Raw genomic sequence first — 57,671 nt, 5'->3', positions numbered from 1 at the left:
CGCAGCGCCCGCTCCAGGACGTGGTACCGCCGTACGGCCTTCCAGCCCCGCTGCCGTATCAGTGCGAGGTCGGTCGTGGGCGCCGAGTTGAGATGCAGATGGATCACGGCCCGCGAGGCACCGTTGGCCCGCGCCTTCTCCAGCGCCCTGGTCTCCAGCGCCTCCAGGAGCAGCTCGCCGGCCTTCTGGTGGTCGGGCAGGACGTAGTGGTCGGCGTCGATGCGCTCGCCCTTGGAGTCGTCCCACACCAGGGCGTACGCCACCAGCCGTGAGCCGTCGAAGGCCAGCCAGGAGTCGTGGTCGAGGTCGATCTCGGGGTTCCCGAGGTCACCCTCCACCGTGGGCAGGTCGGTCTCGGGCCGCCCGATCTCGATGCGGTCGATCTCGTTCAGCAGCTCGGTGACGGCCGGAGCGTCGGTGAGCGCGGCAGCGCGCAGGAGATAGGACATGGGCCCAAGAGTCCGGACCGGCGCCCGCCGCCGCAAACGAGTTTTGCCGCGGGGCCTCCGGAAGCGCGTCAAGTGTGACGCCTGCTACCCCTGTTGAAACTGAGGCTGACTGGTAAGATCATCGCACTTTTCAGTGGGCTGATGACGCGTCATACGCGCGGTGTGCGCTCAGTCTCCCGACGCGAGGCGACTTGAAAAGAGTCTCATGACGTCATTGTTCGAAGATCCACTCCTGTGGATCCCGCTCGCGGCACACCGCGGACCTGGACGAAGGGGCGAGGACGCTCCGGTGACCAGCGACTTCGCCCGCTCCTTCCTCATGGCGGGCGGCTGCCTGTCGGTCGCCGAGGTCGCCGGGCACCTGGGACTGCCCGACGGCGTGGGCCGACCGCCGCTGACCGGCTTACCCGAGCAGGGGCACCCCCTGTGCCGCGCTGTACCGGCCCCCGCCCAGCACGTCCCCCGAGCGATACGCGAGAAGGTTCTGCATGGACTCGAAACCCTCACCGTCGGCTGACTCCGGGACGAACGGCTCCATCTACGTGTCCGCCGACGTGACCACCGCTGCGAAGATCCTGGTGGTCGGGCATTTCGCCGTGGGCAAGACGACCTTCATCGGGTCCCTTTCGGAGATCACTCCGCTGCGCACCGAGGAGAAGATGACCCAGGCGTCCCTGCACATCGACGACCTGCGCGGGGCCCCGGACAAAGCGACCACCACCGTGGCGCTGGACTTCGGCCGGCTGACCCTGAGCGACGAGCTGGTGCTGTACCTGTTCGGCACCCCCGGACAGCAGCGCTTCATCGAGCTGTGGGAGGAGATGGCCCGTGGGGCGCTCGGTGCCCTGCTCCTGGTCGACCCCTCGCGCCTTGAGGAGACGTTCCCGGTCATCGACCTGATCGACGAGTACGGCCTCGAGTACGCGGTCGCCGTCAACACCTTCTCGCAGACCGGCCACTTCGAGGAGGAGGAGATCCGCGAGGCTCTCGACCTCCTCCCGGACACCCCCGTCACCTACTGCGACGCCCGCGACCAGCGCTCCTCCGCCCGGGCCCTGATCGCCCTCGTACGCCATCTGCTCGACCGCGCCGCCTGAACGACCGCCCCCGGATCACACCGTCCGGACCGCCCACACGGACACGGACGCTCACCTGCCGGTCGCTGCGGGTGCGGCCGGATGCCCCGTGTACGACGCCTCCCTCGCCGCCGACCCGCACGCTCTTCGCGCGTGACGGCCGGCCGAGAGGAGGTACTTCAGCAGTTTCCTCGGGACCGTCTGCTTGTGACGGCTCGGCCCGCGCCGCCCCGCCCCCGCACCTGCGTTCCTTCGGGGGACAGATCCGCTCCCACGGGCCCGAAAGCCCCTTCCTCGGGCAGAATCGACTCCCGTACGGCCCGGGCAGCGGTGCGAGGAGCGGCAGATGGCGATGGAGTACTACGACCTCGGCTCCCACGGCCGACCCGTCACCACCGAGTCCGCCGAGGCCCAACTCTGGTTCGACCGGGGCCTGGTGTGGACGTACGCCTTCCATCACGAGGAGGCCGTGGCCTGCTTCGAGAAGGCGGCCGCCGCCAATCCGGACTGCGCCATGGCCCACTGGGGCATCGCCTACGCGCTGGGCCCGAACTACAACAAACCCTGGGAGTTCTTCGACGACCGCGACCTGGCCCGGACCGTCGAACGCACCCACCTGGCCGTCGAACGGGCGCACGGGAAGGCGGCCGTCCGGGCCACCCCGGTGGAGCGGGCCCTGATCGACGCCCTGCGCGCCCGCTACCCGCAGGCCCGGCCCGCCGAGGACTGCGCGGTGTGGAACCCGCCGTACGCCGACGCCATGCGCGCCGTCCACGAACTCGCCCCGGACGACGCGGACGTGGCCGCCCTGTACGCGGACGCGCTGATGAACCTCACCCCCTGGCAGCTGTGGGACCTGCGCACCGGCGAACCGGCCCTCGGCGCGCGCACCCGCGAGGCCCGGGCCGTTCTGGAGCGGGCGCTCGCGAGCGCCACGGGACGTGACCACCCCGGCGTCCTGCACCTGTACGTCCACCTGATGGAGATGTCGCCCACGCCCGAACTGGCGCTGACCGCGGCGGACCGGCTGCGCGGCCTGGTGCCCGACGCGGGACACCTCCTGCACATGCCCTCCCACCTGGAGGTGCTCTGCGGCGACTACCGGCGGGTGGTGTCCGACAACAGCGCGGCGATCGCCGCCGACGAGAAGGTGCGGGCCCGGTCGGGCGCCCTGAACTTCTACACGCTCTACCGCTCGCACAACTACCACTTCAAGATCTACGGCGCGATGTTCCTCGGGCAGTCACAGGTGGCCCTGGAGACGGCCGTGCAGCTGGAGGCCTCGATCCCGGAGGAACTGCTGCGGGTCGAGAGCCCGCCGATGGCGGACTGGCTGGAGGGCTTCCTCGCGATGCGCGTCCATGTCCTGGTCCGCTTCGGCCGCTGGACCGACATCCTGGACCTGCCGCTGCCCGCCGACCTGCGGCTGTACTGCGTGACCACGGCGATGCTCCACTACGCCCGCGGAGTCGCCCTGTCCGCCCTCGGCCGCGTCACCGAGGCGGAGGCCGAACGGACCCTCTTCCGGGCGGCGGTCGCCCGGGTTCCCGGGACCCGGATGCTCTTCAACAACACCTGCGCCGACATCCTGGCCATTGCCTCGGCCATGCTGGACGGCGAACTCGCCTACCGCAAGGGCGAGTTCGACACCGCCTTCGCGGCCCTCGCCCGGTCGGTCGACCTGGACGACAACCTCCCCTACGACGAACCCTGGGGCTGGATGCAGCCCACCCGCCACGCCTACGGCGCCCTCCTGCTGGAACAGGGCCGGACGGCCGAGGCGGAAGCCGTCTACCGCGCCGACCTCGGCCTCGACGACACCCTCCCGCGCCCACTCCAACACCCGGGCAACGTCTGGGCGTTGCACGGCCTCCACGAGTGCCTGGTCCGCACCGGAAAGGACGCGGAGGCGCAGATCATCGCCCACCAGCTACGCACCGCCACCGCCCTCACCGACGTCCCCGTCGAGGCGTCCTGCTACTGCCGGACGCAAAAGGACTGCTGCGGCTAGGCTCCTCCAACAGGGCTGCCGAAGCGGGGAGTTGTATGCGGGACACCGGTGCGTACATCGCGGACACCTATGCGCTCGGCGCGGGCCCCTGGACGATGACGCCCGTGGCCCGCGGCGCCCTCGGCCAGATCTGGAAGCTGTCCGGAAACGGCACTGCCTGGGCGGTGAAGGAGCTGCTCTTCGGGGAGGGCGAGCCGGACGTCCGTGCCGAGGCCGCCCTGCTCGGTGCGGCCGAACCGCTGGGCATCTCCGCGCCACGCCTCATGCCGGACCGCACCGGCGCCCTTGCCCTACGGCTGCCCGAAGGCTCCTGGGTGAAGCTGTACGACTGGGTCGACGGCTCCGAGGCCGACCCGTCGGACCCGGAGATCCTGAACTGGTGCGGGCGTACGCTCGCGCTCCTGCACCAGGCGGGCGAGGGCACGGACGAGGCACCGAACGACTGGTACGAGGGGTCTCCCGGAGAATCCGACTGGGCCGAGCTGCTGGACAGGGTCGACCGCGCGGGCCTGCCCTGGACCCGGGAGCTGGAGCGGTTCATCGCCACGACAGCGGTGGAACTGGGACAGTACGTGTCGCCGTCGGTCCCCGGCGACGTGGTGCTCTCCCATCTGGACCTGCGTCCCCAGAACGTCCTGGTCGGGACCGGCGGACCGGTCCTGCTCGACTGGGACAACGCCGGGCCCGTCTCGGCGGAGCGTGAAGTGGCCCGGGCGCTGTACGTGTGGTCCGGCGGCAGCGACTTCGAGGCCGAGGCCGCCCGGCGGCTGGTGCGCGCTTACCGGGATGCCGGGGGCCGTGCGGTGGTGAAGGGCGTGGAGGCCTTCTCCATGCTGTTCGCGACGGACCTCAACTACGTCCACGTACAGGCCGCGTGCGCGGTCGATCCGACGGTGACCGCCGAACAGCGCGACTTCGGTGGCCGGGAGGCGGTGGCCAAGCTGCGGAGCGTGCCCGATCCGGGAGCCACCGCCAGGCTGGTGGAGGCCGTGGCCGCCGAGTGGTGACCGATCCCGGTCCGACGAGCCACCCGCCCCTGCGGCCCCGTGAGGCACCCGCCCCCTCCAGGCCCGTGAGGCACCCCGCACCTCCGGACCCGTGAGGCACCCCGCACCTCCGAGACCGCGGAGCACTGGGCGCTAATGTCCTCGGTATGAGCGAAAACTCCCAGCGGTCCGTCACCGTCGAGCGCGCCGGTGCCGGGCAGTACGTCGCCACCAACGTCCGCGGTGGCACGATCACCTTCGGCACCGGCTCCGACGAGTTCACTCCCGTCGAACTGCTGCTCGCCGCGCTCGGCGGATGCACGGCCGTGGACGTCGACCTCGCCACCAGCCGGCACGCCGAACCCGCCACCTTCACCGTTGAGGTGACGGGCAACAAGGTCGACGACGAGCTAGGCAACCGGATGACCGACCTCGCGGTCACCTTCACCGTCGCCTTCCCGGACGGCGAGGGCGCCGAGCGGGCCCGCACGATCCTGCCCCGCGCCGTGAAGACCTCCCACGACCGGCTCTGCACGGTCAGCCGCACGGTCGAGATCGGCACGCCCGTCACCGCCACGGTCCAGGACGCCTGACCGCTGCGTACCCTGTCCCCGTGCCCGCCTCCCGCCTCCGTCGTGTCGCCGTGCTCGTCCTCGAAGGCGCGAAGCCCCTGGACGTCGGGATTCCCGCACAGGTGTTCACCACGCGGGCGAGCATGCCGTACGAGGTACGGCTGTGCGGTGCGGCCCCCGGCCTGGTGAGCGGCGGGGACGGGCTGTCGTACCACGTCGCCCACGGGCTGGACACACTCGGCTGGGCGGACATCGTGTTCATCCCCGGCTACCGGTTCCCGGACCGCGAGGACCCGCCGCCGGCCGTCGTCGAAGCCCTGGTCGCCGCCCACGGCCGGGGCGCCCGGCTGGCCGCGATCTCCACGGGCGCCTTCGCACTGGCCGCGACCGGTCTCCTCGACGGCAGGCGGGCCACCACCCACTGGCACTACACGAGAGCGCTCGCCGCGAAACACCCCCACGTGCGGGTCGACGAGAACGTCCTCTTCGTCGACGAGGGCAGTGTCCTGACCTCGGCCGGCGCCGCCTCCGGCATCGACCTGTGCCTGCACATCCTGCGCGGCGACCTCGGCGTGGCCGCCTCCAACCACGCGGCCCGGCGGCTGGTCGCGGCCCCCTACCGCAGCGGTGGCCAGGCCCAGTACGTGCCGCGCAGCGTGCCCGAGCCGCTCGGCGAGCGCTTCGCCGCCACCCGGGAATGGGCCCTGCACCGGCTCGACGAACCCCTCACCCTCGACCTCCTGGCCCGGCAGGCCGCCGTATCGCCGCGCACCTTCTCCCGTCGCTTCGTCGAGGAGACCGGATACACGCCGATGCAGTGGGTCATGCGGGCCCGTATCGACCGGGCCCGTGAGCTGCTGGAGCGTTCGGAGCGCGGGGTCGAGCAGATCGCGACCGACGTCGGACTCGGGACCGGCGCGAACCTGAGGGCGCACTTCCAGCGGATCCTCGGCACCACGCCGAGCGAGTACCGGCGCACCTTCACCCGGGGCGAATAGCTCCCCGCGCGGGCATGGCGCGATCCTTTTGAACCATGGCGATCGCGCCACTGTCAGCTGCGCCCGCCGCGCGCGAGCCTGGTGGTCATAGGGAAGGGACACCATTCATGACTCGCATCGCCATCAACGGATTCGGCCGCATCGGGCGCAATGTGCTGCGCGCGCTCCTCGAACGCGACACGGCGTTGGAGATCGTCGCCGTCAACGACCTCACCGAGCCCGCCACCCTGGCGAGGCTGCTGGCCTTCGACAGCACGGCCGGCCGGCTCGGCCGTCCGGTCACCGTCGACGGGAACACCCTGGTCGTCGACGGCCGCCGGATCACCGTCCTCGCCGAGCGTGAGCCGGCGCAGCTGCCGTGGGCCGAGCTCGGCGTCGACATCGTGCTGGAGGCCACCGGGCGCTTCACCTCGGCCAAGGCCGCCCGCGCCCACCTCGACGCGGGCGCGCGGAAGGTCCTCGTCAGCGCGCCTTCGGACGGCGCCGACGTCACCCTCGCCTACGGCGTCAACACCGACGCCTACGACCCGGACCTGCACACGATCGTCTCCAACGCCTCCTGCACGACCAATGCGCTCGCCCCGCTGGCCTCGGTGCTCGACGAACTGGCCGGCATCGAGCACGGCTTCATGACGACGGTGCACGCCTACACCCAGGAGCAGAACCTCCAGGACGGCCCGCACCGCGACGCCCGCCGTGCCCGTGCGGCCGGCGTCAACATCGTGCCGACCACCACGGGTGCCGCCAAGGCGATCGGCCTGGTGCTGCCCAACCTGGACGGCAAGCTGTCCGGCGACTCGATCCGGGTCCCGGTGCCGGTCGGCTCGATCGTCGAGCTGAACACGACCGTCGCCCGCGACGTGACCCGTGAGGACGTGCTCGCGGCCTACCGAGCCGCCGCCGAGGGGCCCCTCGCGGGCGTCCTCGAGTACTCGGAGGACCCGCTGGTGTCCTCCGACATCACGGGCAACCCCGCCTCGTCGATCTTCGACTCGGCGCTCACCCGCGTCGACGGCCGCCATGTGAAGGTGGTCGCCTGGTACGACAACGAGTGGGGCTTCTCGAACCGAGTGATCGACACACTCCAGCTGCTCGCGCAGGGCTGAGCCGCAGGCGGACCGCGGGCCATGTGAACGTCACCGTTCTCGCCGTCGTCGAGATACATCGGAGGAGTCTGAGGGATTGGTCTGGTCCTGCTGATGTCCTAGTCATTGACAGGTGCACAGGTGCCTCCTAGGTTCCTCGATACACCCGATGTATCGACGATCCGTCAGGTATGGAGGACGACGATGACCTCACCCTCGGAGAGACACCCGCACCCGGCCCGCAGGGCCGTGCTCGGCACCGCGCTGGGCGGAGCGGCGGCGACCGCGTTACCCGGCACGTCGGCCGCCGCTTCACCCGACACGGCCCACGCCGGAGATCCGGCGTCCGCCAAGTCAGGCGCCGGACGCCCCTGGAAACTCCGCGACACCATGAGCACCGACGACGCGTGGGCCCGCTTCCTGCGCGACCAGGACCTGTTGTGGAGACGGCTGCCCACCCTCTGGTACGAGGGCCCCTTCCTCGGCGACGGTCAACTGGGCAGCATGGTCTACCAGGAACCCGGTGCCAACCGGATCCGCTTCACCGTCCAGCACGGCCGGGTCCAGGACCACCGCCCCGAGTTCGGCAGCGGCTGGGGCACCTGCCGACTCCCCGTCGGCCGTCTCACCCTCGAACCGGCCGGCACCATCACCGCCGTCGACTGGCGCCTCAGCCTCTGGAACGCCGAACTCACCGGCACCGTCACCACCACCGCCGGCACCCTCACCCTCGCCGCCCTCGTCCATGACGAGGTCCTCGCCGTCCGTGTCACGGCCCGCGGCGACGAACGGGTCACCTGGACCTTCCACCCCGAGGAGGCCGTCAGCCCCCGGAAGATCAGCGAGGCCCCGCCCACCGACTACACCGCCAACCCGCCGTGGACCACCCGCACCGCCCCCGACGGCACCGAGCAGGTCCTCCAGCCCCTCACCGGCGGCGGGCAGACCGCCACCGCCCACCGCCGCACCGGCAACGACCTGCTGCTCAGTGTCGGCCACAGCCACCCCTCCGACACGGCCGCCGAGGCCGACTCCCTGCGCAACCTCCGCCGCGCGAAGTCGTACAGCGCGCTCCGGCAGCGGCACACCAGCTGGTGGCACGCCTTCTACCGCAAGAGCTTCGTGTCGTTCCCCGACCAGCGCCTCCAGAGCTTCCACTGGATCCAGCTGTACAAGGTCGCCTCCGCCAGCCGCGCCGGCGGACCCGTCATGGCGACCTCAGGGCCCTGGCTGGAGCCCACGCCCTGGCCCGCGGTCTGGTGGAACCTCAACGTCCAGCTGGAGTACTGGCTCATCCACGGCTCCAACCACCCGGAGCTGGACTCCCTCGCCACCACACTGCGCCAGAGTCAGGAACAGCTGACCGCCAACGTGCCCGCCGCCTACCGGGCCGACAGCTCGGGCGTGGGCCGCAGCTCCGACATGTTCGCCAACCGCAGCGTGGGCCGGCCCGGCACCGGCGCCGAAGTCGGCGACCTCACCTGGGCGTTGCACAACGTGTGGCTGTCCTACCGCCACTCCATGGACACCGCCCTGCTGCGCGACACGATCTACCCGGTGCTGCGCCGGGCGATCAACTACTACCTGCACTTCCTCACCCCGGGCAGCGACGGCAAATTGCACCTGCCCAGCACCCTGTCGCCCGAATACCCGGTCGTACCGCCCCAGGACACCAACTACGACCTCGCCCTGATCCGCTGGGGCTGCCGGACCCTCCTCGATTCCGCCGAACTGCTCGGCATCGAGGACGAGTTGGCTCCGCGATGGCAGGAGGTCCTCGCCAGGCTCACGCCCTACCCGGTCGACGACAGCGGCTTCATGATCGGTGCGGAGACCCCGTACGCACAGTCCCACCGGCACTACTCACACCTGCTGATGGTCTACCCGCTGTACCTCGTCAACTGGGACCAGCCCGAAAGCCGCGACCTCATCACCACATCGATCGTCCACTGGCACGCGCTCACCGGCGCGCACCGCGGCTACAGCTACACCGGCGCCGCCTCCATGTACGCCATGACCGGCGACGGCGACACCGCCATCACCTATCTGCGGAAGTTCTTCGACCCCACGACCCGCTTCCCCTGCCGCCCCAACACCCACTACACCGAAGCCGGTCCGGTCATCGAGACCCCGCTGTCGGCCTCGCAGTCCCTGCACGACATGTTCTGCCAGAGCTGGGGCGGGGTGATCCGGGTCTTCCCCGCGGTCCCGACCGCCTGGGCGGACCTCACCCTGCACAACTTCCGCACCGAGGGCGCCTTCCTGGTCAGTGCCGTCCGCAAGGCGGGAACCACCCGCTTCATCCGCGTCCGCAGCCTGGCCGGCGAGCCCCTCGAACTCAAGCACGGCCTCACCGGACGTCTCACCGCCGTCCTCGACGACGGCACCCCGGCCCGCACCCACGACCTCGGCGGCGGCATCCTCGCCATCGACCTTCCCCGCGGCCGCGAGGTGCTCGTGCACACCGGTACCCGCCCCGACCTCACCCTCGCGCCCGTCGCCGTCAGCGAGCCCGGACCGGCCTGGGGACTGCCGTAGAGGCCACACGACTCGGAGGACATCGATGTCAGTTCCGATCAGAACGGCGGTCGCCGCACTCTGTGCCTCGCTGGCGGCCGCGCTCCTCAGTACCGCACCCGCCCAGGCCCAACAGCACGACCGGACATGGTCGTTGTCCGCGGGAGCACACGCGCCGCGCGCCGAGGTCGGCCTCGACGACACCACCGGCCGGCTGACGCTCGCCGTGTCCCGCGACGGCCGTACGGTCATCGAGCCGTCACCCCTCGGCCTCGTCACCGAACAGGCCGACCTGTCCAAGGACTTGCGCTTCCTGCACCGCAAGAGCCGTACCGTCGAAGAGCGTTACCGCACCAAGTCCGGCAAGCGCCTGGACCGGCGGGTCCGGATGAACGAGACCCGACTGTCCTTCGCCGGCGCCGCGGGCGCCCGGCTCGACCTCGTGGTCCGCGCCGCCGCGGACGGCATCGCCTACCGGTACGTCCTGCCCGCCGGGTCCGGTGACGTGCTCGGGGAGGCGTCCGCCTTCACCCTCCCGGCGGACGCGAAAGCATGGCTCGGCGCCTACCGGGTGGACAACGAGGGCCAGTTCGCCCAGTACACCGCCGCGAGCGCACCCACCGGCGAGTACTCCGACCAGGCCCTCTTCTCGACCGACGGCGGGTACACGCTGCTCGCCGAGTCCGATCTCACCGGCGGCTACTCGGGTGCCCGGCTCGCCCATGACCAGGGCACCGGCACCTACCGCGTCAAGCTCGCCGACGAACGGGTCGCTTCCACCGGCCCGTTGGCCACCCCGTGGCGCGCGATGGTCACCGGCGACCTGGCCACCGTCACCCGCTCCACCTTCACCGACGACCTCGCCCCCGCCTCCAAGGTGCGCGACACCTCCTGGATCAGGCCCGGCACCGTCCTGTGGACGTGGCTCGCGGGCGGCAGGGAGGCGGGGCAGAGCCTCGCCGCGCAGAAGGCCTACGTCGACCACGCCGCCGAACGCGGCTGGCCCTACGAGGCGGTCGACGCCGGCTGGTACTACCGGCAGGAATGGGACGTCACCGACCCCGACTGGCAGACCGACAGCTGGATGCCGGAACTCGTCCGGTACGCCCGCGCCAAGGGCGTCGGCATCATCGTCTGGATCCACCAGCGCGACCTCGACACCCCCGAGGAACGCGCCCAGTGGCTGCCCACCCTGGAGCAGTGGGGCGTGAAGGGCGTCAAGATCGACTTCATGAACTCCGAGGCGCAGCCCATGCTCCGGTGGTATGACACCATCCTCGCGGAGACGGCCGCCCACCACCTCATGGTCGACTTCCACGGCTCGACGATCCCCAAGGGCATCCAGCGCACCTGGCCGCAGGTCATGACCCTGGAAGGGGTCGCGGGCGAGGAGAAGCGCACCAACACCGCCGCCCACCTCACCACCCTGCCCTTCACCCGCAACGTCATCGGCTCCATGGACTTCACCCCCGGCGCCTTCCAGCGGGTCGGACTGCGCCCCAACTCCGACGCGGCCGAGGTCGGCCTCACCGTCGCCTACGAGTCGGGCCTCCAGATGTTCGCGGGCACCCCCGAGTCGTACGAGGCAAGGCCGCTCGCCCGGGCCTACCTCGACCAGGTCCCGGCGGCCTGGGACGACACCCGGCTGCTCGCCGGCACACCCGGCCAGGAGGCCGTGCTGGCCCGCCGCAGCGGTGACCGATGGTTCCTCGGCGGCCTCTACGCGGGAGCCGCCCGCACGGCCCAGGTGCCGCTGTCGCTCGGTCCGGGCCGGTGGCTGGTGGAGACGATCCGGGACGGCGCCGACGGCCTCGTCCAGAACAGGCAGGTCCTGCGCGGCGACGACACCCTCACCGTCGACGTCGTCGCGAACGGCGGCTTCGCCGGGCTCGCCTGCCCGTGGCGGCCGGGCCTCACCACCTGCCACCGCTGAGCGCGCGGTCGTTCCGGGAGCCGTATCCGATCGGCGAGAGGTTGATCGGATACGGCTCGGACGGCCGGCGTCCTCGCTAGGCTGGCTTCCGGAGGTGCCCAAGTGGCCGGAGAAGCAAGCCAGTTGCAGGATGCTCCCGAACCGGTGACCGTATCGACGACGGTCGTGGTGATCGGCGCGGGTCCCGCCGGGATGACCCTCGCGACCCTGCTCCAGCACAGCGGTGTCCCGTGCGTCGTCCTGGAGCGCCGCTCCCGCGACCACGTGGCACAGCGCCAACGGGCCGGCATCGTCGAGACCCGCGCGGTCCGCATGTTCGACTCGTGGGGGCTGGCCGACCGCGTCCTCGGCGGCATCCCGTACGACGGCATCCTGGAGATCCGCGTCGACGGCCGCAGCCATCTGGTCTCCGACCGCGACGGTTCGGACGGCCCGGTGGCCCGGCTGTGCCCCCAGCAGGTCCTCGTGCAGAAGCTCACCGAGACCTTCCTGGAGGGCGGCGGCGATCTGCGCTTCGAGGCCGCCGATGTCTCCCTGCACGACCTGACCGGCGACCGCGCGACCGTCCGCTACCGCACACCCGACGGCACCTCACACACCCTGACCTGCGACTTCGTCGCCGGGTGCGACGGCGACCGGGGAGTCAGCCGTACGGCCGTCCCCAACGGTGCCCTCACCGCGCACGCCTTCGACCACGGCATCGGCTGGCTCACCGTCCTGGCCGACGCACCGCCTCCCGCGCACCCCCTCCTGGCCACCGGCCCCCACGGCTTCGCCGCCCACTTCCCCCGGGGCCCGCACGCGAGCCGCTACTACCTCCAGTGCCCGCCCGACGACACCCCGGACGACTGGCCCGAGCAGCGCGTCTGGGAGGCCCTGCGCACCAGGCTCGGCGACCCCGCCCTCGGTTCCGGCCCGATCACCGACCGCGAGGTCTTCCGGCTCCGCAGCCTCGTCCACGACCCCATGCGCCACGGCCGTCTCTTCCTGGTCGGCGACGCGGCGCACATCGTGTCGCCGATGGGCGGCAAGGGCATGAACCTCGCCCTGTACGACGCCGACCTGCTCGCGCGGGCCGTGCGGGACTTCGTCCGGGACGGCGACGACACCGCGCTGGACACCTACTCGGCACGCTGTCTGCGCCGCGTCTGGAACGACCAGGAGTTCTCCCACTGGCTCACCCGGACCCTGCACGACGCCGGTGACGCCGATCCGTTCCTGCGCCACCTCGCCCGGGCCCGTCTCGACCGGCTCTTCCACTCCCCGGCTGCGGCCCGCGCCTTCGCGGAACTCATGACCGGGCTGGACCCGAACGGGGGAGCGGTCACCGTCCAGGAACCGTCCGGCGGCCTTTCCGCGCGCGGCGCCGACTGACGGATCGGCACCCCTCACACAAGGACGTGGCAGTGGCACCTCGCTCACACCGTTTCTCTTCACCAGGCGCGCGGCGCACGGTCCTCGTGTCCGCGGTCGCCGCCGCGGCCGTCGTACTCGTGGCGGCGCTGATCGTCGCGTTCGGCCCGGACCGGCACGACACGGCAGGCCCTGCCGGGGCCACGTCGGTCGCCGAGGCCCGCGCGACGCCGAACGGGACGACACCGGAGGCGACACCCACGACGGCCTCCCCGCCGGCATCCGCCTCGCCCTCGCCGTCCTCCTCGCCCTCGTCCCGCACGAGCAGCCCGGCCGCCGCGAAACGCCCGTCGTCCCGTACGCCGGCCGCCGCGACCGCCGGGCAGGCCCGGAAGGCGTCCGGTGCGGCCCCGCTCGCCGAACGCATCAAGCCCGGGGTCACCTACGACGGCGTGGCGACCTTCTACGACGTGGGCAACGGCGACGGTGCCTGTCTGTACGGGCCGACCGCCGACACCATGACCGCCGCGATGAACACCACGGACTACGAGACCTCACAGGCCTGCGGGGCGTACATCCTCGTCCGTGCCGCGGGCGGCGCCTCCGTCACCGTCAGGATCACCAACGAGTGCCCGCTGCCCTGCGCGCCCGGTCAACTGGACCTCAGCCCGCAGGCGTTCGCGAAGCTCGCCGCCCCGGTCACCGGACGCATCCCGATCACATGGAGCCTGCTGAGCCCCAGCACCTCCGACACGGTCTCGATCCGCTACAAGACCGGATCGACCCGCTACTGGTGCGGCATCCAGGCGATCGGTCACCGCAACCCGGTGGCCCGACTGGAGGTCCGGACGGGCGCCGGCTGGCAGGAGCTGCCCCGCACGGGCTACAACTACTTCCTCTCCGAGCAGGGCAGCGGGTGCGGGGGCCCGATCCGGCTCACCGACATCTACGGCGAGAGCCTGGAGATCACGGGGATCGGAGTGGAGCCGGACGTGGTGCAGCGAACCGGCGTGCAGTTCGCGCAGCACTGACGGCCGGTCCCGCCGCCTCCTCCACGCCGACGCTGTGGTCCTCTGCAGGGTGCGAACGCGAGTACTGCCTGCCGGTGTTCGCGCCCTAGCGGGGCGGCGCTTCGGCGGGGGTGGCGGGCAGGCGGAGGGTGAAGACCGTTTCCGTGCCGGGGGTGCTGGTGACCGTGACCGTGCCGCCGTGGGCCTCGGTGAGCTGGCGGACGATCGCCAGGCCCAGTCCGCTGCCGCCGGTCTGCCGGCCACGGGCCCGGTCGGCGCGCCAGAAACGGTCGAAGACGCGGGGCAGGTCGGCAGCCGCGATACCGGTGCCGGTGTCGGCGACCTCGATCACGGTCTCCGCTCCCTCGCCGCGGCAGCCGAGCGTGACGGCGCCCCCGGCAGGCGTGTGCCGGATCGCGTTGGACAGCAGGTTGCCGACCGTCTGACGCAAGCGTGCGGGATCGGCGTACAGGCTCGGGGTGTCCTCGACACGGGTGGTGAGTGTGACCCCGGCCGTCTCGGCCCGGCCCCGGTGGGCCGCGGCCACCTGGTCGAGGAGCTCCCGTGGGTTGAGGGGCTCGGCGTGCAGCCGTAGACGGCCCGCGTCGGCCTGCGCGAGGTGCTGGAGGTCGTCGACGATGTGCTGGAGCAGCAGGGCCTCCTCGAGGAGCGAGGCCACGAACACCTCGTCGGATGCGGCCAGTCCGTCCTGGGCCGCCTCCAGCCAGCCGCGGATCGTGGTGAGCGGTGTGCGCAGTTCGTGGGCGACGTCGCTGACCATCGCCTTGCGCTGTTCCTCCAGCCGTTCGCGGCGCTCGGACAGGTCGTTGAAGGCGGCGGCCAGGTGACCGATCTCGTCGTGGGTCGTCACCGGTACCCGCAGGTGCTCCTGGGTCGGGTGGCGGGCCGCGTCGGTCAGCGCGCGCAGGGGCCTGACCAGCCGGGTGCCGACGGTGACGGTGACCGCCAGGGTGAGGACGAGGACGAGCGCGGCGACACCGGCGACCTTCGCCGTGTTGGCGGACGACAGGTCGAAGCCGGGAGCCGCGGGCGATCCCGCCGCACTCGCGACGAACAGCAGCACGGGCGGCGCGACATAGGGCGCGAGCTGCTCACGACGGGCGGTGTCGACGCACCGTCGCACGGGCTCGCTGACGCTCTCGGCGGGAGCGAAGCCGAGACCGACCATGACGGGATCCCGCCCCTGGCGCTTCAGACAGCCGCCGACCAGGGCGTTGAGCCGGTCGAGCGCCCGCTTCTCGGTCCTGGTGGGAGCGTCGAGTGCGAACACGCCGCACACCTCGCCCACCTTCCGTTGGATGCCGGTGTCGCCTGTCATGACGAGGGACGGCCGGCCGCTCGCTCCTTCGGTGACCCCGGCGGAGAATCCGGTCCCGCGCAGACAGGTCCGCAACGTCCTTGCGAGGTGGCTCAGTTGCTTGCGTTCGGCGTCGGGCAGCCGGTACGGACCGACCGCGCGCGGGTCGATGCCGTCCGCCTGGACGCCGGGCAGCAGCGCCGGGTCGGCCCGCAGCGGGTCGACGAGTGCCGAGGCCCGGGTGGGCAGGTCCTGGGAAGCCGGGCCGGACACGGCAACGGGCCGCCGGTCCTGGGTGGTCAGGGTGATGTGCCGGCCGGTCCGCTCGGCCAGCCGTGCCAGTGTCGGCGCCACCGCGGACCAGTCGGTGTGAGCGGCCGCGTAGCCCATGAGGGTGTCGTAGATCCGGGCGTCGTCGGCGAGGACCTGTCCCTGTTCCCGCTGGAGGGCGCTGGTGGTGGTGCGCGCGGCGAGCCAGGCGGTGGCGGCGACCGAGCACACGGCGATGGTGATCGACGCCGCCAGCAGACGGACCAGCAGACTGCGGTGCCAGGGCAGCCGCCCGGGCCGGACCGCCGGCCCTCCGGGGCGTGCCCGTCGCTCAGCGGCCACGGGTGCCGTCGGTGAGGCGGTAGCCGACGCCGAACACCGTCTGGAGATAGACCGGCCGACGGGGGACGGGCTCGATCTTCTTGCGGAGGTTCAGGACGTGGACGTCGATGGTGCGCTCGGTGATGTACCGGTCGTCCCCGCGGGTGCTCGCCAGCAACTGGCGCCGGGTGAAGACCCGTTCCGGTTCCGCGGCCATCGTGGCGAGGACGTCGAACTCGCCCGGTGTGCAGACCACGTGCCGTCCCTCGACCTCGACCACCCGGCGGACCGGGTCCACGGCGAGGGCGCCGACCCGCAGCACCGGGTCCGCCGACGCGGTGCCGGACGCCCGGGTCCGCCGTAGCAGCGTGCGGATGCGGGCCATCAACTCGCGTGGGCTGTAGGGCTTGGTGAGGTAGTCGTCCGCGCCTAGGTCCAGGCCGAGCAGCAGGTCCTCCTCGGTGCTGCGGGCGGTCAGCATCAGCACCGGCAGATCGCTCTCGCGGCGCAGGATGCGGCACACGTCCAGACCGTCGACGACCGGCATCATCACATCGAGGACCAGCAGGTCGGGCCGGTGGCGGCGCACCTCGTCCAGCGCGGCGCGCCCGTCGTGGACGAGCAGGGCGGTGTGGCCCTCGCTCTCCAGGTAACGGCGGATCACCTCGGCCTGCCTGGGGTCGTCCTCGGCCACGAGGACACGGGCGTTCATGGGGCCAGAGTAGGGGCGACCGGATCGGACGAGACGGCTTTCTGACCGCGTCCTGACAGGATGCTCATAACTTCGGGCCAGGGTCTGCCCCCATGTCGAACCTCTTCCCACGAGCCGCGGCCCGCACCGCCCTCGGCCTGGCCTGCCTGCTCCTGCTGACCGCCTGCGCAGGCGTCGCGGAGACGACGACGCGGTCAACGACAGCGACGGCGAGGTCGCCTCGCTCACCACTCCGGCGGCGGACGGCGGTGCGGCGAGCGCGAGCGCCGACCCCGACGCGGGCCGTCCGCGGATCCGGCTGGACAGCACCAACGAGGAGACCAACCGCATGTACGACGCGTGGCTCTCCTGTCTGAAGGACCACGGGGCGGAGGAGAAGTACAAGCGCACGCCGAACGACCCCTCGGTACTGGCCTGTCGGGGGAAGGAACCGCTCAGCCCGCCGGAGCTGGACCCGGCCAAGAACCCGGACTACAGCGACGACGTGCGCGAGATGGTGAAGTGCATGAAGGGGCACGGCATCAAAGCCCTCGTCCACGAGGGCAATTGGGCCCTGGAGACCGGGGACGAGCTCAACCGCCCGCACTACGACGAGTACGAGATCGACTGCCAGGTGAAGGCGTTCGGTGAAGGCAAGTAACGACACCGGCGGCGCCCGTCGGCCGCGCGGACGGCGGTTGGCCGTCGGAGTGGTGGTGCCGGCGGTCGTCGTGGCGGGCGCGTTCACCGTGACCGCGTGGCAGGACGACGACGGCAGGGCGGACACCTCGAACGGCCACACCGTGCGGACCGCGACCGCGGTCGTGACCAGGAGCGACCTCTCCAACGCCCAGACCCTGGACGGAGTCCTCGGCTACGGCCGGGCGACCACGGTCAAGGGCGGCCGGCCCGGCCTGGTGACCTGGCTGCCGGCGACGGGGACGACAGTGCGGCGCGGCGAGGCCCTGTACCGGGTGGACAACGTCCCCGTGCCGGTCCTCTACGGCGCCACCCCGCTGTACCGGACCCTTCGAGCCAGAGGCACCACCGGCCCGGACGTACGGACGGTGGCCGACAACCTCAGGGCACTCGGGTACGACATCGGCCCACAGCCTCCGATCGGTACGTGGGTCACTCCCCGCTCGGTCACGGCCGAACCGGCGCCCACGGGACCGGCCTCGGCCGCGCCCACGACCCCGTCCGCCCCCACGCCTGCCCCAACTCCCGTCCAGGTCAAGCGCGGTGACGCCGTCCTGACCGGCTCCCTCATCGCCGCCGTCAAACGGTGGCAGACCGCCACCGGGATGCCGGCCACCGGTGTACTGGATGTCGGCGACGTGGTGGTGCAGTCCGGTGCCGTACGGGTCGACGGCGTACAGGCGCAGCTCGCCGACGCGGCCGACGGGACCCTGATGACGGTCACCTCCACCACCAAGTCCGTTGCCGTCTCCGTGGATCCGGGCGAGGCGGGCTCGATGAAGCGCGGCGACCGGGTGACCGTGACCCTGCCCGACGACTCCACGGCCCCGGGAACCATCACGGCCATCGGCGCCACCGTCCGCAGCAGCGACGCGTCGAGCGGCGACGACACCTCCGGACAGCCCCGGCTGACCGTCGCCGTCGCCCTGCGCGACACCGGGGCGGTACGGGGGCTCAACTCCGCGCCGGTGCGGGTGAGTTTCACCTCGGAGACCCACGAGAACGTCCTCACCGTGCCCATCGGCGCGCTGATGGCGCTCCACGAGGGCGGCTACGCGGTGCAGTTGCCGGGCGGCCGGCTGGTGGCGGTACGGACCGGGATGTTCTCCAGGGGCCTGGTGGAGATCAGCGGCACGGGCATTGATGCCGGCACCAGGGTGGTGACGACCTCGTGAGCGGGCACCCGGTCCTCGCGGTGCGCGGCGCGAGCATGGTCCACCCCGGCGGGGTCACGGCGCTCGACGACGTCTCGCTCACCGTCGAGCGGGGCGAACTGCTCGGCATCGTCGGCCCGTCCGGCTCCGGCAAGTCGACCCTGCTGAACATCATGGGCACGCTGGACCGGCCGACCAGCGGCACCGTGGAGATCGACGGCCAGGACGTGGCGGAACTCTCCGACCGCCGACTGTCGGCGCTGCGGGAGCGCCGACTCGGTTTCGTGTTCCAGCAGTTCCACCTCACGGACGGGCTGACCGCCGCCGAGAACGTCGCCACCGGACTGCTGTACGCCGGGGTGGCGCGCCGCAGGCGCCGCCCGCTCGCCCTGGAGGCGCTGGAGCGCGTCGGCCTCGCCCGCCGGGCCCGGCACCTGCCCCACCAGCTGTCCGGCGGCGAGCGCCAACGCGTGGCCATCGCCCGCGCCCTAGTCAACAGCCCGGTCCTGGTCCTCGCGGACGAGCCCACGGGCGCCCTCGACACCGCGAACGGCGTGGCCGTCCTGGATCTGCTGACCGCCTTGAACCGCGAGGGGACCACCATCGCGGTCGTCACCCACGACCGGGACATCGCCGCCCAACTGCCCCGCCGGGTGGAGATCAGGGACGGCCGTGTCCGCTCCGACGTCCGCATCGACGCCTACGCCCGTACGGAAAGCCGCTCATGACCCACATCTCCACGAGAACGGCCGCCCGGCGCACCGACAACAGGCCGGTACGGCTGGCGCCCCTGGACATTCTGGGCCTGGGGCTGCTGGGCATCCGGACCCGCAGGGTGCGGGCCGCCCTGTCGGCCCTCGGCATCTCGATCGGCATCGCCACCCTGATCGTCGTCACCGGGATCCCGGCGTCGAGCCAGAAGGCCCTGATGCGGGAACTCTCCGCACTGGGCACCAACATGCTCCAGGCGGTGCCCGCCCGCCAGGACCCACCGGTGCTGCTGCCCCCGGAGTCCGTGGACATGGCCCGCCGGATCGGACCGGTCACCGCGGTCAGCGCGGTCGCCAACACCCACACCGAGGTGCTCCGCAACGACCGTCAGGGCGACGCCGACTACACGGGCCTCACCGTCCTGGCCGGCAGACCGGACCTGCTGGGCGCGATCAACGCCGAGGTGGCGTCGGGCCGGTTCCTCAGCGCGGACACCCAGCGGTTCCCGACGGCCGTGCTCGGCTCGGTCGCCGCCGCACGGCTCGGCATCCCGAGGGTCGTCCCCGGGCAGAGCGCCCCGCAGATCTACATCGACCACCGCTGGTTCACGGTCATCGGCGTGCTGGAAAGGACCCCGCTGTCGCCGGACATCGACCGCTCGGTGCTGGTGGGGTGGGACGCGGCGCGCGCTCTGCTGCGGTTCGACGGCCACCCGACCGTGATCTACCTCAAGGCGAAGGAGTCGCGGATCGAGGCCGTACGGGACGTGCTGCCCGCCACCCTCAACCCCGAACTGCCCGGAGTGGTCCAGGTCAGCCGCCCGTCCGACGCGCTGGCCGCCAAGCGGGCCACCGAGTCCACGTTCTCGGCGCTGTTCCTGGGACTCGCCGGGGTCGCCCTCCTCGTCGGCGGCATCGGGGTGGCCAACACCATGGTGATCTCCGTCCTCGAACGCCGCCGGGAGATCGGCCTGCGCCGCGCGCTCGGCGCCAACCGGGGCCAGATACGGGCCCAGTTCCTCACCGAGTCGGTCGTCCTGTCCGCTCTCGGCGGCCTGACCGGCATCGCCCTGGGCGCCCTGGCCACCCTCGGCTACGCCGCCCACCAGCACTGGCCGCCGGTCGTCCCCCTCACCTCGGTGACCGGCGGGTTCGCCGGGGCGATCCTGATCGGCATGCTGGCCGGCGTCTACCCGTCCGTCCGCGCCGCCCGCCTGACACCGACGGAAGCGCTGGCGACGACCTAGGGGATGCGACGGCCCGGGGGACGGACGGGATCACCGGGCCGGGGACCAGGACCGGTGCACGCCGGGGACGTCGCCTCGGTGTGCACCGGGGCTGTCGCCGAACCCGTGCCGTACCCGATCATGGCCGCATGCGTGCTCGTTTCCTCGGGATCACCGAGCTGACCGAAGTCCCGTCGGTGGCGGTCGTGGTCGATGTCATGCGGGCCTTCACGGTGGCCGCCTGGGCGTTCGCCCAAGGGGCGGAGAGGATCGTCCTCGCCGGGTCGCTCGACGAGGCCCTCGCGCTCAAGGCCCGCCACCCGGAGTGGGTGGCGCTCAAGGACGGGCCGCCCGCGCCGGGGTTCGACGCCGTCAACTCGCCCGGCATGCTGCGGTCGACCGACCTCGCCGGGCTGACCGTCGTGCAGAAGACGACGGCGGGAACCGTCGGCGCGCTGGCCGTCCGGGAGGCGTCCCTGGTGCTGTGCGCCGGCTTCGTGGTGGCGGAGGCCACGGCGGACCTGCTGCGGGCACGGGGATGCGGCGACGTCACCTTCGTGGTCACCGGCGAGGACGGCCGGGCGGAGGAGGACCTGGCGTGTGCCCAGTACATCGCCGGACGGGCCGGTGGGGCGGGGACGGACGCGGCCGGGTTCCTCCGGCGCGCCCGTGCCTCTCGTGCCGCGGCCGAGCTGACGCAGGGTGTGCGCAAGGGAGTCCACCCCGACGACGTGGACCTCTGCCTCGAACTCGACCGGTTCTCCTTCGCCATGGTGGCGGCCGAGGAGGACGCGCTCATGGTGCTGCGTCCGTGTGCCGCCCCGTCCGCCGACAGCGAGGTGAGGCATGGCCGGTGAGGGCCCCGGCGGGTCGGCCGGATGGGCGAGGGCCCTCGCCGCGTTCGTCCTGCTCGTCCTCCTGCCCCTGGTGATCTGGTGCATGGCCTCGTTCAGGGGGTCGGGCGCGTTTCCGTGGTGAAGCGGGTCATCGCGGAGCCGGGGCGACACCGGGCAGGTCCGCCCCCGTCGACAGGGTGGCTGCGACGGTGACGCGCGGGTGCGGGGGAGCGGGCACGGCGAGCGTCCGGCCCGGCTCGCGCGCGGAGACGCTGCCGCCGATCGTGAGGGCCGTGACGGCGCGGCTGCCGGCCGCCAGCACGTACCACCTGTTCTTCGGCGACCGCCAGCCGGTGGCGGCCACAACATGCCTGCCGAACCGGCCGCAGACCGCGGTCGACCGTTCGCGGGAGACGGTCCGCGCCGGTGCGCCGGGTCGGTCCGCGGAGCCGCGCAGCGTCACCGTCACGTCGCCGGGCCCGCGCCAGGTGCTGGTGCGGGCGCACGTCCACACCGCGTGCCCGCCGCCGTCCGGGAGGTCCTGCTCGGCGAAGTCCCACGCGTGGACCGCGCTGACACTGCCGCCCCGCAGCGCCCCCAGGGAGCAGGCCTGGTGGGACCAGGCCGACAGGGCCGCCGGACCGGTGGCCTCCCTCGGCTCACGGGAGGGCGCCCCGCGTCCGGGCAGCGGGGTGTAGGTGAGGTGGACCGGTGAGAGGCCGTCCAGCCCTGCCAGCAGGAAGGCGTGGTGCTCGGCGATCCGTTCCGACGACCGCAGTTGCAGCACCGGGACGCTCGTGCAGCCGTCCGGTGCGGGCAGCGGCCGTACGGGCTGGGTGATCCCCTCGCGCGACACGCCCAGCGGACGACCCAGGACGTCGGGGCGCAGCAGGTCCCGGGTCTCGGTCTCGGCGACCCAGGGCGCGATCAGGTAGCGCACACCCGCGCTGTCCGACGTCACGGTCACGGCGGCCGCGGTGGTCACGTCCGCGTCGTCGGCCCGTGCGACGGTCAGCGACCTCGGCCCGTCCGCCGACAGGGGCTCGGTGTAGCGGGCCAGCCGCCGGCCGTCGTGGAACAGGACCACGGCCAGGCCGCCCACGTTTCCGGCGTACAGGAGCTGCGGCGCGTCGGGCGGTGCCACCGTGGGCGTGCCGCGGGTCGCGGACAGGCGGGTGTCGGGCCCCGGGCGGGTCCAGGTGCTCAGCGCCCGCCCGAGCAGGCTCTCGTCCCGGATGCGGGAGCCGCGGGCCGGCCAGGCGGTGAAGTCGACGCGGGAGGTGTTGTCCCAGAGGTCGGCCGGGGCGCGGGTGAGGTCGGCGGCCCGCAGCACGGAGCGGGTGGTCGCCGACGGCAGGGCGGTGCGCCGGGACGCGGAGTCCGGGGGTGTGTCCGTGAGCACCGCCCCCACCACCAGCAGCGCGAGCGCCGCCACCGCTCCCAGACGCACCCTGCGCCGACGGCGCAGCAGATCGGTGGGGCCGGCCCGCAGGGCACAGGCGTCGAACTCCCGCGGCACGAAGCCCTGCGGGCCCCGAGCCCCGTCGCCCTGCGCCTCCGTGCCAGGGTCACCCCGTTCGGCTGCGAACCCCGCACCCGTGTCGTGCGCCGCCGCGAACGCCTGGGCGGCGTGCAGCGCGCCGATCGGGTCGGCCACACCGGCCGCCGTCAGCACGTCGGCGACGGACTCGTCCGCCGTCCCCGGCAGCAGGCGGAGCACGAACGCGGCCCGCGCCGGGGCGGGAAGCTCCGACAGGGCCTGGGCGAAGCGCAGTTCCTCCGGGCTGCCCGAACCGGGGAACAGGCGCAGACCCACCACGAGCGGCAGGCGCGGCAGCAGGGTGCGCGGCGGCGCCAGCCGGGCCGGCCACAGAGCCGGCCGCCGCCCGAGCGCCAGGGCGTCGCGCACCACCGTCACCAGGTACGACCGCCGCAGCGCAGCCGGCTCCAGGCGGCCCTCCCGGCGCGGCAGGGGCACGCCCGGTACGACCCGCCCGGGGTGGGTGGCGGGCAGGACGCGCTGCACCACGGAGTGCGCCAGCAGGACCCGCCGGTGCCGGCCCAGGGAGGCGGGCAGCACGACGTGGGCCAGGCGGACCAGATCGCCGTACTGCCCGACGAGGGTGCTCTCGGCCTCCAGGACCGCGGCTCGGGAGTGACCGGCGGAGGGCGGGAAGGAGCGAAGGCGCATGGCGTGGCAGGCTTTCGTCGAGGGACGCGCTGGATGCACCCCGTCAAACGAGACCGTGCCCGGCAAGTCACTCGACCGGCGGTACCACCGAGCCCTGTGCGGCCACCGCTTCGCCCCGGCTCAGCCCTCCGGCAGCGGCCCCCCGCGCGCCGCCCAGGTCAGCAGGGCACGGGTGTCACGGCGGGCGGCCTCGTTCACGGCGCCGGCGTACTCGGTGCGCCCCATCCGGCGTACCAGCCGCGCCTCGCACTCGTCGCGCAGGGACGCCACCTCGGGGGTCCCCCGCTGCGGGTGCCCGACCGTCTCCCAGTACCGCAGCCGCGCGCCCACGGTGTGCGCGGCCGTCCGGTCCTCGCCCCGGTCGCACAGCGCGATGGCGAGGGCGTCCAGCGCCATGGCGATCCCGAAGGCGTCCCCGATGTGCCGCTTGGCGGCGAGGACGGCGCGGGCGTGTTCCACGGCGTCCTGGGTGCGGCCCTCCAGCAGGGAGATGAGCGCGAGTTGGTGGTAACGCCCCGCGGATCGAACGGAGTTCTGCCACCCTGCCGACGAAGGAGCTCTCTTCGTCCGGAATCGTCCTCGCCATCGGGCCATCTTCCCGTACGGACAGGACCGGTTCAGCCGATCCGCCGGGACCGTCCGCGCCACCCGCCGACGCGGTCACCCGTTCGCCGTGCATCCGGGCGGCCACCGCCCTGCGAATCCTTCGCACGGAACCACATCAGCCGCATACAACCGCACCACCTGCATCCTTCGCACACGTGAGCCCCTCGCTCACCCCACCACCGCACCGGATCCGGAGCCGAGCATGACGACCTTCCACTGGCTCTTCGGCGACCAGCTCGGGCCGCACTTCCTCACGCCCGGCCCCCACGGACCGGACCGGGACGCCCCGGTCGTGATGATCGAGGCCCGGTCGGTCTTCCGGCGCCGCCGGTTCCACCGGGCCAAGGCGCACCTGATCCTGTCCGCGATGCGGCACCGCGCCGCGGAACTCGGCGACCGGGTCCGCTACGTCAAGGCGGACACCTACCGCGAGGGCCTGCGCGAGGCGGTCGGCACCGCGCCGGTGACGGTCCACCACCCCACCTCCCGCGCCGCCCTGCGCCTGGTCGACGCGCTGGACGGCGTACGCGTCCTGCCGGCGCGCGGATTCCTCGTCCCGTACGACGACTTCCGGGACTGGGCCGAGGGACGTACCGGGCAGCGGCTGCGCCAGGAGGACTTCTACCGCTGGGTCCGGCAGGGCCACGACCTGCTCATGGACGGCGGCCGGCCCGCCGGGGGCCGCTGGAACCACGACCACGACAACCGCAGGCCCCCGCCCCGGGGCACCGGCACCCTCGGCGCCCCGGACCCCTACCGGCCTCGCGAGAGCGACGTCGACGACGAGGTGCGCCACGACCTGGACCGCTGGGAGCGCTCCGGCAAGGTCTCCTTCGTGGGGCGCGACGGGCCGCGGCTGTTTCCCGCCTCCCGCCGTGAGGCCCTGGCCGCGCTGCGACGGTTCGTGTCGCACCGGCTCGCCGGGTTCGGCCCCCACGAGGACGCCATGCTCGCCCGGGACCCGGTACTGAGCCACAGCCTGCTGTCCTCGTCCCTCAACCTCGGTCTGCTCGACCCGCTGGAGTGCGTGTCGCTCGCCGAGGACGCCTGGCGGCGCGGAGACGCACCGGTCAACAGCGTGGAGGGCTTCGTACGCCAGATCGCGGGCTGGCGCGAGTACGTGTGGCAGCTGTACTGGTACTTCGGCGAGGACTACCGGCACCGCAACGCGCTCGGGCACCGTGCGCCGCTGCCCGGGTGGTTCCTGGAGCTGGACGCGGACGCCGTCACCGCGCGCTGTCTGTCCACGGTCCTCGCCCAGGTCCGCGACACCGGCTGGACCCACCACATCCCGCGGCTGATGCTCCTGGGCAGCCACGCCCTCCAGCGCGGCTGGGACCCCGCCGCGGTGACCGACTGGTTCCACCGCTGCTTCGTCGACGGCTACGACTGGGTGATGCTGCCGAACGTCGTCGGCATGTCCCAGTACGCCGACGGCGGCCGGATGACCACCAAGCCGTACACCTCGGGCGGCGCCTACGTGAACCGGATGAGCGACTACTGCGGCCCGTGCGCGTACCGGCCCACGGAACGGACGGGAGACACCGCCTGCCCCTTCACGGCCGGCTACTGGGCCTTCCTGCACCGCCACCGCGCCCGCCTGGAGGGCAACCCGCGCATGACGCAGGCGGTGCGTGGCCTGGACCGGCTCACGGACCTCGACGCGACTCTGGAACAGCATCGCGGGCGCTCCGACGCCCCGCCCTGACGCGGCGGCGGCCGGCCGCCGGTGTCGCCGCGGTGCTCAGCCCGGCGTGATCGCCGTCTCCGCCGCCGCCTTGATCCGGGCACCGAAGGCAGGCGCGTCCTTGCGGGCCGCGGCCAGGGCCAGACCGACCAGCAGCCTGCCCACGCCGTGGCCCTCCAGGACGTTGTGGAGGCGGACACGGGTCCGGCCGTCGGGCAGGGACTCCAGGTCGTAGCCGCCCTCGCGGACCGCGACACTGTTCTTGGACACCTCGGTCCAGCGGATCCGCACCGGTTCCTCGAACTCGGTGATGCGGAACTCCCGCGCGGTCTTCATGCCGGCGTCCTTCACGGTGCTCCGGAAGACCGTGCCGACCGCGGTCGGGGTCTCCGGGATCCGCTCGATCCGCAGCACCCTGGGGCTGAACTGCGGATCGTTGCGCCCGTCGGCGAGGTAGGCGAAAACCTCCTTCGCGGGCCGGTCCACCTCCACCACCACGTCGAACCGTCCGGACATGGGAACTCCTCATCGGTCGGGCCGCGACGCGCTGCCGTGACGGCACCTGAATCTACGGGAGGGCGGCACGGCACGCGAGAGCGCAGGCGAGGCCCGGGTCGTTGGTTGGCTTCCTCCTGTTCGGGAACCCGGGGGCACGGCCGCAGGGCAACCCGCCCACGGCAGTCCGGGAGGTATCCGTGGCCCTTCGCCATCGTCTGATCCGAGTCAGCCCGAGCGCGGTGTGGGACGTCCTCGCCGACGGCCACCGCTACGCGGAGTGGGTCGTGGGGACCGCGCAGTCCGAACCGGTGCGCGGCCGGTGGCCGGAGAAGGGCGCCGCCATCCGCTTCCACGTCACGCTGGGCCCGCTGCACCTCACCAACGAGACCGTCGTACGCCACGTCGAGGAGGGCTCCCAGCTCGAACTGGAGGCCCATGCCGGAGTGCTCGGCACCGCGCGCATCGCCATCGAGCTGCGGCCCTGGGGCGACCACTGCCTGGTCATCGTCGACGAGCACCCGCTGCGGGGCGCGGGCGGCCGGCTGCACAACGTCGGGTTCGACGCGCTGATCCAGCTGCGCCACCGCGCCATGCTCGCCCGGCTGGCCAAGCTGTGCGAGAACCAGGACCGCCGCACCCACGAGGTCCCGCGACGACGGTCGCCGGTCCGGTCCGCGGCCCAGGGAGCCGAGGGAGGCGGCCGTGCCTGACGCGGTGGTGATCGGCGCCGGCCCCAACGGCCTGGTGGCCGCCAACGTGCTGGCGGACGCCGGATGGGCCGTCGAGGTACTGGAGGAACAGCCGGAACCCGGCGGCGCGGTCCGCCACGACCGCGGGGTCGATCCGGCCTTCGTCAACGACCTCTTCAGCTCCTTCTACCCGCTCGCGGCCGCCTCCCCGGTGCTGGCGTCACTGCGCCTGCACGAGCACGGACTGCGCTGGAGCCACGCCCGCAGCGTCCTCGCCCACCCCCTCACCGACGGCAGCTGCGCCCTCCTGGACCGCGACCTGGACACCACCGCCGCCTCCCTCGACGCCTTCGCGCCGGGCGACGGCGACGGATGGCGGCGACTGCACGACGTGTGGCAGCGCCTGCGCCCCGACCTCCTCGACGCGCTCTTCACCCCCTTCCCGCCGGTACACGCCACGGGCCGCCTGGCCTGGCGGCTGCGGGCCGCCGGCGGGCTGCGGATGGCCCGCACCCTGGTGCTGCCGGTACGGCGGATGGGGGAGGAGGAGTTCCGCGGACAGGGCGGCCGGCTCCTGCTGGCCGGCAACGCCCTGCACGCCGACCTCGCCCCGGAATCGGCGGGCAGCGGCGGCTTCGGCTGGCTCATGGCCATGCTGGGACAGACCTACGGCTTCCCCGTCCCCGTCGGCGGCTCCGGCGCCCTGACCGAAGCCCTCACCCGGCGTCTCGAGACGCTCGGCGGGCGGGTCCGGTGCGGTCAGCGGGTGGCGGAGGTCGTCGTGCGCGGCGGACGGGCCGTCGGAGTCCGTACGGCGGCGGGCGACGCGGTACCGGCCCGCAGGGCGGTGCTGGCGGACGTGTCGGTGCCCGCGCTGTACGGCGGCCTCGTGGACCCCGAGCACCTGCCCGCGCAGCTCCTGGACGACCTGCGCAGGTTCCAGTGGGACTTCGCCACCTTCAAGGTCGACTGGGCGCTCGACGGACCGGTGCCCTGGCAGGCCGAGGCGGCGTCCCGGGCCGGCACCGTGCACCTCGCCGACGGGGTCGACGAGCTGACGCGCTTCGCCGCGCAGATCGCCATGCGGCAGGTCCCGGACCGCCCCTTCCTGCTCTTCGGGCAGATGACCACCGCCGACACCACCCGCTCCCCGCAGGGCACCGAATCGGCCTGGGCCTACACCCACATCCCGCACGAGATCGCCGCCGACGCCGGCGACGAGGGCATCACCGGCGACTGGGACACCAAGGACCAGGAACTCATGGCGGACCGCATGGAACGGCAGGTGGAGCGGTTCGCGCCCGGCTTCCGCGCCCGGATCCGCGCCCGCCGCGTCCTCGCGCCCCCGACCCTCCAGGCCCTGGACGCCAATCTGAGCGGCGGCGCCATCAACGGCGGCACCACCGCCCTCCACCAGCAGCTCGTCTTCCGGCCCGTGCCCGGCACCGGACGTCCGGAGACCCCGGTCCCCGGCCTCTTCCTGGCGTCCTCCGGCGCCCACCCGGGCGGGGGAGTGCACGGCGCGCCGGGCGCCAACGCGGCCCGCGCCGCCCTGCACCGCCACCGGCCGCCCGGCCTCACCCGAGCCCAGCGCCTGCTCACCCGCCGCGACCGCACCGGCGACAGGCGCTGACCCCGCGACCCCGCCCCGCCGGGGCGGCCGTACCCGTCGAGGAGACCCATGAACGAGCAGACGGAGATTCCGGGCGGCCCCGACCGCGAGCACCGGCGCCCCGAGGGCGTCGACGACATCACCGTCGAGGCCCTCGGGGCGCTGTCCAAGGCGCTGGAGACGACCGAGCGGGCCAGGGGCCGCCTGTACGACTTCCACCAGCTGACCGGCACCGCGGACCTGCAACTGGACCGGGCCGTCGAGCTGTTGGAGGAGGCGGGGCATCCCGAGTGGGCGGCGAAGATCCGCTCGGAGATCCTCGGGCGCAATGTCATCCCGGGGCACTGGACGTTCCAGATCGTCGAGGCCTACAACGCCACCTACTACCGGCCCTTCCAGCGGCTGGAGACCAGCGCGGTGGACGAACTCGCCCAGGGCCGGGACCACTTGTACGAGGCGGAGATGAAGGAGGAGCGGCGCACGGCGGGCCACCCCGACCACGTCGCGCGCCTGCCGGCCCCCGAGCTGTGAGCGGCGGCAGGGCGCGACACCCTCTGCACGGAAGGACTTCGAGCCCATGAGCAGCAGCCCCTTGGCGGGCCGGACGGTGGCCGTCACCGGAGCCGCCCGCGGTCTGGGCGCGGCCATCGCCGGCGAGCTGGCCCGGCGCGGCGCCCGGGTGGCGCTGCTGGGCCACGAGAAGTCCCGGCTGGAGTCGCTCGCGGCGACACTGCCCGGGCCCGCCCTGGCGAGGGAGGCCGACGTCACCGATCCGGATGCCCTGGCCGCCGCGGCCGCCGCCGTCCGGGCCCGTCTCGGCCCCGCTTCGGCTGTGGTCGCGAACGCGGGCGTGGCCGAGGGCGGGCCTTTCCTCGATTCCTCGCCGGCCGCCTGGAGTCGTGTCGTGGACGTCAACCTCACCGGCAGCGCCCACACGGCCCGCGCCTTCCTGCCGGACCTTCTCGACACGGCCGGCTACTTCCTCCAGATCGCCTCGCTCGCGGCGATCGGCGCGGCCCCGCTGATGAGCGCCTACTGCGCCTCGAAGGCCGGGGCCGAGGCCTTCGCGCACTCCCTGCGCGCAGAAGTGGCCCACCGGGGCGTGGCCGTCGGCATCGCCTACCTCAACTGGACCGACACCGACATGATCCGCGACGCCGACCGGTACGCCGTACTGCGGGAACTGCGGGCCGCCATGCCCGGTCCGGCCCGCCGGGTGTATCCCGTCGAGACGGTCGCCGCGCGCGTGGTCGACGGCCTGGAACGCAGGCGCACGGCCGTCTACGCACCGGCCTGGCTGCGCCTGACCCAGCCGGTGCGCGCGGCACTGCCGCCGGTCGTCCTGCGCGTCGCACGCCGTGCACTGCCCCGCCTGGAGGCCGAACGGCCCGTCGAGTCCACGGGCCCCCTCGGCGCGGGCGGACAGGCCGACCTGGCACGGCGGGACCGGGAGTGAGGGACGCCGCGCGGTGCACCGGCGCCGCGTGCATGACCCGGCGCGCGCAGTACCGCCTCGACCTGGCACAAAGAGATGTCGCCCCGGACCGTCGGTCCGGGGCGACACCGTCGTACGGCTCACCGCATGCTGGCGGTGGTCGCGTTGCCCGTCAGGAGCGGCGGGTGCGGCGGGCGGCGTAGAGGGCCGCGGCACCGAGGGCGATCACCGCGGCAGCGCCGCCGGCTATCGGACCGACCGGCGCGCTGGAACCCGTCTCCGCCAGCGGAGGCTTGCTCGAGGTCGGGGACGGCGGCGTCGACTGCATCGGCGGCACGTCCGGGGTGGTGGGCGGAGTCGAGGAGGCGGGCGGCGGCGTCGAGGGAGAGGCCGGCGGCGGGGTCGTCTCGTCGGCCGGCGGCGTGGTCGCGGGCGGCGACGACGGGCTGTCCGGCGGGGTCGTCTCGGAGGACGGCGGGGGCGTGGGGGAGCTCGGCGTGTCGGGGGTGCAGGACTTGTCCCCGCCGTTCCACGCCGCGATCAGGTGGTAGGGCGTGACGACGTTGCCCGGCTGGTAGGGGGCGGGACCGTGCCCGTCCCCGGACTTGCCGTCGTAGATGACGTCGTCGCCGTACAGGTCGATCTGGCCGTAGCAGTCGGGCGACTTGACCGAGAGCTTCTGGTAGGTCTGCTTGGAGTCGTCCGAACCGGCGACATCCGCAGAGGTGAGGTAGACCGTGGCGTGGTCGACGAGGGTCTGGAGACCCGAGGTGTACCAGTTGGGGCCTTCGGTGGTGTACTCGGCCAGCGAGACCGGGTACTTGCAGCCCTCGCCGACGGACTGGCCGGGAGCCAGCCGCACCTCGACGGTGCCGGGGGCGCTGGACCACTGGTGGAAGCCGCCCTGCGAAGTCCAGTCGGCGTCGACCGGCTTTCCGGAGGCGTCGACGATGCGGTACTGGACTGTGGCGGACTGGCAGCCGCCGACGGGCGTGGCGCTCGCGGCGGTGGCCCCGAGCAGGGGGATGACGGCGGCGGCGAAAGCGGTCGCGGCGACCGTGGCCGACGTTCTGGAGCGTGAGAGGCGCGTCAAGATATGCCCTAGCGGATCGGTGAGTGTGGGAGGTGGCCGGACGCGGGCAGCCTCTGCGGGCGGCGCGCAGCAGTGCAGGCCGCGGCGAAACCGCTCGCGTCACATCGCTCACTTGAGTCACAGGTGAGCGAGCCGCATTCTTGTCGCTCCCCATAACCCCCGTCAATCTTTCACCAGTTCAGCACAGGAGCGACACAGTCGGCTTGCGTGATCTGCCCCGTTATTCACTGATCCGGCGGCCCATCTGCCCCTCGGGCCAGGTGTTTTCGCCGAGGCGCACCGGCTTGTGGCCCCGCCCCCCGGCGAGGGTATGACGACCTGGACACACACCGCCCCTGCGGAGGAGATGACCGGGTGAGGATCGTCGTGACGGGTGCGTCCGGATTTCTCGGCAGTTTGCTGGCCGACGCGCTGCTGCGGTCGGGGACCTTCGGCGGGGAGCCGATCGGCCGACTGGTCCTGGTCGACCGCGTGGCCGGGACCGGCCGTCCGCAGGGGAGCGGACCGCCCGTGCAGGAGGTGCACGGGGACCTGGTCGAACAGCTGGAGACGGTGTTCGCCGAACCCGTGGACGTGCTGTTCCACCTCGCCGCCGCGGTGTCCGCCGAGTGCGAGGCCGACTTCGACCTCGGGATGCGCGCCAACGTCGACGTCACCCGGGCGTTGCTGGACAGGGCGCGCGCCCAGTCCGGTGCGGGCGGGCCGACGGTGCGGCTGGTGTTCGCCGGCAGTATCGCGGTCTACGGCTCGCACCCTGACCTGCCCCTGCCACCTGCGGTCAGCGAGACGACGCTGCCGCTGCCGCGGTCGAGTTACGGCACCCAGAAGCTGATGTGCGAGCAGCTGATCGCGGACTGCACCCGGCGTGGCTTCGTCGACGGGCGGGTCGTGCGGCTGATGACGGTGGTGGTCCGGCCGGGCCGGCCCAACGCGGCCGCGTCCGGCTTCCTGTCCGGCATCGTCCGTGAGCCGCTGGCGGGACTGCCCGCCGTCTGCCCGGTGGATCCCGGTCTGCGGGTGGCGCTGTCCTCGCCGCGGCGCACCGTCGAGGGGATCCTCCGGGTCGCCGAGGCCGTGCGCGGGACCGGGCCCGGACGCCTGGAGGGTCCGCTGCCGGTCAACCTCCCCGCCCTGACCGTGTCGGTCGCCGACATCCTCGCCACCTTGCGCCGGGTGGCCGGTGACACGGTCGCCGACCTGGTCACCGTCGCCCCCGACCCGGCCGTCGAGGCCATCGTCGGCTCCTGGCCGGCCGACTTCGACCACCGGCGCGCCGGTGCGCTGGGCCTCGAACCCGATGCGGATTTCCTTTCCGTGCTGACGGATTACCTCGTCGATCACCCGTAATTCCGCCCGCCCCGATCCCCCGTCGGACGACTTCTCGCCGTCTGTGCATCCGGCGGGGCACGGCGACGTGAATTTCCTGCACGGTGCGCGCGACGACGCGGGCAACCGCCGCCCCCGTGTCGAGGAGGCCTCATGCGTGACGGCGCGGTACAGCAGGTGGTCCTGCCGGACAAGCCGGTCGTGGTGTTCTCGCGCGTCCGGCGGGCAGTCGGCCGCGAAGGCGCCGAGGATCCGGTGACCTGGCGCGGTCTGGGACTGGAGACCATGGCGTCGTTGCTGGTCGAGTCGGTGCGGCGGCTGGGGGACAGGTTCTTCGAGGGGGCGTGCCAGTGGCCCCGCACGCATCCGCTCAACGAACGCGACACGGCCGTGGTGCATCACCCGCTCATCGTCGTCGAGTCGACCCGTCAGCTCGCCGCCGCCCTTCAGCGCCGGCACCTGCCCGAGTGCGGCAACGCGCTGTTCGAAGCGACGTCGGTGAGTCTCGGGCTCTCCCCGGCGACGCAGCCGACGGAGCGCCGCGGCGCCACCCGGGTCCCGGCCCGGGTCGTGCTCAGCGACGTCGTGCCGCAGGCGGGAGGCCCGGCCTCGTTCCGGGTCACGGCCGAGTACCTGTACCAGGGGCAGGCCTTCGCGACCTGCGCCATGACCTTCGCCCCACCCGCCGACGGGCAGGAGTACACGACGGCCGCCGTGTCGCACCCCGGGCTGCTGCACCCCGCCGCGGCGGCGGTGGGCGCGGCGGCCGACGCGGATGTGCTGCTCGCCAGGGCCGCGCAGGGACGGCTGGTGATCGTGCCCCGCGACCCGGCCCACCCGGTTCTCCTGCCCGGTGCGCCGGACCGGCTGACGGCGCCCGCCCTGCTGGAGGCGGGACGGCAGGCGGTACTCCTGTCCTCCGGCCGGACCGCCCGCGCGGTGGTCGGGCTGCGCCTGGCCGTCCAGGCACCGGTCCCCGCCAGCGGAGCGGTCGTCGACGTGGCGCGGGACCACAGCGGGGCGCGCTTCGCCGTGACCGTCGCGGGCCGGCCGGCGGCGACGGGTGCCGTGAGTCTGCTGCGGACGTGAGACCCGCCCTGCGCACACCGCGGCGGGATGAATTTCCGGATCAACTGCAACCGCGTACCGGCGCCACGGTGAATGGAATGACGCGACCCGTTCGCGCATCGGGAAAGGAATCGATCGCCATGAAGCTGAGCGAGGAACTCCCCGTGGACCACAAACTGGCCACGGTCTACCGGTACGGCGCCGCCTTCTGCGGCCTGACCCTTCTCGTCTTCGGCGTCCTCGGGTTCGCCGACGAGCTGAGCCCGTTCAGCACCGACGGCGAGAACATCGCAGGGCTGTCGACCAACGGACTGCTGAGCCTGATCTCCGTCCTGGTGGGCCTGGCCCTCATCGCCGGCGGCATCGTCGGCGGGAACTTCGCGTCGACGCTCAACATGGTCGTCGGGACCCTGTTCCTGCTCAGCGGCTTCGCGCACATCTTCATCCTGGACAAGCCCGCGAACTTCCTGGACTTCGGCATGACCAACGTCATGTTCAGCTTCGTCATGGGGCTGATCATCCTGACGTTCGGCATGTACGGCCGCGTGTCCAGCAAGCTGCCGCACGACAACCCGTACTGGCGTCGCCGGCACGCCCGTCAGGCGGCCCGCGAATCCCTGGCCGCCCGACGCCGGCACCACGGCGCAGCACAGCCCCTGCCCCCGGTCGGCGCGGCACCGAGAGGCGCGCTCACGGCGACCGACACGTCCACCGAGCGGTGACACGAACACCCCCGAGCCCGCTGCTCAGCCGTCCTGTCAGCCGTCCTGGAAATCCCTGGACCGCAGTGTGTCGAGCATGACCAGGGCCTCGTGCAGGCCCCGCGGCCGCAGCAGTCCGGGCCGCACCGACCGCCCCCAGCCGGGTCCCGTGAGCAGGACCCGGCTGCGGGTGCGCGCGCCCCTGATCCCCCAGCGGGTGGCGGCGACCTGCTGCACCAGCGCTAGGTTCGCCGTCCGGGCGGACTGCGACCACAGGACGACGGCACCCGGGCCGACCCGCTCCACCGCCGCCAGCAGCGCGTCCCCGGGAACCGCGCCGCCCAGCATCAGCGTCGCCGTCCCGCGCTGGGCCAGGGCCGCGTTGAGCGCCTCCAACGGCAGCGTGTGCTGCTCGCCGGGCAGACACGCCAGGATCACCGGGACGGTTCGCGAGGTCTCCTGGCCGGCCGAGGCACACACGTAGACGTGCCGGAGGGTGGCCGAGATGTGCCAGGACAGCAGGTGCTCCACCTCGACGTAACGCTCGCCCGCCGACTGCCACTTGCGGCCGACCGCCTGGAGCGCCGGTGCCAGGATCTCCTCCCAGGTGATGACCAGTCCGTGCCTCCCGACGGCGGCGGTGAGCTGCTCCTGCACGGCCAGGGCGTCCAGCCGGACCGCGGCGCGTGCGAGGCCCTTGCAGTCCTGCCGCGCGCTCCCCAGCGGCAGACCGGTGGCCGACCGGGACGCGTGCCGGTCCGGTGGCGGCTCGGCCTCGGCCACGGCTCCGACGAGGCTCTCCACCGTGTCGAGGGCATGAGGCCCTTCGGTGAGCGCCTTCGCCGCCCTCGCCGCTTCCGCCGGCGGAATCCCGGCCGCCGTCAGCCGGCACATCTCCAGCACCATGGCGATGTCGTCCTGGGTCCACCTGCGGTGGCGTCCCTCCGTGCGGGCCGCCGGGCCCAGGCCGTACCGGCGGTCCCAGGACCGCAGGGTGGTGGGCGACACGCCCAGGCGTCTGGCCAGGGAACCGGTGGTCACCCCGGCGCCCTCGGGCACCTCCGCGTCCGTCTCGCTCACGTCGAGGACCCCGCGGACGCTCCGTGGGAACCAGGGGAGTGGGTCGAGGGACGACTGCGTGCACAGTGGAGTCCGATCACGATGCCCTCCGATGTCGTCGCGCGGCCGCCCGCCCGGCAAGGTCTCTTCCCCGTCCACGGGCCGGACGGATGCACGGCGTCGCGGCCTGCACGCAGGGCGACGCCGACCCGCACCAGGCGTCGCAGGACAGCCGGAAGCCGCCGGACGTCGCGGGAGGGGCGTGAAAGGGCCTGGCGCCATCCCTCAGCCGGGAAACCGCCCCGTGTCCCGCAGCTGCCAGCGGCGTTCGGCGTACGCCAGGTCGTCGCGCCACAGCCGGGCCGCGCCCGCCGTCATCGCACGGCGCAGCAGCGGAGCCGCCCGGCGGGCCACGGCGAAGCCACGTCGCTCGGAGGCGGCCACGACGGCCTCGACGACGGCCGTGCGAGGGCGGCCCCGCTCGTCCGGGCCCAGGGGCGTCGCGTGCGTTTCGACGACGGAGCCCACGCCCTCGCCCTCGGTGATGCGCATGACGACCGTGCGCGGTCCCGGCGTGGTGAACACCGCCCGCACCGGCACGACCAGCCGACCGGCGACCTTGAAGGACACGTCCACGGTGAACCCGTCGTCCGCCCCCTCGGAGCCCGCCCCCTCGGACCCGGGGGTGTCGACGACGGTCAGGTCGACGAAGGAGTACGGGTGGAACCAGGCCCCGTGCCAGGGGTCCAGCCGGTTGGCCACCACGTCCTCCGGCTCGCACACCCCCACCCCGGTGTAGACGGCGGCGACGGCGCGCGACACCTCCGGCCGCTCCGGGACGGCCGGTTCCGGCGTCGGGGGTTCACCGCCCACCGCGTCCAGGCGCACCCACACCAGCACGCCGTCGTCGTGCACGGGCAGCGGTTCCCACCCCGCGAACGCCCCGCCGTCCAGGGCCAGTCCGTGCCAGTGGCACACCAGGGTCCCGCAGCGCACGGGGCTGTCGGCCAGGGGCGCTCCCAGGTGCGGGCAGATGCCGGGCCCCGCCGCGAGCCGCCCCTCGGCCGTGCGCCACACCACCAGTTCCTGACCGGCCACCGAAGCCGACAGCGGCCGGTCACGGCGTACGTCCCGGGTGGCGCCGACGACGTACCAGTTGCCGGACGGCTGGGCCTGGGCCCGCTTCAGGGCCTCGGCGATGAGGCCGGGCCGGGCCTGGCGCCAGGTCGGTTGCTGCTTCTCCCAGCGCACCGGACGGCGCCGCAGGGAGAGGGGGTAGCGGGGGCCGTCGGCCCGTCGTCGGGGGTTCATGCGATCTTCCGTTCGGGCCGGGACGAGGAGGCCGGTGTGGTCGGCTCACTGCGTGCGGGGGTGCGCGGGAGCTCGGTCCCGCGGTGCCGGAGCCGCGCGGCGCCCACCCGGACGAGGCCGTCGAGCGCCACGGCGGCACGACGGCGTCCGGGGACCACGGCACGGCGGTGCAGCGAGCGGTAGCCGTCCGCGGCGACCGCGTCCAGGATGCCGCCGTACAGGACGAAGGCGGTGCGGATGCACGGGCGTGCGACCGGATCGAGCATGGCCAGTCCCGGGGCCGCCTCCTGGTAGACGCCGCGGTTGAGCAGCTCGAACTCCCGCAGGGCGGCCGTGATCCGGGGATCGGGTCGCCCGGTGTCCCGGCTCCAGTGCAGCAGCGCGCGGTCCACACCGTGGGCGGCCAGCAGGTCGGCGGGCAGGTAGACGCGGCCGCGGTCCAGGTCCTCGCCCACGTCCCGCAGGAAGTTGGTCAGCTGGAACGCCACCCCGAGGGCCGCCGCGTGCGGTGCCGCCTCCTCGCGCGGCACGACCGTGCCGAGCACCGGCAGCATCTGGAGGCCGATCACCTCCGCCGAGCCGTAGGTGTAGGTGCGCAGGTCCGCGTAGGTCGCGTAGTCCGTGACGTCGAGGTCGGCGCGCATCGCCGCCATGAAGTCGGTGAAGTGCCGGTGGTCGATGTCGTAGCGCCGCGCGGTGTCGGCCAGCGCGCGGACCACCGGCTCGGCGCTGTCGCCCGTGCGCAGTCCCGCCTCCAGCTCGTGCTGAAGGCGGGTCAGCTGGAGTGACCGCTCCTCGGCGCCGGTCGCGGTGTCGAGGCTGTCCACGATGTCGTCGGCCCAGCGCGCGAAGCCGTACAGGGCGTGCACGGCGGGCCGCCGGGCCACCGGCAGCAGCCGGGTGGCGAGGAAGTACGTCTTGCCGTGCCGGGCGTTGAGCCGTCGGCAGTGGGTGTACGCCTGCCGGAGTTCCGGGTCGGTGACGCCGGCCGCGTCGAGCTCACGGTCGGTCATGCCGGCCTCCGTTCCAGGGGTTCGCGTACGGCAGGGCGGGTTCGCCCCGAGCGGGCGCCGCCGGTGATGCGAGCGGCGGCGAGCTTGCCCGACAGGAGCACGGTCGGGACGCCGACGCCGGGCGTGGTGCCGCAGCCGGCGAGGACCGCGTTGGACGTGCCGCGGACCAGGTTGCGCGGCCGGAACGGGCCGGTCTGGGCGAAGGTGTGGGCGGCGGAGAAGGGCGAGCCGGCCGCGTGGCCCTGCGCCTGCCAGTCTGCCGGAGTGACCAGGCACTCCTCCTCGATGGCGGAGGCGAGCCCCTCCAGGCCGCGCCGCTCCAGCTCCTGGAGCAGGCTGTCGCGGTAGCGGGGCGCCAGCTCGCTCCAGTCGGCCGCGTCCGGTCCGATGGCGGTGTTGGGGCAGGGCGCGAGGATGTAGTGCAGATGGTGTCCGGGCGGGGCCAGGCCCGGGTCGGTGGCCGTCGGGCGGGTGATGAGCAGGGACGGGTCGCTCATCAGGCGGCCGGACTCGGTGAGTTCCGAGAAGGTCTGCCGCCAGGCCGCGCCGAAGGAAATGGTGTGGTGGGCCAGCGCGGGCCAGGTGCGGTCGGTGCCGGCGTGCAGGATCACCGCTGAGGGGGAGAAGCGCAGCCCCACCGGGCGGGTGGGGGCCCGCCCCAGCAGCCCGTAGGTGACGGGCAGGTCGGGGGTGAGCACGACGGCGTCGCAGGCGATGCGCCCGCGGTCGGTGACGACCGCTGTGATCCGGTCCCCGGAGCGTTCCAGGCGGGTGACCGTCTCCCCGAAGCGCAGCTCGCCTCCGGCGTCCGCGGCGGCGTCCGCCATGGCGCGGGGCAGGGCGTGCATGCCGCCGCGCGGGAAGTAGACACCCGCGATCGTGTCCATGTAGGCGATGACGGCGTAGGCGGCCAGGGCGCGTTCGGGTGCGACGCCCGCGTACAGGGACTGGAAGGAGAACACGCGCCGCAGCCGCTCGTCGCCGAGGAACCGGCCGATGCGCGCGTCCAGCCGTCCGAACCCGCCGAGGGCGGCCAGCCGGGCGAGGTCGGGGTGGAGCAGTTGCAGGGGCGAGTCGAAGTCGGCGTCGATGAAGCGCCGCATCTGCACCCGGTAGAGCTTCTCCAGCCAGCCGCGCAGCCTGCGGTATCCGTCGGCCTCGCGCGCCCCGGCGAAGCGCTCGATCTCCGCCTCCATGGCCTCGGCGTCGGTGTGCACGTCCAGGGTGCTGCCGTCGGCGAACCGCGCCCGGTACGCCGGGTGCAGGGGCAGCAGGTCGACGCGTGCGCGCAGGCTGTCGCCGACGGCGGCGAAGGCCTCGTCGGCCAGGTGGGGCATGGTGAGCACGGTGGGCCCGGTGTCGATGCGGTAGCCGCCGCGGACCATGAGTCCGGCCCGCCCGCCGGGTGTCGCGTCCCGTTCCACCAGGGTCACCCGGCGTCCGGCGCCGAGCAGGTGGAGGGCGGCCGCCAGTCCGGACAGGCCTGCTCCGACGACCACGACATGGTCGGTGCGGCCGGGAACGGGTCGGGTCATCGGGCGGCCTCTTCGTCGGGGGCAGTGGTTCTGGTCATCGGATGGCCTCGTCGTCGGTGGCCGTCAGGATCAGGGAGGCGGGGACCGCCTCGGAGGCCGCGGTGGCGGGCGCGCCGGTCGCGGAGCGCAGCAGTGTCCTCAACCGCCGGGCGGCTTCGGGTTCGAGCACGGCGGTGTCCAGGTGGCGCAGCCCCTGGGCGACCAGCGTGCGGATCTTCACCTCCACGGTGTCGTGCGCGCCGGTGGTCACGAACACCTCGCGGACCGCGGCGAGTTCGGCCTCGGAGGCGTCCGCCCGACCGAGCGTGCCGTCCAGCACCTCGATGGCCTCGCGGTCGCCCGAGGCCTCGGCCCGGACCCGTGCGACCGCGGCGAGGTAGGTGGGCTTGCCGCTGCGGATGTCGCCGCCCGCGGGCTTGCCGGTCTCACGCGGGTCGCCGAAGGCGTCGAGGAGGTCGTCGCGCAGCTGGAAGGCCAGCCCGACGCAGCGGCCGGCCGAGCACAGGGCGCGGGTCGCGGTGGGGCCGGCGTCCGCGAGGGCCGCCCCGAGGGCCAGCGGGCGCTCCACGGAGTACAGGGCGCTCTTGAGGCAGGCGGCGCGGATCGCCCGGGCCAGGGAGCGCCCGGAGGTGGCCTCGCCCTGCACGTCGAGGTACTGCCCGGCCACCATTTCCGTGCGCATGGCCCGCCACAGGTCCCGGACCCGCCGCGCGGTGCGGTGCGGCAGCTCGGTGTCCGCGATCACGTCGTCCGCCCAGGCCAGGGCCAGGTCGCCGGCCAGGACCGCGGAGGCCTGCCCGAGCCGGTCCGCGCGCCGGGCGTCGCTCGCGCCGGCGTACTGCCGCGCCACGTCGACGTGCAGCGCGGGCCGTCCGCGGCGCAGTGTGGCGCCGTCCATCACGTCGTCGTGGACCAGCGCACACGTCTGGATGAGCTCCAGCGCGGCGCCGATCCGCAGTGCGGCCCCGGCCTGGGCGGGTTCGGTACCGCCGCAGGCCCGCAGCGCCCACCACACGAAGCGGGCGCGGGCCAGTTTGCCGCCGCTCTGCGTGAAGCGGGCCACGCGTGCGGCCAGGTCCTCCCCGAAGAGCGGATCGACGGCGTGGGCCGCGGCGAGCTGTTGGTCGAGAAGGTCGCCGAGGACCGTGCGCACGGCGCCCGGCACGTCCTGGTCCACGGCGCCCGGATCCTCGTGTGCGGGGGGTGCCGCCGGTGGCGGGGTCCACAAGTGCTCGCCGCGGCGTTGGTCCCCCTGTCCGGTCCGGCGCGGTGGCGGAGCAGGGGAGACCTGCTCCGGGGTCGGATGGGTGCCCGGACGCAGGTCCGCGCGGTGGTCGTTGGCCACGGTGGAGCTCATGCTGCCGGGTCCCCTCGTCGAGATCCTGGTGATCAGAGCTGGTGCAGTCGACACGGGTTCCGGCCGGGTGGCGGAAACGGATGCGGCGCGCCACGAGAACCGCGGGGGAGTCGTTCGATTCCTGCTCGATGCCGTGTCCTCAGCCGTTTCCACAGCCCCGTCCTCACCAGGTCCGATCGATTCGATGCAGAGTCGATGCAAGTTGTCGTAGTTGCATCGACTCTGCACGGTGGAAGGGCGGCAGTCGCTCTGGGCGACCGCCGGGCCCTGCGGAGGAGTAACCATGACGACCGCACAGCAAACCGTCGCGGATCTCGACGACCGTGCTCTCGTGGACGGGTTTCTCGCCGGGGACGAGACCTGCCTCGCAACCGTGCACCGCCGCTGGGGACCCCTTGTCTACGCCCTGGCCTGGCGCTCGTTGGGGGACTCCAGGGAGGCGGAGGACGTCTCCCAGCTGGTGTTCCTCGCCGCGTGGCGGGGGCGCGCCGGGTACGTTCCGGAGCGCGGCACGCTACCCGGTTGGCTCACCGGCATCGCGCGCCGCAAGATCGCCGACGCCCTGGCCGCCCGCACCCGCCGCAGCGAACTCGTCGCCGCCGCGGGCGCCCAGCTGATGCTCAGGCACGACGAGTACGTGGCGCCGGAGACGGCGATCGACCGTGTGCTGCTCGCCGACGAGATGTCCCAACTGCCCGCCCCCCAGCGCCGGGTCCTCAACCTCGCCTTCTACGACGACCTCACCCAGACCCAGATCGCCGAGGTCACCGGCTGGCCGCTGGGGACGGTCAAGAGCCACGCCCGCCGCGGCCTGCGCCGCCTGGCCTGCCGGCTCCAGGACGCCGACGCGGTCGAGTGCGCGGCATGAACACGGACGCATGACCTGAAAGAGTGGGCGCCGGGCAAAGGCGTGTACGTCGCGTGAAATCGATGCAGAAACAATGCGTGTCGGACGGCGGCGATCACACGTCCGGTGCACACCAGGTGAGAAACCGCATCCGGACGGGTACTGCGACCGGAATGCTGCCGCAGGGACAGCGACACCGCGCAGGGAGGGAACCGGTCGTGCACGAGGCGGACGTCGCCATCATCGGCGCGGGGGCAGCGGGGCTGTCCCTCGCCCACCGGCTCGCCCGCCCCGCCCCCGGCGCCCGGCACCTGTCCGTCGTCCTCGTCGACGCCCCGCCCGGACCTCTGCGCCCGCCCCGGCGCACCTGGTGCTTCTGGGAGGCCGGCCGCGGACGGTACGACGCCGCCGTCACCCGGTCGTGGCAGCGTCTGCGCGTGCACCAGCCCTCGGGGGAGGCCATCGAGCAGGACATCTCCCCGCTGCGCTACAAGATGATCCGCTCGGACGACTTCGAGGCACTGGTCGGGCACGACCTCGCCCACAGCGGCCGGGTGCGGCGCGTCGAGGCGGCGGTCGAGAGCGTCGAGGGACTCCCGCGGGGCGCCCGCGTCGACGCCCGCACCGCGACCGGGAAGGCCGAGACCGTGCACGCCCGCTGGGTCTTCGACTCCCGGCCGCTGGACAGTCTGCCCGCCGCCCGCACCACCCTGCTCCAGCACTTCCACGGCTGGTTCGTCCGCACCGGGCGCCCCGTCTTCGACCCGGGCCGCGTGGAGCTCATGGACCTGCGCACCCCGCAGCCCGCGCGGGGCCTGTCCTTCGCCTACGTCCTGCCCACCGGCCCCGACCAGGCCCTGATCGAGTACACCGAGTTCTCCTCGGCGGTCCTGCCCGCCGACGCCTACGACGAGGCGCTGCGGCACTACACCGGCACCGTCCTCGGTCTCCGGGACCTCGAGATCACCGGAACCGAGACCGGCGTCATCCCGATGACCGACGCCTCCTTCGCCCGGCGCACCGGGCCCTGCGTCTTCCGCATCGGGGCGGCGGGCGGCGCCATCCGGCCCTCCACCGGCTACACCTTCTCCGGCGTGCAACGCCAGACCGCCGCCGTCGCCGACGCCCTGCGGCACGGCCGCCGCCCCGTACCCCCGCTGCCGCACTCGGCCCGTTCCCGCGCCATGGACGCCGTCCTGCTGCACGCCCTCGACAGCGGCCTCGTCGACGGCGCCGACTTCTTCGCCCGGCTGTTCGCGCGCATCCCCCTGGAGCGCGTGCTGCGCTTCCTGGACGGCCGGACCCGGCTGCACGAGGAGCTCGCCATCGGCCTGCGCACCCCCGTCGCGCCCATGCTGCGCGCCGCCCTCGAAGTGCCCCGCCTGCCCCGACGCCCCTTCCCGGGCCCCTGAACCGCCTCACCCCCGCCGGACCCGGCACCCGCTCGATCCCGCACCCGCCCCACCCCGCCCGAAGCCCGCACTTTCCGACGACCCGCCCCCAGGAGGCAGCGTGACCGTCCTGCGTGACGCGGAACTGGCCGCCGCATTCGACCATGCGGCGGCCCGTTACGACACCCTCGTGGCCGCCAACCCCGGCTACCACGCCCATGTGCGCCGCTCGGCGCGCCGCCTGGGCCTGCCGAGTCCCGGCACCGGTCTGCGCGTCCTGGACCTGGGCTGCGGGACCGGCGCCTCCACGGCGGCGCTCGCCCGCGTGCTCCCCGAGGCCGACATCACGGCCGTGGACGCCTCGGCCGGGATGCTGGAACGCGCCCTGGCCAAGCCGTGGTCCGGCAGGGTCAGGTTCGTGTGCGCCCCGGCGGAGGCGCTGGCCGAGGCGGGCGTGGAGGGACCGTTCGACGCGGTGTTCGCCGCCTACCTCTTCCGCAATGTCGCCGACCCCGACGCCGTGCTGCGCTCCGTCCACGCCCTGCTGGCCCCGCACGGACGGCTCGCCGTCCACGAGTACACGCTCAGCGGCCGCCCGCTGGACCGCGCGGTGTGGACGGCCGTCTCCCGGGGCGTGGTCCTGCCCGTGGCCTCCGCCCTCGGCGACGGCGACCTCTACCGCCATCTGTGGCGCAGCGTCGTCGACTTCGACACCGTCGACCGCTTCACGGACCGGGTCCGCGCCCACGGCTTCGACCGGGTGCGGGCCCTGCCGCTGCCCGGATGGCAGACCGGCATCACCCACACCGTCGTGGCCCGCCGCGCCGTCCCCGCCGCCGGAACCCCGAAGAGCGCCCGGTGAGCGCCGCCCGTCCCGGACGGGACCGCCACGCCGTCCTCCTGCCACCGCCCCCCGGGGCGACCCGGCTCGGCGGACGCCCGCGCAGCACCGCCGTCGTGGGCGGTGGCATCGCCGGCCTAGCCGCCGCCACGGCCCTCGCCGAACGCGGCGTCGACGTCACCCTGTACGAACGCGAGACGTACCTGGGCGGCCGCGTCGGCGGCTGGACCACCGACCTGTACGACGGCACCACGGCCACCATGAGCCGTGGCTTCCACGCGTTCTTCCGCCAGTACTACAACCTGCGCGCCCTGCTCCGCCGTACCGACGCCCGCCTGGACCGCCTCACCGGCCTCCCCGACTACCCGCTGCGGCACCGCAACGGCCTCCACGACAGCTTCCGCCGGGTGCCACGCACCCCGCCGATGAGCGCACTGGGGTTCGTCGCCCTGAGCCCGTCCTTCCGCTGGCGGGACCTGGTGGCCATGAACCCCCTCGCCGCCCTGCCCCTGCTGGACGTCCGGGTCCCGCAGGTCTACGCCGAACTGGACGGCGTCAGCGCCGACGACTTCCTCCGGTCCCTGCGCTTCCCCGAGGCCGCCCGGCACCTGGCCTTCGAGGTCTTCTCCCGCAGCTTCTTCGCGGACCCCCGCGAGCTGTCGGCCGCCGAGATGGTCCTGATGTTCCACATCTACTTCCTCGGCAGTTCCGAGGGGCTGCTCTTCGACGTCCCCGACGACCCCTTCCCCACGGCCCTGTGGGACCCCCTGGCCAAGCACCTCGCCCGCCACGGCGCCGAGGTGCGCCTGTCCACCCCCGTCGAGAGCGTCACGCCCGGCGCGGACGGCACCTTCACCGTCGCCACCGACCGGGAGGAGCAGCCGTACGACACCGTCGTCCTCGCCCTGGACACCGGCGGGCTGTCCTCCCTGGTCGGCCGCTCACCCGGGCTCGGTGACGCGGCCTGGCGCGAACGGATCGCCCGGCTGCGCACCGCCCCGCCCTTCCTGGTCTCCCGTCTCTGGCTCGACCGGCCCGTGGACCCCGGCCGGCCCGGCTTCCTGGGCACCGCCGGATACGGCTCGCTGGACAACGTCAGCGTGCTGGAGCGGTGGGAGCAGGAGGCCGCGCGGTTCTCCGCCCGCACCGGCGGCTCGGTGGTCGAACTCCACGGCTACGCCCTGCCGGAGAAGGCCGACCCCGACACCGAGGCCCGGCACCTGGTCGACCAGCTCCGCAGCGTCTACCCCGAGACCCGGGACGCGCGGATCCTCGACGCACGCCACGAATGGCGCCAGGACTGCCCCCTGTTCCCGGTCGGCGGGTACGCCGACCGCCCCGGCGTCCGCACCCCGCAGCAGGGCCTGGTCCTCGCGGGCGACCTGGTCCGCACCGACCTCCCGGTCGCCCTGATGGAACGGGCCGCCACCAGCGGCTTCCTCGCGGCGAACGCCCTCCTGGAGACCTGGGCGGTACGGGGCCACCCCCTGTGGACCGTCCCCGACGGCAGCCGCGGCCCGCTCCTCCGGGCCCTCGCGTCGACCCGGCACAGGGGCGGCACGGCCACCCCGAGGCGCCGGCGGATCCGCCCCGTCACAGGCGGATGACCACGAGAGCGGTGTCGTCGGCGTTGCCCGTGGGCGGCAGCAGATCGGTCAGCAGCGCGTCCGCCAGCTCCTCGGGGCCGGCCTCCCGGTGCTCGCCGAGGGAGCGGGCCAGGCGGGCGAGACCGATGTCGATGTCCTCGGTACGGCGTTCCACCAGCCCGTCCGTGTAGAGGACCAGCGTGGCGCCCTCGGTGAAGGGCGTACGGGCCTCGGGCCGCTCGGAGTGCTCGACGCTCGCGCCGAGCGGCGGGTCGGTGGCCTGGTCCAGGAAGGTCACCGTGCCGTCCGGGTGCAGCAGGGCGGGCGGCAGATGACCCGCGCTGCTGTAGGTGAGGGTATGGGTGCCCCAGTCGACGAAGGCCGTGGCCGCCGTGGTCGACTCGGCACCCTCGACGGAACGGGCGTACAGCCCGAGCGCCTCCAGTGCCCGGGCGGGGCCCTCGGCGACCCGGGTCGCCGCGCTCAGCGCGCTGCGCAGCTGGCCCATGACACAGGCGGCCGCCAGACCGTGCCCGACCACGTCCCCGACGGCCACCGCGATACAGTCGCCCGGCAGGTCGACCAGGTCGTACCAGTCACCGCACACGTTCAGGGCACCGACGGCGGGCTGGTAGCGCACGGCCGCCTGGTGATGTCCCAGAGGGCCGGGAGCGGGCAGCAGAGCCTCCTGGAGCGCCAGGGCGACCTCGCGTTCGCGGGCGTGCGCCTTGCGCAGGCGTTCGTTGACCTCCTGGAGCTCCCGGGCGCGCGCGTACAGATCCGCCTCCAGCGCGCGGGCCCGGCTGTCGCCGCCCGGCCCGCCGCGGGCCCGGATGAGTTCGGTGACCTCCTCCACCCGGTGCACGAGCAGCGTCACCTTGCCGTCGGCGCCGAGGACGGGGGCGTTGACCGGGCTCCAGAAGTGCTCATGCCAGAGCCCGGGCTGCTGGGGATCCTCGATGTCGTAGCGGAGCACCGCCATGGTGTCGCGCTCACCGGTGGCCACCGCACGCAGCATCGACTCCTGGGTCTCCCGCATCCCGGCCGCGTCGTCGTCGTGGGGGTTCTCGGGGAACACGTCGAAGATGTAGCGGCCGATCAGCTCCTCCCGGGAGCGGCCGGTGATGCGGACGAAATCGTCGTTGACGTCCACGTACACCAGCTCGGGCGTCAGCAGGGCCACCATGCCGGGCAGGGCACGGAAGACCGCCGCGTGGTCGATCTGCGGTTCCCTCATGTGCAGCCTGCCTCGAAGCGAGCCATCATGATGTGATTTTCCACGATAGAGCCGATCAGGCGGATGTTTCGCCCACTACCCTCGGCAGACGGCCGGTCACCTCCCGCGTCGCCGTCATGGTGGTCGGCGCCCCGCCCGGCCGTCCGAGCTCGCGAAGGGACCCACTCGAATGAGTTACACAGTCCTCGGCACCGGCATCGTCGGCCGCACCGTGGCGGCCAAGCTCGCCTCCCTCGGCCATGACGTCGTCATCGGCACCCGCGACCCCGGGGCCACCCTCGCCCGGACCGAACCCGACGGCATGGGCAACCCGCCCTTCGCGCACTGGCACGCCGAGCACGACCAGGTGCGTCTGGAGACCTTCGCCGAGGCGGCGGCCCTGGGCGGGACGATCGTCAACGCCACGTCCGGCGGGCAGAGCATCGAAGTCCTCCTGGCGGCGGGCGTGTCGAACCTGAGCGGCAAGGTGCTCATCGACATCGCCAACCCGCTGGACTTCTCCCACGGGATGCCGCCCGTCCTCGACCCGGTCAACACCGACAGCCTCGGCGAGCGCATCCAGCGCACCTTCCCCGACGCCCTGGTGGTGAAGACCCTCAACACCATGAACTGTGCCGTCATGGTCGATCCGGCCCGGGTGGCCGGTGAGCACACCGTGTTCGTCAGCGGCGACGACACCGGCGCCAAGAAGTCCGTCACCGCGTTGCTGGGTTCCTTCGGCTGGCCCGAGTCCAGCGTCGTCGACCTCGGCGGCATCGTCACCGCCCGCGGCGTCGAGATGATCCTGCCGCTCTGGCTGAGCCTGTACGGCGCCCTCGGCCACGGCGACTTCAACTTCCACGTGCAGGGCGGCCGGCCCCGCGGTTGAGCCGTGCCCGCGCTCTCCGGTACCGCGGGTCACGACGCGGGTGCGCGCCTTGAGAGACTGTCGGGCATGGACATCGCCAGCAGAAACCATGTGACCGTCACCGGCAACCCGCAGGGGCGGCCGGTGGTGCTGGCGCATGGCTTCGGCTGCGACCAGAACATGTGGCGGCTGACGGTGCCCGCGCTGGCCGCCGACCACCGCGTGGTGCTGTTCGACTACGTGGGGTCGGGCCGCTCGGACGCGTCCGCCTTCTCGGAGGAGCGGTACTCCTCCCTGGAGGGTTACGCCCGGGACGTCGTGGAGGTGTGCGAGGCGCTCGACCTGCGGGACGCCGTGTTCGTGGGTCACTCGGTCAGCGCGATGACCGGGGTGCTGGCGGCCCGTACGGCTCCCGAGCGGATCGGCGCCCTGGTGATGGTCGCGCCCTCCCCGCGCTACCTCGACGACGAGGGGTACCGCGGCGGCTTCAGCGCCGAGGACATCGACGAACTGCTGGTCTCGCTGGAATCCAACTACCTCGGCTGGTCGGCGGCGATGGCCCCGCTCATCATGGGCAACGCCGACCGGCCCGAACTGGGCGACGAGCTCAGGAACAGCTTCTGCGCCACCGACCCGGACATGGCCCGTGTCTTCGCCCGGACCACGTTCCTGTCGGACTCGCGCGACGACCTGAAGAGCGTGACCGTGCCGACCCTGGTGCTGGAGTGCCTCCAGGACGTCATCGCCCCGCGCGAGGTCGGCGCCTTCGTCCACGCGTCGATCCCCGGCTCGACCCTCGTCACCCTCGACGCCACCGGACACTGCCCGCACCTGTCCGCCCCCGAGGCCACCAACCGGGCGATCACCGACTTCCTCGCGAGCCTGTGATGATGTGCCGCGCCGACCAGCAACCCGACCCGCAGGACGCCGACGCCGAGAAGGTCGCCGACGCCGCCGCGTTCGCCGCGCTGCTGGAGGACGGAGCCGAGGACCTGTACGAGAACGCGCCCTGCGGATACCTCTCCACGCTGATGGACGGCACCATCGCGAAGGTCAACACCACGCTGCTCGACTGGCTGGGCCTGGAGCGGGACGAGGTGGTGGGCCGGATGCGGTTCACCGACCTGCTGACCGTGGGCGGCAAGCTGTATCACGAGACGCATTTCGCGCCGCTGCTGCGGATGCAGAGCGAGATCAGCGGAATCGCCCTGGAGCTGAAGCAGACCGGCGGGGGCCGGATACCCGTGCTGGTCTCGTCCGCCGTCAAGCACGGCACCACCGGCCAGCCCCTGCTGATCCGGACCACCGTCTTCGACGCCCGGGACCGCCGCGCCTACGAGGAGGAGCTCCTGCGCCGCCGGGAAGCCGCCGAGGAGGCGCGCCGGCAGGCCGAGGCCGACCGCACCCGGCTCCAGGAGGCACTCGCGGTCCTCCAGCAGTCACTGCTGCCGGACACCCTGCCCGAGGTGCCCGGGGTCAGGACGGCCGCCCACTACCACACAGCCTCGCCCGACCGGCTGGGCGGCGACTTCTACGACGTCTTCGCCATCGACGGCTCACGCTTCGGGTTCTTCCTCGGCGACGTCTGCGGCAAGGGCCCACAGGCCGCCGCCCTCACCTCGCTCACCCGCTACACCCTGCGCGCCGCCGCGGTGCACGACCCCGACCCCGTCTCCGCCCTCACCACCTTGAACAAGGTGCTCCACGAGCGCTACACCGGCAGCGGCGACCCCCGCTACTGCACCGCCGTGTACGGCACCCTCGAACCCGATCCCGCCACCGGCCGGCTCGCCGTCCACCTCGCCTCCGGCGGTCACCCCCCGGTCGTCGTCCTGCGCGCGGACGGCACCGCCGACTTCCTGCCCACCCCCGGCGGACTGCTGGTCGGCATCCTGCCCACGGCACGCTTCACCACCGCAACGACCGTGCTCGGCCCCGGCGACACGCTCCTGCTCTACACCGACGGCCTCACCGAGGCCCGCACCGGCCAGGACCGCACCGGTCTCTACGGCGACGAGGCGCTGCTCGCCTTCCTCACCGCCCACGCGGGCCGGCCCCCGCACTCCGTCGTCGAGGCCCTGACCGGACTCCTGGACAGCTTCGGAGACGGCCTCGACGACGACACCGCCCTGCTCGCCATCGGTGTCCCCACCGCCGACGACCCACGGACGGGAAACGAACCATGAGCCCGCTGAACATCACGACCCGAGACGCCGGGACCGGCCCCGTCCTGGAGATCTCCGGCGAACTCGACTACGCCAACGTCTCCGCGCTCCAGAAGCGGCTGGACGGCCTCACCCTGCGCCCGGGACAGCGCCTGGTCCTGGACATGCAGGGACTGGATTTCTGCGACTCCAGCGGCATCACGGCCCTGCTCGCCGCCCGCGGCCAGGCCGAGGCCGTCCAGGCCGAGATCGCCCTGGCCGCCGTACCGGCGAACACGCTGCGCGTCCTGCGCATCGTCGGCCTCGACCAGATCTTCACCATCCACCCCGACAGCGAGACGGCCACCCGGCCCTGAGCCGGCCGTGGGGCCCGCTCAGAGACCCAGCCGGTCCGCGACCGTCGACAGGGCGGTGCCCAGCGGCAGGCCGACGCGGGTGTGCGCGAGGGCGTCACCGCGGGTGGGGTCCCGGTTGACGATGAGGACCGGCTTGTCGGCCTGGGCCGCCTGGCGGACGAACCGGAGCCCGGACATCACGGTGAGGGAGGAACCCAGGACCAGCAGCGACCCCGCCTCGTGGACCAGTCGGCGGCACCGCTCGATCCGCTGGACGGGCACGGACTCGCCGAAGAAGACGACGTCGGGCTTGAGGACCCCGCCGCAGGCCCCGCAGGGCACGACGCGGAAGCCGGCGACCTGCTCGTCGGTGAGGTCGGCGTCGCCGTCCGGGTTGATCCCCGCGGCCACCGGTGCGAAGCCCGTGTTGGCTGCCTCCAGCCGTACGGCGAGGTCGTGACGGGAGGTCATGGCGGCGCAGTCCAGGCAGCGGACCCGCGCCAGGCTCCCGTGCAGTTCCACGACGTCCTCGCTGCCGGCGGCCTGGTGCAGTCCGTCGACGTTCTGGGTGATCACGCCCGACAGCAGACCGTGCCGGGTGAACGCGGCGACCGCACGGTGCCCGGTGTTGGGGCGGGCGCGGCCGAAGGTGCGCCAGCCCAGGTGGCTGCGCGCCCAGTATCGTCGCCGCGCCTGCGGGGAGCCGGTGAAGTCCTGGTACGTCATCGGCGTGTGCCGGCTCAGGCTGCCGCCCGCGCCCCGGTAGGCGGGGATGCCCGACTCCGTGGAGATGCCCGCCCCGGTGATCACCAGCACCCGGCCCGCGCTCAGCACGTCGACCACGGGCCGCAGATCGGTGGTGCCCGGCGGCAGGTCCGCGGGCGGGGTCCAGTGGAGCGTGGGACGCGTACGCATGCGTGCCAGCGTACGGAACCGGGGCGGGGGAGCGGCGCCGAGTCGTAGGGGATCGAGGCCGAGACCCCGGGGGTGCTACGCCGGAACCTCCGGACCGGGGGGTGCGACGCCGGAACCTCCGGACCCGGGGCCCCGGGGTGCGACGCCGCGTCCTCCGAGCCTGGGGGGCACTACGCCGCGTCCTCCTCCAACAGGTAGTCGATCGCGGCGACGACGTCCTGGACCGTGTGGTGCGGGGTCAGCAGCCCCTCGGGCCAGGGCCGGCCGGTGACCCAGATGGTGCGCAGCCCCGCCTCGTGGCCGCCGACGATGTCGGTCTCGGGGTTGTCGCCGGTCATCCAGTCGCCGGGGCTGAGCTGTGTCCCGCAGCGCGCGGCGGCCAGTTCGAACAGGCGCGGGTCGGGTTTGCGGATGTCGACGTCGCCGGACGCGGCGATCCCGTCGATCAGGTCGGCGAGCCCGGTGGCCTGGATCTTGGCCCGCTGGATGTCGCTGGCGCCGTTCGTGGCGACACCGACGCTCCAGCCCGCGGCCTTGAGCCGCTCCAGGCTGCCGAGGACGGCGGGCCGGCAGTGCACCGAGGACGCCATGCGGTCGATGTAGACGCGCCACAGGTGGTCGGCGCTCTCCCGGACCGGGAAGGCGGCGCGCAGCCGTTCGAAGTCGCCGCGCTCGGCGTGGTCGGCCAGCTCGGTCAGCAGCCACTGCTCGATCTCCGGACCGTATCCGTGGTCGCCGCTGAGGCTGGTGACGGCATCGGCGAAGGCGCCGTTGCGGTCGACCAGGGTGCCGTCCAGATCGAAGATCGCGAGTCTCACGCTGTCGGACCCTACTTGCCGGAACGGACATCCGGTACAGGGCTGCCCCGCAGGGCGGTGAGTCCGGGCGGGACGGGCAAAGTCATTGTCATGTTCCGGACCGTTGTGTTGAGTCAACTGCCGCCCTACTGTTCGACTTTGCCTGAGTCTGTTTGATGCTGTTGCCCAGGCCGTAGGGAGGCCGCAGTGCGGAGTGATCGGATCGATTCGGAGACAGCCGGACCCGGACGCCGCCGGTGGTGGAGGGCGGTCCTCGCGACCGCCGCGACCATCGCCCTGGCGACGGGCATGGTCGCGCCGGCCGCGGCGCAGGCGCAGGAGGCGCAGGGGCCGCCGACGGCCACCGCACCCGCCCCCGACGCGACGCCTCACACGGTGAGTTACGACGGCTACTCGTTCCTCGTCGACGGCAGGCGCACCTACCTCTGGTCCGGCGAGTTCCACTACTTCCGGCTCCCGAGTCCCGACCTGTGGCGCGACATCTTCCAGAAGATGAAGGCCGCCGGCTTCAACTCCACCTCCCTGTACTTCGACTGGGGATACCACTCGCCCAAGCCGGGCGTGTACGACTTCACCGGCGTCCGCGATGTCGACAAGCTCCTCGACATGGCCGAGGAGGCAGGCCTCTACGTCATCGCCCGCCCCGCGCCCTACATCAACGCCGAGGTCGACAGCGGCGGCCTGCCCGGCTGGCTGACCACCAAGGCGGAGAACAACCGCAGCGACGACCCGCGCTTCCTGAAGTACGCCGACGAGTGGCTGACGCAGATCGACCGCGTCATCGCCCGGCACCAGCTCACCAACGGCACCGGGTCGGTCATCGCCTACCAGGTCGAGAACGAGTACTACAACGGCTCCGCCTCCGCCCGCTCCTACATGAAGCACCTGGAGGACAAGGCCCGCGCCGACGGCATCACCGTGCCGCTGACCGGCAACAACAACGGCACCTTCAACTCCGGCGACGGCGCCCTCGACGTGGACGGCCCGGACTCCTACCCGCAGGGCTTCGACTGCTCCAACCCCACGAAGTGGAACGGCGTCCCCGACATCAGCTACGACCACCCGGCCGGAAAACCCCTGTACTCCCCGGAGTTCCAGGGCGGCGCCTTCGACCCCTGGGGCGGCCCCGGCTACGACAAGTGCGCCCAGCTGATCAACGACCAGTTCGCCGACGTCTTCTACAAGCAGAACATCGCCGTCGGCGCGACCGCGCAGAGCTTCTACATGACGTACGGCGGCACCAACTGGGGCTGGCTGAGCATGCCCCAGAACTACACGTCGTACGACTACGGAGCCGCGATCCGCGAGACCCGCCAGCTCGATCCGAAGTACGACGAGGACAAGCTGATCGGGTACTTCACCCAGGCGGTGGCCCCGCTGACGAAGACGGACGCGATCAGGGCCACGCCCCCGGACGACTCCGCGATCGTCGACACCGCCCGGATGAACCCCGACACCAGGACGCAGTTCCACGTGCTGCGGCACGGCAACTCCACGTCCACGGCGGTGGACAGGACCCACATCTCGCTCGACTTCAACGCCCAGCCCGCCGGGGACACCACCTACACCTGGGACAACCCCGACTCCGCGCTCCAGTACGCCGGTTCCTGGTCGCACGTGCACGACACGAGCTACACCGGGGGTGACTACAAGCACACCGAGTCGTTCTCCAGCACGGCCGGTGACTCCCTCACCGTCCCCTTCGACGGCACCGCGATCCGCTGGATCGGCTCCAAGACGAACAACCACGGCAACGCCGACGTCTACCTCGACGGCACCAAGGTCGCCACCGTCGACGACTCCGGCAGCGAGAGCCAGGCGGTGGTCTTCCAGAGGACCGGCCTGGCGCCCGGCGCGCACACGCTGAAGATCGTCGTCACCGGCACCCACGGCTCGGGCTCCACCGACAACTACGTGGCCGTGGACGCCATCGACGTGCCGACCGGGACCGCCGCCGGGCAGCCGACCTACCCGGTCGTGCCCCAGCAGCCCGGCACCGCGATCACCCTCGACGGCCGCGACTCCCACGTCATCGTCGCCGACTACCGCCTGGGCGAAGCCCAGTTGCAGTACTCGACCTCCGAGCTCATGACCGACGCGACCATCGGCGACCGGGACCTCGCCGTCCTCTACGGCGACCCGGACAGCGACGGCGAGACCGTCCTGCGCTACGCGTCCGAGCCGACGGTGACCGCCACCGGCGGTACCGTCGCCACCACGTGGGACGCCACCACCGGCGATCTGCGCCTGAACTACACCCACAAGGGCCTGATCCGCATCAGCGTCACCGCCGCCGGACAGCGCCCGCTGCTGCTCCTCGTGGGCGACAAGGCCACGGCGAAGACCTTCTGGCGTCAGGACACCGCGACCGGCCCGGTCCTGGTCCGCGGCACCCACCTGCTGCGCACGGCCACCAGCCTCGACAAGGGCCGCACCGTGGCACTCACCGGCGACAACGCCGACGACAAGAACATCGAGGTGTTCACCTCCGCGGCCCGCGTCACCTGGAACGGCCGACCGGTGAAGACGGGGACCGGCCGAAGCCTCACGGGGGAGATCCCCACCGCCGCCGCCATCCGTCTGCCCGCGTTGACGAACTGGAAGCACGCCGAGGAGTCCCCCGAAGCCGCCCCCGGCTTCGACGACGCCAGCTGGCAGGTGGCCGACAGGACGACCACCAACAGCGTCTCCGGTGTCAACAAGCTGCCGGTCCTCTACGCCGACGACTACGGCTTCCACACCGGCAACACCTGGTACCGCGGCCGCTTCCACGCCTCCGGCAAGGAGACCGGCGTCCACCTGGTGTCCGACTCCGGCGGCGGCGCCCAGGCGTTCTCCGCCTGGCTCAACGGCACCTTCCTCGGCAGTTCCACCACCGGCAGCGCCGATTTCGCCTTCCCGGCCGGCTCGGTCAGGTCCGACGGCGACAACGTCCTCTCCGTGCTCACCGTCAACATGGGCCACGAAGAGGACTACAATTCCACCAACGGCAACAAGACCGCGCGCGGCCTCACCAGCGCTTCTCTGGTCGGAGCCCCGCTGACCTCCGTCACCTGGCGCCTCCAGGGCGTACGCGGCGGTGAGGACCTCCAGGACACCGTGCGCGGCCCGCTCTCGACCGGCGGTCTGTACGGAGAGCGGGCGGGCTGGTCCCTGCCCGGTTACCCGGACGCCAAGTGGAACCGGGTCTCCCTGCCGACGACCGACACCCGCCCCGGCGTCTCCTGGTACCGCACCGACGTCAGCCTGGACCTGCCGCGCGGCCAGGACACCTCGCTCGGCCTGACGTTCACCGACGACCCCGCACGCAAGTACCGGGCCACGCTCTTCGTGAACGGCTGGCAGGTCGGCAACTACGTCAACTACCTCGGCCCGCAGCACAGCTTCCCCGTCCCCAACGGCATCCTGAACCCCAACGGCCGCAACAGCATCGCCATCGCCGTCTGGAACCTGGACGGCAGCACCGGCGGCCTCGGCAAGGTCGCGCTGACCGACTACGGCAGCTATGCGTCCTCCCTGCGGGTCGCGCAGAACGACAGCCCGCGCTACGACGCCCGGACGTACGCGATGCCCAAGCGGCCGGGAGTCGGCGTCACCCTGGCCGTGCCCGACACCGCCCAGCCGGGAGAGGCCTTCACGGCTGCCACCACTGTCACGGTGCCGAAGGGCGGCCGTCAGGCCTCCGACCTGACGGCCGCGCTCTCCGCCCCCGACGGCTGGAACGTCAGCGCCACCGGTCCGACCTCCCTCAAGCGCCTGCGACCCGGCGCCTCGGCGACCGTCACCTGGAAGGTCCGGCCGCCGACGGGGGATCTGCCCTCCGCCTCGGCGCTCACCACCACCGTGCGCTACGTGCAGGACGGACGGCCGGCCACCGGCACCGACGAACGGATCGTCGGCGGCATCCCACCGGCTCCACCGGCCGGGAAGGACGCGGTGAGCGACCTGCCCTTCCTGTCCTCGACCAACGGCTGGGGGCCGGTCGAGCGGGACAGCAGCGTCGGCGAGCAGGCGGCCGGGGACGGCCGCACGATCAGCATCGCCGGCGTGACCTACGCCAAGGGCCTCGGCACCAACTCGCTCAGCGACGTCCAGCTCTATCTCGCCGGAAAATGCACACGCTTGACGGCGGACGTGGGCGTCGACGACGAGACGGGCGGGGCGGGAACCGTCACGTTCTCCGTGGTCGCCGACGGCAAGACCCTCGTGACCACGCCGACGATCCGCGGCAGACAGGCCGCCGTGCCGATCGACGTCGACGTCAGCGGCGCCCAGGTGGTCGACCTCAAGGTCGGCGACGCCGGTGACGGCAACGGCAACGACCACGGCGACTGGGGGGCACCTACCCTGACGTGCGGCTGAGGGCCGTAGCAGAAGACGAGGGCCGACCGCGCGAGCGGTCGGCCCTCGTCGGCGTCACCCGGGACCGACTGCCGCAGTCACGGTCCGGCCCGCCCGTCCGGCCTGGGCCAAGCTGCTTCCGCCGCCGCGATCTCCTCGGTGAGTCCCGCGATCGCCGCCTTCGCCGAGGCGATGCCCCGGACGAGGAGCCGCAGATGCGTCGTGGACTCCGGTACGGCCGCCTCGAAATCCGCCAGCCGCCGCCGCTGTGCCGAGAGCCGGGCCCTCAGCCGGGCGACCGGGTCGGGCGGCGGGGGAGGGACCGTCCCGTTGAAGACCACGTTGTACAAGGGGCGTTCGGCCTGGACGGTGTCGCGCTCGGCGGCCTCCGCGTGGTCGGGGTAGTCGATGCGGACGGCGATGACGCGCGGACCCCAGGGCTGCTCTCGCAGATGGGTGCGGATACGGGTGAGCGGGCTGGTGGTGATGCCGACGTACAGCAGCCCTTCGAGGCCGTAGAGGCGGTACAGGGCGGTGCGGCCCGCCGCGTGCAGGCCGCCTTCCTCGTCGAACAGGCCGCGCAGGAACTGGGTGTCGACGTCCTTCACGGCACGGCCCCCTCGACCAGGCGCCCACGGTGGCTGACCCGGCCGGCGCGACGCGCCGGCCTCCACCCACCACGCTCCCACAGGGGTCTGACATCAGGTCAGGACAGGATCTCTACATACCCGTCGGTGCCGTGCACGCGGATCCGTTGGCCGTCCCGGATCAGCCGGGTGGCCCCCTCGACGCCGACCACCGCGGGCAGGCCGTACTCGCGGGCGACGACCGCCCCGTGGGTCATCAGCCCGCCCACCTCCGTCACCAGGCCCGCGATGCCGACGAACAGCGGTGACCAGCTGGGATCGGTGAAGGACGTGACCAGGATGTCGCCCGCCTCCAGATCGGCGTCCGCCATGTCGAGGACGACACGGGCCCGGCCCTCGACCGTCCCGGCGGACACTGCCAGACCGGCGAGCGAGCCCTCCGGCACGTCGTCACGCCGGTACGCCCCGCTGACGGCCTCGCCGTCCGAGGTCAGCACCCGGGGCGGGGTGAGCGCCTGGTACGTCCGGAAGGCCTCCTTGCGCTCCTCGATCAACGCGTGGTCCACCTCGTTCGAGCGCACCGCGGCCTCGAACTCCTCGAGGGTGAGATAGAAGCAGTCGTCCCGCTCGGCCAGCACACCCGCCCGCACCAGCCGCTCGGCCTCGGCCGTCAGCGCCTGCTTGTAGACGAAGTAGCGGCTGATGATGTTGTACTTCGGATACTCCCGGTACCCGATGAAGGTGCGGACCCGGTCGATCATCCGCTTGGTCTCCTCGGCCTTCCGCTCCCCGTCCGGCAGTGTCCGCAGCCGGGACAGCACCTCGTGTTCCTTCCGCTCGGCCTTCAGTCGGCCCTCCTCGAAACGCCGCCGGGCGGCGCCCGGTTCGAAGTTTCTGACGTTGTCGAGGATCACGGGCACGAGCGTGGTGGGCCGCTCACGCCAGCGCGGCCTCGTGATGTCGATCTCGCCGACACAGCGCATGCCGTAGCGGTCGAGGTAGGCCTCGACGGCGTCGCGGGCCTCGGTGCCGCCCGGGAGCTTCGGCAGCTCGTCCAGGAAGCCCTCGTCCTCGACGCCCTGGAGGAACTCGACCACCTCCGGACGCGCCCGGACCACGTCCGCGACGTCGAGCAGTGCCAGGCCCATCTCCGAGGTGATGTTGTCGGGGGCGGACAGGGTGAGCGTGTCCGCCGCGTTCTTCTCGCCCAGCCACTCGTACAGCTTCTCGTTGAGCCACCACGTGGCCTCCATGCCCGCCATGATCACCGGGAGGTTCTGCGGGTCGGCGAGGACCCGCTTGTGCTCCACGAAGGCCTCCCGCAGGAAGTCGAACAGCTCCGGCCCCGACTTCGTCCGGATGTCC

Annotated in this window: 49 protein-coding genes and 1 pseudogene (2 of these 50 running past the window's edge); 33 read left to right on the top strand and 17 right to left on the bottom strand. The window is 72.9% G+C overall.

All coding sequences use genetic code 11. The features are described 5' to 3' along the window. A protein-coding gene (locus H295_RS0107130; protein WP_020134653.1) for a GNAT family N-acetyltransferase crosses the window boundary here: on the bottom strand, positions 1-449 show its start. Its footprint begins 478 nt before the window's first position; 449 of the gene's 927 nt are visible here — the first part of the coding sequence; its start codon is at positions 447-449; its stop codon lies off the left edge, out of view. 316 nt (positions 450-765) lie between these two features. Here H295_RS0107130 and H295_RS47840 point away from each other — a divergent pair. The 11 genes and pseudogenes from H295_RS47840 to H295_RS0107075 form a co-directional block, all read left to right on the top strand. After that, a pseudogene (locus H295_RS47840) lies at positions 766-966 on the top strand (DUF742 domain-containing protein); the annotation flags it as partial. Next, the gene (locus H295_RS0107120; protein ID WP_028809139.1) at positions 938-1,546 is read left to right on the top strand and encodes a GTP-binding protein; all 609 of its coding nucleotides are present in this window, start codon (positions 938-940) and stop codon (positions 1,544-1,546) included. The pseudogene H295_RS47840 and the gene H295_RS0107120, both read left to right, overlap by 29 nt. Positions 1,547-1,877: 331 nt before the next feature. Next, a complete protein-coding gene (locus tag H295_RS0107115) occupies positions 1,878-3,536 on the top strand; it encodes a hypothetical protein (protein ID WP_028809138.1) in 1,659 nt (552 codons plus the stop codon). A gap of 35 nt (positions 3,537-3,571) precedes the next feature. Continuing rightward, positions 3,572-4,543 carry a phosphotransferase enzyme family protein gene (locus H295_RS0107110; protein ID WP_020134649.1) on the top strand — a complete coding sequence of 324 codons (972 nt, stop codon included), beginning with the start codon at positions 3,572-3,574 and terminating at the stop codon, positions 4,541-4,543. Between the two features lie 146 nt (positions 4,544-4,689). After that, complete coding sequence (locus H295_RS0107105; RefSeq protein WP_020134648.1) at positions 4,690-5,115, top strand: OsmC family protein; 426 nt, start codon at positions 4,690-4,692, stop codon at positions 5,113-5,115. Between the two features lie 20 nt (positions 5,116-5,135). Beyond that, positions 5,136-6,092: a GlxA family transcriptional regulator gene (locus H295_RS0107100; protein ID WP_020134647.1), complete on the top strand. Its 957-nt coding sequence runs from the start codon at positions 5,136-5,138 to the stop codon at positions 6,090-6,092. A gap of 107 nt (positions 6,093-6,199) precedes the next feature. Then, positions 6,200-7,198 (top strand): type I glyceraldehyde-3-phosphate dehydrogenase, encoded by a 999-nt coding sequence (gap, locus tag H295_RS0107095; RefSeq protein WP_020134646.1) that lies wholly within the window; start codon positions 6,200-6,202, stop codon positions 7,196-7,198. 183 nt (positions 7,199-7,381) lie between these two features. Continuing rightward, the gene (locus H295_RS0107090) at positions 7,382-9,715 is read left to right on the top strand and encodes a glycosyl hydrolase family 95 catalytic domain-containing protein (RefSeq protein WP_020134645.1); all 2,334 of its coding nucleotides are present in this window, start codon (positions 7,382-7,384) and stop codon (positions 9,713-9,715) included. Positions 9,716-9,740: 25 nt separating this feature from the next. Continuing rightward, positions 9,741-11,627 (top strand): glycoside hydrolase family 97 protein, encoded by a 1,887-nt coding sequence (locus H295_RS0107085; RefSeq protein ID WP_020134644.1) that lies wholly within the window; start codon positions 9,741-9,743, stop codon positions 11,625-11,627. A 102-nt stretch (positions 11,628-11,729) separates the two neighbouring features. Beyond that, positions 11,730-13,001: a 4-hydroxybenzoate 3-monooxygenase gene (locus H295_RS0107080; protein ID WP_267974088.1), complete on the top strand. Its 1,272-nt coding sequence runs from the start codon at positions 11,730-11,732 to the stop codon at positions 12,999-13,001. A gap of 32 nt (positions 13,002-13,033) precedes the next feature. Continuing rightward, a complete protein-coding gene (locus H295_RS0107075) occupies positions 13,034-14,011 on the top strand; it encodes an expansin EXLX1 family cellulose-binding protein (RefSeq protein WP_028809137.1) in 978 nt (325 codons plus the stop codon). An 85-nt stretch (positions 14,012-14,096) separates the two neighbouring features. Here the strand turns inward: H295_RS0107075 and H295_RS0107070 are convergent, their stop codons facing one another. Beyond that, the gene (locus H295_RS0107070) at positions 14,097-15,920 is read right to left on the bottom strand and encodes a HAMP domain-containing sensor histidine kinase (RefSeq protein WP_020134641.1); all 1,824 of its coding nucleotides are present in this window, start codon (positions 15,918-15,920) and stop codon (positions 14,097-14,099) included. Continuing rightward, a complete protein-coding gene (locus tag H295_RS0107065) occupies positions 15,910-16,611 on the bottom strand; it encodes a response regulator transcription factor (RefSeq protein WP_028809135.1) in 702 nt (233 codons plus the stop codon). Before H295_RS0107065 ends, H295_RS0107070 begins: the two co-directional genes overlap by 11 nt. Before the next feature lie 328 nt (positions 16,612-16,939). Between H295_RS0107065 and H295_RS44695 the strand changes: the two genes are divergently transcribed. From H295_RS44695 to H295_RS0107040, 5 genes are all read left to right on the top strand, one after another. After that, positions 16,940-17,251, top strand: a complete 312-nt coding sequence (locus tag H295_RS44695) for a hypothetical protein (protein ID WP_020134639.1) — start codon at positions 16,940-16,942, stop codon at positions 17,249-17,251. Then, a complete protein-coding gene (locus H295_RS0107055; protein WP_043217205.1) occupies positions 17,238-18,464 on the top strand; it encodes a hypothetical protein in 1,227 nt (408 codons plus the stop codon). Before H295_RS44695 ends, H295_RS0107055 begins: the two co-directional genes overlap by 14 nt. A 35-nt stretch (positions 18,465-18,499) precedes the next feature. Then, positions 18,500-19,171, top strand: a complete 672-nt coding sequence (locus H295_RS0107050) for an ABC transporter ATP-binding protein (protein WP_043217271.1) — start codon at positions 18,500-18,502, stop codon at positions 19,169-19,171. Next, complete coding sequence (locus H295_RS0107045) at positions 19,168-20,400, top strand: ABC transporter permease (protein WP_020134636.1); 1,233 nt, start codon at positions 19,168-19,170, stop codon at positions 20,398-20,400. The genes H295_RS0107050 and H295_RS0107045 overlap by 4 nt, the downstream gene beginning before the upstream one ends. 128 nt (positions 20,401-20,528) lie before the next feature. Beyond that, positions 20,529-21,236: a 2-phosphosulfolactate phosphatase gene (locus H295_RS0107040; protein WP_020134635.1), complete on the top strand. Its 708-nt coding sequence runs from the start codon at positions 20,529-20,531 to the stop codon at positions 21,234-21,236. 127 nt (positions 21,237-21,363) lie between these two features. Here H295_RS0107040 and H295_RS42865 read toward each other — a convergent pair whose 3' ends face one another. Together H295_RS42865 and H295_RS0107025 are read right to left on the bottom strand one after the other, a co-directional pair. After that, positions 21,364-23,406 (bottom strand): hypothetical protein, encoded by a 2,043-nt coding sequence (locus H295_RS42865; protein WP_020134633.1) that lies wholly within the window; start codon positions 23,404-23,406, stop codon positions 21,364-21,366. Between the two features lie 120 nt (positions 23,407-23,526). Further along, the gene (locus H295_RS0107025; protein WP_020134632.1) at positions 23,527-23,865 is read right to left on the bottom strand and encodes a hypothetical protein; all 339 of its coding nucleotides are present in this window, start codon (positions 23,863-23,865) and stop codon (positions 23,527-23,529) included. Between the two features lie 349 nt (positions 23,866-24,214). Between H295_RS0107025 and H295_RS0107020 the strand changes: the two genes are divergently transcribed. Next, the gene (locus tag H295_RS0107020; RefSeq protein ID WP_020134631.1) at positions 24,215-25,720 is read left to right on the top strand and encodes a cryptochrome/photolyase family protein; all 1,506 of its coding nucleotides are present in this window, start codon (positions 24,215-24,217) and stop codon (positions 25,718-25,720) included. A 36-nt stretch (positions 25,721-25,756) separates the two neighbouring features. Here the strand turns inward: H295_RS0107020 and H295_RS0107015 are convergent, their stop codons facing one another. Next, positions 25,757-26,215 carry an SRPBCC family protein gene (locus H295_RS0107015; protein WP_020134630.1) on the bottom strand — a complete coding sequence of 153 codons (459 nt, stop codon included), beginning with the start codon at positions 26,213-26,215 and terminating at the stop codon, positions 25,757-25,759. A 179-nt stretch (positions 26,216-26,394) separates the two neighbouring features. On the opposite strand from H295_RS0107015, the gene H295_RS0107010 reads away from it, so the two are divergent. From H295_RS0107010 to H295_RS0106995, 4 genes are read left to right on the top strand one after another with little or no spacing between them, the layout of a single operon-like run. Then, the gene (locus tag H295_RS0107010; RefSeq protein WP_043217202.1) at positions 26,395-26,907 is read left to right on the top strand and encodes an SRPBCC family protein; all 513 of its coding nucleotides are present in this window, start codon (positions 26,395-26,397) and stop codon (positions 26,905-26,907) included. Further along, positions 26,900-28,519, top strand: coding sequence for a phytoene desaturase family protein (locus tag H295_RS0107005; RefSeq protein ID WP_020134628.1), 1,620 nt, complete (start codon positions 26,900-26,902; stop codon positions 28,517-28,519). Before H295_RS0107010 ends, H295_RS0107005 begins: the two co-directional genes overlap by 8 nt. A gap of 48 nt (positions 28,520-28,567) precedes the next feature. Then, positions 28,568-29,029 (top strand): hypothetical protein, encoded by a 462-nt coding sequence (locus H295_RS0107000; protein WP_020134627.1) that lies wholly within the window; start codon positions 28,568-28,570, stop codon positions 29,027-29,029. A gap of 46 nt (positions 29,030-29,075) precedes the next feature. Continuing rightward, positions 29,076-29,954 (top strand): SDR family oxidoreductase, encoded by an 879-nt coding sequence (locus tag H295_RS0106995; RefSeq protein ID WP_020134626.1) that lies wholly within the window; start codon positions 29,076-29,078, stop codon positions 29,952-29,954. 151 nt (positions 29,955-30,105) lie between these two features. Here the strand turns inward: H295_RS0106995 and H295_RS0106990 are convergent, their stop codons facing one another. Then, positions 30,106-31,026: a hypothetical protein gene (locus tag H295_RS0106990; protein ID WP_020134625.1), complete on the bottom strand. Its 921-nt coding sequence runs from the start codon at positions 31,024-31,026 to the stop codon at positions 30,106-30,108. A 354-nt stretch (positions 31,027-31,380) separates the two neighbouring features. Between H295_RS0106990 and denD the strand changes: the two genes are divergently transcribed. From denD to H295_RS0106975, 3 genes are all read left to right on the top strand, one after another. Beyond that, on the top strand, positions 31,381-32,373 hold the full coding sequence (gene denD / locus H295_RS0106985) for a D-erythronate dehydrogenase (protein ID WP_020134624.1): 993 nt from the start codon (positions 31,381-31,383) through the stop codon (positions 32,371-32,373). Positions 32,374-32,505: 132 nt separating this feature from the next. Beyond that, positions 32,506-33,441 carry a hypothetical protein gene (locus tag H295_RS0106980; protein ID WP_020134623.1) on the top strand — a complete coding sequence of 312 codons (936 nt, stop codon included), beginning with the start codon at positions 32,506-32,508 and terminating at the stop codon, positions 33,439-33,441. Between the two features lie 119 nt (positions 33,442-33,560). Then, positions 33,561-34,142 (top strand): DUF4383 domain-containing protein, encoded by a 582-nt coding sequence (locus H295_RS0106975; protein WP_020134622.1) that lies wholly within the window; start codon positions 33,561-33,563, stop codon positions 34,140-34,142. Between the two features lie 36 nt (positions 34,143-34,178). Here the strand turns inward: H295_RS0106975 and H295_RS0106970 are convergent, their stop codons facing one another. From H295_RS0106970 to H295_RS0106945, 5 genes are all read right to left on the bottom strand, one after another. After that, positions 34,179-35,201 carry a MerR family transcriptional regulator gene (locus tag H295_RS0106970; protein ID WP_020134621.1) on the bottom strand — a complete coding sequence of 341 codons (1,023 nt, stop codon included), beginning with the start codon at positions 35,199-35,201 and terminating at the stop codon, positions 34,179-34,181. A gap of 264 nt (positions 35,202-35,465) precedes the next feature. Continuing rightward, the gene (locus tag H295_RS0106960; protein ID WP_020134619.1) at positions 35,466-36,491 is read right to left on the bottom strand and encodes a DUF5914 domain-containing protein; all 1,026 of its coding nucleotides are present in this window, start codon (positions 36,489-36,491) and stop codon (positions 35,466-35,468) included. Then, a complete protein-coding gene (locus H295_RS0106955; protein ID WP_020134618.1) occupies positions 36,488-37,504 on the bottom strand; it encodes a phytoene/squalene synthase family protein in 1,017 nt (338 codons plus the stop codon). The genes H295_RS0106960 and H295_RS0106955 overlap by 4 nt, the downstream gene beginning before the upstream one ends. After that, positions 37,501-39,039 (bottom strand): phytoene desaturase, encoded by a 1,539-nt coding sequence (locus H295_RS42860; protein ID WP_020134617.1) that lies wholly within the window; start codon positions 39,037-39,039, stop codon positions 37,501-37,503. The genes H295_RS0106955 and H295_RS42860 overlap by 4 nt, the downstream gene beginning before the upstream one ends. Positions 39,040-39,073: 34 nt before the next feature. After that, a complete protein-coding gene (locus H295_RS0106945) occupies positions 39,074-40,396 on the bottom strand; it encodes a polyprenyl synthetase family protein (protein ID WP_028809133.1) in 1,323 nt (440 codons plus the stop codon). Between the two features lie 283 nt (positions 40,397-40,679). Here H295_RS0106945 and H295_RS0106940 point away from each other — a divergent pair, with 283 nt between their 5' ends. From H295_RS0106940 to H295_RS0106925, 4 genes are all read left to right on the top strand, one after another. Next, on the top strand, positions 40,680-41,264 hold the full coding sequence (locus tag H295_RS0106940) for a sigma-70 family RNA polymerase sigma factor (RefSeq protein WP_020134615.1): 585 nt from the start codon (positions 40,680-40,682) through the stop codon (positions 41,262-41,264). 197 nt (positions 41,265-41,461) lie between these two features. Then, a complete protein-coding gene (locus H295_RS0106935; protein ID WP_020134614.1) occupies positions 41,462-42,655 on the top strand; it encodes a lycopene cyclase family protein in 1,194 nt (397 codons plus the stop codon). A gap of 100 nt (positions 42,656-42,755) precedes the next feature. Further along, positions 42,756-43,496 carry a class I SAM-dependent methyltransferase gene (locus tag H295_RS0106930; protein ID WP_020134613.1) on the top strand — a complete coding sequence of 247 codons (741 nt, stop codon included), beginning with the start codon at positions 42,756-42,758 and terminating at the stop codon, positions 43,494-43,496. Continuing rightward, positions 43,493-45,082: an FAD-dependent oxidoreductase gene (locus tag H295_RS0106925; protein ID WP_020134612.1), complete on the top strand. Its 1,590-nt coding sequence runs from the start codon at positions 43,493-43,495 to the stop codon at positions 45,080-45,082. Before H295_RS0106930 ends, H295_RS0106925 begins: the two co-directional genes overlap by 4 nt. On the opposite strand, the gene H295_RS0106920 is transcribed toward H295_RS0106925, so the two are convergent. After that, positions 45,069-46,298: a PP2C family protein-serine/threonine phosphatase gene (locus tag H295_RS0106920; RefSeq protein WP_020134611.1), complete on the bottom strand. Its 1,230-nt coding sequence runs from the start codon at positions 46,296-46,298 to the stop codon at positions 45,069-45,071. The two genes, H295_RS0106925 and H295_RS0106920, sit on opposite strands and share 14 nt — an antisense overlap. Positions 46,299-46,467: 169 nt before the next feature. Here H295_RS0106920 and H295_RS0106915 point away from each other — a divergent pair, with 169 nt between their 5' ends. The 4 genes from H295_RS0106915 to H295_RS0106900 all read left to right on the top strand — a co-directional run bounded on the left by H295_RS0106915 (position 46,468) and on the right by H295_RS0106900 (position 49,666). Beyond that, positions 46,468-47,166: an NADPH-dependent F420 reductase gene (locus H295_RS0106915; protein WP_020134610.1), complete on the top strand. Its 699-nt coding sequence runs from the start codon at positions 46,468-46,470 to the stop codon at positions 47,164-47,166. Positions 47,167-47,232: 66 nt separating this feature from the next. Continuing rightward, the gene (locus H295_RS0106910) at positions 47,233-48,033 is read left to right on the top strand and encodes an alpha/beta fold hydrolase (RefSeq protein WP_020134609.1); all 801 of its coding nucleotides are present in this window, start codon (positions 47,233-47,235) and stop codon (positions 48,031-48,033) included. 2 nt (positions 48,034-48,035) lie between these two features. Next, complete coding sequence (locus H295_RS0106905; protein ID WP_028809131.1) at positions 48,036-49,331, top strand: PP2C family protein-serine/threonine phosphatase; 1,296 nt, start codon at positions 48,036-48,038, stop codon at positions 49,329-49,331. After that, entirely contained in the window at positions 49,328-49,666 is a 339-nt protein-coding gene (locus tag H295_RS0106900) for an STAS domain-containing protein (protein WP_020134607.1), read from the top strand. Before H295_RS0106905 ends, H295_RS0106900 begins: the two co-directional genes overlap by 4 nt. A gap of 18 nt (positions 49,667-49,684) precedes the next feature. Here H295_RS0106900 and H295_RS0106895 read toward each other — a convergent pair whose 3' ends face one another. Both H295_RS0106895 and H295_RS0106890 read right to left on the bottom strand, forming a co-directional pair. Continuing rightward, on the bottom strand, positions 49,685-50,560 hold the full coding sequence (locus H295_RS0106895; RefSeq protein ID WP_020134606.1) for an NAD-dependent protein deacetylase: 876 nt from the start codon (positions 50,558-50,560) through the stop codon (positions 49,685-49,687). Positions 50,561-50,730: 170 nt separating this feature from the next. Beyond that, entirely contained in the window at positions 50,731-51,378 is a 648-nt protein-coding gene (locus tag H295_RS0106890) for an HAD family hydrolase (protein WP_020134605.1), read from the bottom strand. A 186-nt stretch (positions 51,379-51,564) separates the two neighbouring features. Between H295_RS0106890 and H295_RS0106885 the strand changes: the two genes are divergently transcribed. Next, positions 51,565-55,740, top strand: coding sequence for a beta-galactosidase (locus H295_RS0106885; protein ID WP_020134604.1), 4,176 nt, complete (start codon positions 51,565-51,567; stop codon positions 55,738-55,740). A gap of 77 nt (positions 55,741-55,817) precedes the next feature. Here the strand turns inward: H295_RS0106885 and H295_RS0106880 are convergent, their stop codons facing one another. Beyond that, complete coding sequence (locus tag H295_RS0106880) at positions 55,818-56,327, bottom strand: GIY-YIG nuclease family protein (RefSeq protein WP_020134603.1); 510 nt, start codon at positions 56,325-56,327, stop codon at positions 55,818-55,820. Between the two features lie 98 nt (positions 56,328-56,425). Continuing rightward, positions 56,426-57,671: the 3' end of a rifamycin-inactivating phosphotransferase gene (gene rph, locus H295_RS0106875; protein ID WP_020134602.1), read on the bottom strand. The gene runs 1,442 nt beyond the window's last position; the window shows 1,246 of its 2,688 coding nt (coding positions 1,443-2,688); its start codon lies off the right edge, out of view; it ends in the stop codon at positions 56,426-56,428.

The organism is Streptomyces sp. 351MFTsu5.1 (assembly GCF_000383655.1).
In the GTDB taxonomy this organism is placed as follows: domain Bacteria; phylum Actinomycetota; class Actinomycetes; order Streptomycetales; family Streptomycetaceae; genus Streptomyces; species Streptomyces griseorubiginosus.
Note: the sequence above shows the minus strand (reverse complement) of the source record. Positions and strands in the feature narration are given on the sequence as shown.

What these genes read in the sequence shown, in the direction of transcription:
- H295_RS0106905 (WP_028809131.1), top strand. Translation starts at nt 48,036, where the DNA reads ATGTGCCGCGCCGACCAGCAACCCGACCCGCAGGACGCCGACGCCGAG.
- H295_RS0106945 (WP_028809133.1), bottom strand. Translation starts at nt 40,396, where the DNA reads ATGAGCTCCACCGTGGCCAACGACCACCGCGCGGACCTGCGTCCGGGC.
- H295_RS0107040 (WP_020134635.1), top strand. Translation starts at nt 20,529, where the DNA reads ATGCGTGCTCGTTTCCTCGGGATCACCGAGCTGACCGAAGTCCCGTCG.
- H295_RS0106900 (WP_020134607.1), top strand. Translation starts at nt 49,328, where the DNA reads ATGAGCCCGCTGAACATCACGACCCGAGACGCCGGGACCGGCCCCGTC.
- H295_RS0107110 (WP_020134649.1), top strand. Translation starts at nt 3,572, where the DNA reads ATGCGGGACACCGGTGCGTACATCGCGGACACCTATGCGCTCGGCGCG.
- H295_RS0106995 (WP_020134626.1), top strand. Translation starts at nt 29,076, where the DNA reads ATGAGCAGCAGCCCCTTGGCGGGCCGGACGGTGGCCGTCACCGGAGCC.
- H295_RS0106940 (WP_020134615.1), top strand. Translation starts at nt 40,680, where the DNA reads ATGACGACCGCACAGCAAACCGTCGCGGATCTCGACGACCGTGCTCTC.
- H295_RS0107115 (WP_028809138.1), top strand. Translation starts at nt 1,878, where the DNA reads ATGGAGTACTACGACCTCGGCTCCCACGGCCGACCCGTCACCACCGAG.
- H295_RS44695 (WP_020134639.1), top strand. Translation starts at nt 16,940, where the DNA reads ATGTACGACGCGTGGCTCTCCTGTCTGAAGGACCACGGGGCGGAGGAG.
- H295_RS0107065 (WP_028809135.1), bottom strand. Translation starts at nt 16,611, where the DNA reads ATGAACGCCCGTGTCCTCGTGGCCGAGGACGACCCCAGGCAGGCCGAG.
- H295_RS0106960 (WP_020134619.1), bottom strand. Translation starts at nt 36,491, where the DNA reads ATGAACCCCCGACGACGGGCCGACGGCCCCCGCTACCCCCTCTCCCTG.
- H295_RS0107020 (WP_020134631.1), top strand. Translation starts at nt 24,215, where the DNA reads ATGACGACCTTCCACTGGCTCTTCGGCGACCAGCTCGGGCCGCACTTC.
- H295_RS0107045 (WP_020134636.1), top strand. Translation starts at nt 19,168, where the DNA reads ATGACCCACATCTCCACGAGAACGGCCGCCCGGCGCACCGACAACAGG.
- gap (WP_020134646.1), top strand. Translation starts at nt 6,200, where the DNA reads ATGACTCGCATCGCCATCAACGGATTCGGCCGCATCGGGCGCAATGTG.
- H295_RS0106915 (WP_020134610.1), top strand. Translation starts at nt 46,468, where the DNA reads ATGAGTTACACAGTCCTCGGCACCGGCATCGTCGGCCGCACCGTGGCG.
- H295_RS0107050 (WP_043217271.1), top strand. Translation starts at nt 18,500, where the DNA reads ATGGTCCACCCCGGCGGGGTCACGGCGCTCGACGACGTCTCGCTCACC.
- H295_RS0107105 (WP_020134648.1), top strand. Translation starts at nt 4,690, where the DNA reads ATGAGCGAAAACTCCCAGCGGTCCGTCACCGTCGAGCGCGCCGGTGCC.
- H295_RS0106920 (WP_020134611.1), bottom strand. Translation starts at nt 46,298, where the DNA reads ATGAGGGAACCGCAGATCGACCACGCGGCGGTCTTCCGTGCCCTGCCC.
- H295_RS0107085 (WP_020134644.1), top strand. Translation starts at nt 9,741, where the DNA reads ATGTCAGTTCCGATCAGAACGGCGGTCGCCGCACTCTGTGCCTCGCTG.
- H295_RS42860 (WP_020134617.1), bottom strand. Translation starts at nt 39,039, where the DNA reads ATGACCCGACCCGTTCCCGGCCGCACCGACCATGTCGTGGTCGTCGGA.
- H295_RS0107120 (WP_028809139.1), top strand. Translation starts at nt 938, where the DNA reads ATGGACTCGAAACCCTCACCGTCGGCTGACTCCGGGACGAACGGCTCC.
- H295_RS0107090 (WP_020134645.1), top strand. Translation starts at nt 7,382, where the DNA reads ATGACCTCACCCTCGGAGAGACACCCGCACCCGGCCCGCAGGGCCGTG.
- H295_RS0107000 (WP_020134627.1), top strand. Translation starts at nt 28,568, where the DNA reads ATGAACGAGCAGACGGAGATTCCGGGCGGCCCCGACCGCGAGCACCGG.
- H295_RS0106910 (WP_020134609.1), top strand. Translation starts at nt 47,233, where the DNA reads ATGGACATCGCCAGCAGAAACCATGTGACCGTCACCGGCAACCCGCAG.
- H295_RS0107015 (WP_020134630.1), bottom strand. Translation starts at nt 26,215, where the DNA reads ATGTCCGGACGGTTCGACGTGGTGGTGGAGGTGGACCGGCCCGCGAAG.
- H295_RS0106975 (WP_020134622.1), top strand. Translation starts at nt 33,561, where the DNA reads ATGAAGCTGAGCGAGGAACTCCCCGTGGACCACAAACTGGCCACGGTC.
- H295_RS0106980 (WP_020134623.1), top strand. Translation starts at nt 32,506, where the DNA reads ATGCGTGACGGCGCGGTACAGCAGGTGGTCCTGCCGGACAAGCCGGTC.
- H295_RS0106955 (WP_020134618.1), bottom strand. Translation starts at nt 37,504, where the DNA reads ATGACCGACCGTGAGCTCGACGCGGCCGGCGTCACCGACCCGGAACTC.
- H295_RS0106895 (WP_020134606.1), bottom strand. Translation starts at nt 50,560, where the DNA reads ATGCGTACGCGTCCCACGCTCCACTGGACCCCGCCCGCGGACCTGCCG.
- H295_RS42865 (WP_020134633.1), bottom strand. Translation starts at nt 23,406, where the DNA reads ATGCGCCTTCGCTCCTTCCCGCCCTCCGCCGGTCACTCCCGAGCCGCG.